This window comes from Paraflavitalea pollutisoli (assembly GCF_029360705.1).
Lineage (GTDB): Bacteria > Bacteroidota > Bacteroidia > Chitinophagales > Chitinophagaceae > Paraflavitalea > Paraflavitalea pollutisoli.
The window spans coordinates 57,672-115,342 of sequence record NZ_JARKMX010000003.1; the positions used below are offsets into that span (position 1 = coordinate 57,672).

The 57,671-nt window shown below is 47.5% G+C and carries 49 protein-coding genes and 6 tRNA genes (2 of these 55 cut by a window edge); 39 read left to right on the forward strand and 16 right to left on the reverse strand.

Going from position 1 to position 57,671, the window contains the following annotated elements; genetic code table 11:
• The 6 genes from P2W70_RS08000 to P2W70_RS08025 form a co-directional block, all read left to right on the forward strand.
• Positions 1 to 522, forward strand: partial view of a UDP-glucuronic acid decarboxylase family protein gene (locus tag P2W70_RS08000; RefSeq protein WP_276480919.1) — the 3' portion only. The gene continues 459 nt to the left of window position 1, outside the view; the window shows 522 of its 981 coding nt (coding positions 460-981); the start codon falls outside the window, past its left edge; it ends in the stop codon at positions 520 to 522.
• A 99-nt stretch (positions 523 to 621) separates the two neighbouring features.
• Complete coding sequence (locus P2W70_RS08005; RefSeq protein WP_276480920.1) at positions 622 to 1,902, forward strand: nucleotide sugar dehydrogenase; 1,281 nt, start codon at positions 622 to 624, stop codon at positions 1,900 to 1,902.
• Positions 1,902 to 2,966 carry a dTDP-glucose 4,6-dehydratase gene (gene rfbB / locus P2W70_RS08010; RefSeq protein ID WP_276480921.1) on the forward strand — a complete coding sequence of 355 codons (1,065 nt, stop codon included), beginning with the start codon at positions 1,902 to 1,904 and terminating at the stop codon, positions 2,964 to 2,966. The genes P2W70_RS08005 and rfbB overlap by 1 nt, the downstream gene beginning before the upstream one ends.
• 9 nt (positions 2,967 to 2,975) lie before the next feature.
• Complete coding sequence (rfbC, locus tag P2W70_RS08015) at positions 2,976 to 3,557, forward strand: dTDP-4-dehydrorhamnose 3,5-epimerase (protein ID WP_276480922.1); 582 nt, start codon at positions 2,976 to 2,978, stop codon at positions 3,555 to 3,557.
• Entirely contained in the window at positions 3,544 to 4,413 is an 870-nt protein-coding gene (gene rfbD, locus P2W70_RS08020; protein WP_276480923.1) for a dTDP-4-dehydrorhamnose reductase, read from the forward strand. Before rfbC ends, rfbD begins: the two co-directional genes overlap by 14 nt.
• Positions 4,414 to 4,474: 61 nt before the next feature.
• Positions 4,475 to 5,683 carry a glycosyltransferase gene (locus P2W70_RS08025; protein WP_276480924.1) on the forward strand — a complete coding sequence of 403 codons (1,209 nt, stop codon included), beginning with the start codon at positions 4,475 to 4,477 and terminating at the stop codon, positions 5,681 to 5,683.
• Here the strand turns inward: P2W70_RS08025 and P2W70_RS08030 are convergent, their stop codons facing one another.
• From P2W70_RS08030 to P2W70_RS08055, 6 genes are all read right to left on the reverse strand, one after another.
• Positions 5,684 to 6,364, reverse strand: coding sequence for a TapB family protein (locus P2W70_RS08030; RefSeq protein ID WP_276480925.1), 681 nt, complete (start codon positions 6,362 to 6,364; stop codon positions 5,684 to 5,686).
• Between the two features lie 131 nt (positions 6,365 to 6,495).
• Entirely contained in the window at positions 6,496 to 7,026 is a 531-nt protein-coding gene (locus P2W70_RS08035) for a hypothetical protein (RefSeq protein ID WP_276480926.1), read from the reverse strand.
• The gene (locus P2W70_RS08040; RefSeq protein WP_276480927.1) at positions 7,023 to 7,364 is read right to left on the reverse strand and encodes a hypothetical protein; all 342 of its coding nucleotides are present in this window, start codon (positions 7,362 to 7,364) and stop codon (positions 7,023 to 7,025) included. The genes P2W70_RS08035 and P2W70_RS08040 overlap by 4 nt, the downstream gene beginning before the upstream one ends.
• Before the next feature lie 61 nt (positions 7,365 to 7,425).
• Positions 7,426 to 7,998: an RNA polymerase sigma factor gene (locus P2W70_RS08045; RefSeq protein ID WP_276480928.1), complete on the reverse strand. Its 573-nt coding sequence runs from the start codon at positions 7,996 to 7,998 to the stop codon at positions 7,426 to 7,428.
• A gap of 181 nt (positions 7,999 to 8,179) precedes the next feature.
• Entirely contained in the window at positions 8,180 to 8,581 is a 402-nt protein-coding gene (locus P2W70_RS08050) for a DoxX family membrane protein (RefSeq protein ID WP_276480929.1), read from the reverse strand.
• Positions 8,582 to 8,593: 12 nt separating this feature from the next.
• Positions 8,594 to 9,547 (reverse strand): NADP-dependent oxidoreductase, encoded by a 954-nt coding sequence (locus P2W70_RS08055; protein WP_276480930.1) that lies wholly within the window; start codon positions 9,545 to 9,547, stop codon positions 8,594 to 8,596.
• 86 nt (positions 9,548 to 9,633) lie between these two features.
• Between P2W70_RS08055 and P2W70_RS08060 the strand changes: the two genes are divergently transcribed.
• Positions 9,634 to 10,476, forward strand: a complete 843-nt coding sequence (locus P2W70_RS08060) for an AraC family transcriptional regulator (protein ID WP_276480931.1) — start codon at positions 9,634 to 9,636, stop codon at positions 10,474 to 10,476.
• Positions 10,477 to 10,574: 98 nt separating this feature from the next.
• Here the strand turns inward: P2W70_RS08060 and P2W70_RS08065 are convergent, their stop codons facing one another.
• The 4 genes from P2W70_RS08065 to P2W70_RS08080 all read right to left on the reverse strand — a co-directional run bounded on the left by P2W70_RS08065 (position 10,575) and on the right by P2W70_RS08080 (position 15,092).
• The gene (locus P2W70_RS08065; RefSeq protein ID WP_276480932.1) at positions 10,575 to 12,080 is read right to left on the reverse strand and encodes an IPT/TIG domain-containing protein; all 1,506 of its coding nucleotides are present in this window, start codon (positions 12,078 to 12,080) and stop codon (positions 10,575 to 10,577) included.
• Between the two features lie 31 nt (positions 12,081 to 12,111).
• Positions 12,112 to 13,632, reverse strand: coding sequence for an IPT/TIG domain-containing protein (locus P2W70_RS08070; protein WP_276480933.1), 1,521 nt, complete (start codon positions 13,630 to 13,632; stop codon positions 12,112 to 12,114).
• A gap of 20 nt (positions 13,633 to 13,652) precedes the next feature.
• Positions 13,653 to 14,048: a hypothetical protein gene (locus P2W70_RS08075; protein WP_276480934.1), complete on the reverse strand. Its 396-nt coding sequence runs from the start codon at positions 14,046 to 14,048 to the stop codon at positions 13,653 to 13,655.
• A gap of 306 nt (positions 14,049 to 14,354) precedes the next feature.
• Entirely contained in the window at positions 14,355 to 15,092 is a 738-nt protein-coding gene (locus tag P2W70_RS08080) for a S24 family peptidase (protein ID WP_276480935.1), read from the reverse strand.
• Positions 15,093 to 15,260: 168 nt separating this feature from the next.
• Here P2W70_RS08080 and P2W70_RS08085 point away from each other — a divergent pair, with 168 nt between their 5' ends.
• Positions 15,261 to 15,857 (forward strand): hypothetical protein, encoded by a 597-nt coding sequence (locus P2W70_RS08085; RefSeq protein ID WP_276480936.1) that lies wholly within the window; start codon positions 15,261 to 15,263, stop codon positions 15,855 to 15,857.
• Between the two features lie 52 nt (positions 15,858 to 15,909).
• On the opposite strand, the gene P2W70_RS08090 is transcribed toward P2W70_RS08085, so the two are convergent.
• Positions 15,910 to 15,980 (reverse strand) — tRNA-Gln (locus P2W70_RS08090).
• A 162-nt stretch (positions 15,981 to 16,142) separates the two neighbouring features.
• Here P2W70_RS08090 and P2W70_RS08095 point away from each other — a divergent pair.
• A complete protein-coding gene (locus P2W70_RS08095; RefSeq protein WP_276480937.1) occupies positions 16,143 to 17,444 on the forward strand; it encodes an aminotransferase class V-fold PLP-dependent enzyme in 1,302 nt (433 codons plus the stop codon).
• Positions 17,445 to 17,450: 6 nt separating this feature from the next.
• Here the strand turns inward: P2W70_RS08095 and P2W70_RS08100 are convergent, their stop codons facing one another.
• Together P2W70_RS08100 and tyrS are read right to left on the reverse strand one after the other, a co-directional pair.
• The gene (locus tag P2W70_RS08100) at positions 17,451 to 18,335 is read right to left on the reverse strand and encodes an OmpA family protein (protein WP_276480938.1); all 885 of its coding nucleotides are present in this window, start codon (positions 18,333 to 18,335) and stop codon (positions 17,451 to 17,453) included.
• A gap of 125 nt (positions 18,336 to 18,460) precedes the next feature.
• Positions 18,461 to 19,738, reverse strand: coding sequence for a tyrosine--tRNA ligase (tyrS, locus tag P2W70_RS08105; protein WP_276480939.1), 1,278 nt, complete (start codon positions 19,736 to 19,738; stop codon positions 18,461 to 18,463).
• A gap of 331 nt (positions 19,739 to 20,069) precedes the next feature.
• On the opposite strand from tyrS, the gene P2W70_RS08110 reads away from it, so the two are divergent.
• The 7 genes from P2W70_RS08110 to P2W70_RS08140 all read left to right on the forward strand — a co-directional run bounded on the left by P2W70_RS08110 (position 20,070) and on the right by P2W70_RS08140 (position 31,612).
• Positions 20,070 to 21,191 carry a putative type IX sorting system protein PorV2 gene (locus tag P2W70_RS08110; protein WP_276480940.1) on the forward strand — a complete coding sequence of 374 codons (1,122 nt, stop codon included), beginning with the start codon at positions 20,070 to 20,072 and terminating at the stop codon, positions 21,189 to 21,191.
• Positions 21,192 to 21,227: 36 nt separating this feature from the next.
• Positions 21,228 to 26,288, forward strand: coding sequence for a putative type IX secretion system sortase PorU2 (gene porU2, locus P2W70_RS08115; RefSeq protein WP_276480941.1), 5,061 nt, complete (start codon positions 21,228 to 21,230; stop codon positions 26,286 to 26,288).
• A gap of 194 nt (positions 26,289 to 26,482) precedes the next feature.
• Positions 26,483 to 28,339 (forward strand): carbamoyltransferase family protein, encoded by a 1,857-nt coding sequence (locus P2W70_RS08120; protein ID WP_276480942.1) that lies wholly within the window; start codon positions 26,483 to 26,485, stop codon positions 28,337 to 28,339.
• Positions 28,340 to 28,369: 30 nt separating this feature from the next.
• Positions 28,370 to 28,519: a DUF5989 family protein gene (locus P2W70_RS08125; RefSeq protein ID WP_276480943.1), complete on the forward strand. Its 150-nt coding sequence runs from the start codon at positions 28,370 to 28,372 to the stop codon at positions 28,517 to 28,519.
• Positions 28,520 to 28,522: 3 nt separating this feature from the next.
• Positions 28,523 to 28,882 carry a hypothetical protein gene (locus P2W70_RS08130; protein ID WP_276480944.1) on the forward strand — a complete coding sequence of 120 codons (360 nt, stop codon included), beginning with the start codon at positions 28,523 to 28,525 and terminating at the stop codon, positions 28,880 to 28,882.
• Between the two features lie 478 nt (positions 28,883 to 29,360).
• Positions 29,361 to 30,362, forward strand: coding sequence for a hypothetical protein (locus P2W70_RS08135; protein ID WP_276480945.1), 1,002 nt, complete (start codon positions 29,361 to 29,363; stop codon positions 30,360 to 30,362).
• Positions 30,363 to 30,364: 2 nt separating this feature from the next.
• Positions 30,365 to 31,612, forward strand: coding sequence for an SGNH/GDSL hydrolase family protein (locus P2W70_RS08140; RefSeq protein WP_276480946.1), 1,248 nt, complete (start codon positions 30,365 to 30,367; stop codon positions 31,610 to 31,612).
• On the opposite strand, the gene P2W70_RS08145 is transcribed toward P2W70_RS08140, so the two are convergent.
• Positions 31,595 to 32,194: a riboflavin synthase gene (locus P2W70_RS08145; protein WP_276480947.1), complete on the reverse strand. Its 600-nt coding sequence runs from the start codon at positions 32,192 to 32,194 to the stop codon at positions 31,595 to 31,597. The genes P2W70_RS08140 and P2W70_RS08145 overlap by 18 nt on opposite strands.
• Positions 32,195 to 32,289: 95 nt before the next feature.
• Here P2W70_RS08145 and rpsU point away from each other — a divergent pair, with 95 nt between their 5' ends.
• The 3 genes from rpsU (at position 32,290) to P2W70_RS08160 (ending at position 34,447) form a co-directional block, all read left to right on the forward strand.
• Positions 32,290 to 32,487, forward strand: a complete 198-nt coding sequence (gene rpsU / locus P2W70_RS08150) for a 30S ribosomal protein S21 (protein WP_276480948.1) — start codon at positions 32,290 to 32,292, stop codon at positions 32,485 to 32,487.
• Between the two features lie 462 nt (positions 32,488 to 32,949).
• Entirely contained in the window at positions 32,950 to 33,858 is a 909-nt protein-coding gene (locus P2W70_RS08155; RefSeq protein ID WP_276480949.1) for a tyrosine-type recombinase/integrase, read from the forward strand.
• Between the two features lie 289 nt (positions 33,859 to 34,147).
• The gene (locus tag P2W70_RS08160; protein WP_276480950.1) at positions 34,148 to 34,447 is read left to right on the forward strand and encodes an HPF/RaiA family ribosome-associated protein; all 300 of its coding nucleotides are present in this window, start codon (positions 34,148 to 34,150) and stop codon (positions 34,445 to 34,447) included.
• Between the two features lie 485 nt (positions 34,448 to 34,932).
• Here the strand turns inward: P2W70_RS08160 and P2W70_RS08165 are convergent, their stop codons facing one another.
• Positions 34,933 to 35,175: a hypothetical protein gene (locus tag P2W70_RS08165; protein WP_276480951.1), complete on the reverse strand. Its 243-nt coding sequence runs from the start codon at positions 35,173 to 35,175 to the stop codon at positions 34,933 to 34,935.
• Positions 35,176 to 35,756: 581 nt separating this feature from the next.
• Here P2W70_RS08165 and P2W70_RS08170 point away from each other — a divergent pair.
• The 8 genes from P2W70_RS08170 to nusG all read left to right on the forward strand — a co-directional run bounded on the left by P2W70_RS08170 (position 35,757) and on the right by nusG (position 38,900).
• Positions 35,757 to 35,829, forward strand: a tRNA-Thr gene (locus P2W70_RS08170).
• A gap of 72 nt (positions 35,830 to 35,901) precedes the next feature.
• Positions 35,902 to 35,987 (forward strand) — tRNA-Tyr (locus P2W70_RS08175).
• Between the two features lie 89 nt (positions 35,988 to 36,076).
• Positions 36,077 to 36,149, forward strand: a tRNA-Gly gene (locus tag P2W70_RS08180).
• Between the two features lie 194 nt (positions 36,150 to 36,343).
• A tRNA-Thr gene (locus tag P2W70_RS08185) sits at positions 36,344 to 36,415 on the forward strand.
• Positions 36,416 to 36,607: 192 nt separating this feature from the next.
• The gene (tuf, locus tag P2W70_RS08190) at positions 36,608 to 37,795 is read left to right on the forward strand and encodes an elongation factor Tu (protein WP_276480952.1); all 1,188 of its coding nucleotides are present in this window, start codon (positions 36,608 to 36,610) and stop codon (positions 37,793 to 37,795) included.
• Positions 37,796 to 37,965: 170 nt separating this feature from the next.
• A tRNA-Trp gene (locus tag P2W70_RS08195) sits at positions 37,966 to 38,036 on the forward strand.
• 100 nt (positions 38,037 to 38,136) lie between these two features.
• Entirely contained in the window at positions 38,137 to 38,331 is a 195-nt protein-coding gene (secE, locus tag P2W70_RS08200; RefSeq protein ID WP_276480953.1) for a preprotein translocase subunit SecE, read from the forward strand.
• The gene (gene nusG, locus P2W70_RS08205) at positions 38,331 to 38,900 is read left to right on the forward strand and encodes a transcription termination/antitermination protein NusG (protein ID WP_276480954.1); all 570 of its coding nucleotides are present in this window, start codon (positions 38,331 to 38,333) and stop codon (positions 38,898 to 38,900) included. The genes secE and nusG overlap by 1 nt, the downstream gene beginning before the upstream one ends.
• Before the next feature lie 226 nt (positions 38,901 to 39,126).
• Here nusG and P2W70_RS08210 read toward each other — a convergent pair whose 3' ends face one another.
• Positions 39,127 to 39,867, reverse strand: a complete 741-nt coding sequence (locus P2W70_RS08210) for a hypothetical protein (RefSeq protein WP_276480955.1) — start codon at positions 39,865 to 39,867, stop codon at positions 39,127 to 39,129.
• Positions 39,868 to 40,107: 240 nt separating this feature from the next.
• Between P2W70_RS08210 and rplK the strand changes: the two genes are divergently transcribed.
• The 12 genes from rplK to P2W70_RS08270 form a co-directional block, all read left to right on the forward strand.
• Positions 40,108 to 40,551, forward strand: a complete 444-nt coding sequence (rplK, locus tag P2W70_RS08215) for a 50S ribosomal protein L11 (protein WP_276480956.1) — start codon at positions 40,108 to 40,110, stop codon at positions 40,549 to 40,551.
• 51 nt (positions 40,552 to 40,602) lie between these two features.
• Positions 40,603 to 41,295 carry a 50S ribosomal protein L1 gene (gene rplA / locus P2W70_RS08220; protein ID WP_276480957.1) on the forward strand — a complete coding sequence of 231 codons (693 nt, stop codon included), beginning with the start codon at positions 40,603 to 40,605 and terminating at the stop codon, positions 41,293 to 41,295.
• Between the two features lie 76 nt (positions 41,296 to 41,371).
• Positions 41,372 to 41,914 (forward strand): 50S ribosomal protein L10, encoded by a 543-nt coding sequence (gene rplJ / locus P2W70_RS08225; RefSeq protein WP_276480958.1) that lies wholly within the window; start codon positions 41,372 to 41,374, stop codon positions 41,912 to 41,914.
• A 135-nt stretch (positions 41,915 to 42,049) separates the two neighbouring features.
• Positions 42,050 to 42,451 (forward strand): 50S ribosomal protein L7/L12, encoded by a 402-nt coding sequence (rplL, locus tag P2W70_RS08230; RefSeq protein WP_476704110.1) that lies wholly within the window; start codon positions 42,050 to 42,052, stop codon positions 42,449 to 42,451.
• Positions 42,452 to 42,898: 447 nt separating this feature from the next.
• Positions 42,899 to 46,051 carry a SusC/RagA family TonB-linked outer membrane protein gene (locus P2W70_RS08235; RefSeq protein ID WP_276480959.1) on the forward strand — a complete coding sequence of 1,051 codons (3,153 nt, stop codon included), beginning with the start codon at positions 42,899 to 42,901 and terminating at the stop codon, positions 46,049 to 46,051.
• A gap of 26 nt (positions 46,052 to 46,077) precedes the next feature.
• The gene (locus P2W70_RS08240) at positions 46,078 to 47,628 is read left to right on the forward strand and encodes a RagB/SusD family nutrient uptake outer membrane protein (protein WP_276480960.1); all 1,551 of its coding nucleotides are present in this window, start codon (positions 46,078 to 46,080) and stop codon (positions 47,626 to 47,628) included.
• 118 nt (positions 47,629 to 47,746) lie between these two features.
• A complete protein-coding gene (locus P2W70_RS08245; protein WP_276480961.1) occupies positions 47,747 to 48,757 on the forward strand; it encodes a LacI family DNA-binding transcriptional regulator in 1,011 nt (336 codons plus the stop codon).
• A 379-nt stretch (positions 48,758 to 49,136) separates the two neighbouring features.
• Positions 49,137 to 52,160, forward strand: a complete 3,024-nt coding sequence (locus P2W70_RS08250) for a SusC/RagA family TonB-linked outer membrane protein (protein ID WP_276480962.1) — start codon at positions 49,137 to 49,139, stop codon at positions 52,158 to 52,160.
• Positions 52,161 to 52,234: 74 nt separating this feature from the next.
• Positions 52,235 to 53,854: a RagB/SusD family nutrient uptake outer membrane protein gene (locus P2W70_RS08255; RefSeq protein WP_276480963.1), complete on the forward strand. Its 1,620-nt coding sequence runs from the start codon at positions 52,235 to 52,237 to the stop codon at positions 53,852 to 53,854.
• A gap of 198 nt (positions 53,855 to 54,052) precedes the next feature.
• Entirely contained in the window at positions 54,053 to 56,347 is a 2,295-nt protein-coding gene (locus P2W70_RS08260) for a GH92 family glycosyl hydrolase (RefSeq protein WP_276480964.1), read from the forward strand.
• A gap of 14 nt (positions 56,348 to 56,361) precedes the next feature.
• Positions 56,362 to 57,057, forward strand: coding sequence for a basic secretory protein-like protein (locus tag P2W70_RS08265; protein ID WP_276480965.1), 696 nt, complete (start codon positions 56,362 to 56,364; stop codon positions 57,055 to 57,057).
• Between the two features lie 103 nt (positions 57,058 to 57,160).
• Positions 57,161 to 57,671, forward strand: the start of a protein-coding gene (locus tag P2W70_RS08270; RefSeq protein ID WP_276480966.1) for a GH92 family glycosyl hydrolase. It continues 1,787 nt past the right edge of the window; 511 of the gene's 2,298 nt are visible here — the first part of the coding sequence; its start codon is at positions 57,161 to 57,163; its stop codon lies beyond the right edge, outside the window.

A 57,671-nucleotide genomic window follows, 5' to 3' on the forward strand; every position in this document is an offset into this window, starting at 1 on the left:
TTCCAGGAAGCCATGACCATGGCTTACCATACCTTCCACGGCGTAGAGACCCGCATCGTTCGTATTTTCAATACGTACGGACCCCGTATGCGACTCAATGACGGCCGTGCCTTACCAGCATTCATCGGACAGGCCCTGCGTGGCGAAGACCTCACCGTGTTTGGTGATGGTTCGCAAACCCGCAGCTTCTGTTACGTGGATGACCTCGTAGAAGGTATCTATCGCTTGCTGATGAGCGATTACCATATGCCGGTAAACGTGGGTAATCCCGATGAGATCTCCCTGAAGGAATTTGCCGAAGAGGTGATCAAACTGACCGGCACCAAACAGGAAATTATTTACAAGGCCCTGCCCAAAGACGATCCCAAGCAACGTAAGCCGGATATTACCCGTGCCAAAGAGATCCTGGGTTGGGAACCTAAAGTACACCGTGCAGAAGGATTGAAAGTAACTTATGAGTACTTCAAATCCCTGAAGCCGGAGGAATGGTTCAAACAACCAAAAGAGTTCGTGAGCCGGTAATGACCTGACTGCCCCAGACCCTGATGAAACAAATACAATATCTTATTAAGACCTGCCAGGATGCAAGCCCTGTCAGGTTTTTATCTTCAATCATAGCGCATGTATCAGGAGTTAGTCGATCAGAAAGCCAGGTTAGCAGTTATCGGATTAGGATATGTAGGACTTCCCATAGCGTTGGAGTTTGCCCGGAAGATACCTGTAATTGGATTTGACATCAATGCTAAGCGGGTAGAGATGATGCAGCAGGGCATCGATCCCAGTAAAGAGTTGGCATCGGAAGATTTCAAAGGTTGTAATATCACTTTTACCGATAGTCTGGAGGTATTAAAACAAGCAAAGTTCTTTATCATAGCTGTTCCCACACCGGTCGACAAGTACAATGTACCCGATCTGAAGCCGCTCCTCAGTGCTTCCGAAACAGTGGGTAAGGTGCTGAAAAAGGGTGACTATGTGGTGTATGAATCAACCACCTATCCCGGCTGCACCGAAGAGGATTGTTTACCCGTATTGGAATCACTGTCGGGATTGAAACTGGGCGTTGATTTCAAACTGGGCTATTCGCCCGAGCGTATCAACCCGGGCGATAAAAAGCATACGTTACGGACAGTGATCAAAGTAGTGTCGGGCAATGATGCGGAGTCGCTGGAGGAGATCGCGAAGACGTACGAGCTGGTGGTCGACGCAGGGGTGCACCGTGCCTCGACGATCAAAGTAGCGGAGGCATCGAAGATCGTAGAGAATACACAACGTGACCTCAACATCGCTTTGATGAACGAGTTGTCGCTGATCTTTGATCGCATGGGCGTGAATACGTTTGAAGTGATCGAGGCGGCCGGCACCAAGTGGAACTTTCTGAAGTTTCAGCCAGGCCTGGTCGGTGGGCACTGTATCGGTGTAGACCCTTACTACCTCACGTACAAAGCGGCGTCGCTTGGGTACGAATCGAAAGTGATCACTGCCAGCAGATACATCAATGACGATATGGCCAAGTATGTGGCCCGTAAGATCATTACGCATGTGCTGCGTAATTCCAATGATCCGAAGGTGCTCGTGAAAGGCGTAACGTTCAAAGAGAATGTAAGTGATATCCGGAATTCCAAGATCGTAGACACCGTCAAGGAATTGCTGGCTTTCAATATCCACGTAGATGTGGAAGATCCTTATGCAGAAAATGATGAGGTACACGAAGAATACGGCCTTCACCTGGTGAAGCAACCAGCCACGGATTATGATGCCGTGATCGTAACGGTACCGCACAGTCCATATACCAGCCTTACAGACGCCGATTTTGTAGCCATGACACGTGAGCAAGCACTGATCGCCGACCTGAAAGGTATTTACAAGCAAACTATTACCAGCAGAAAATACTGGAGTTTATAATGGCCAACTACACTAAAACAATCATGATTACGGGCGGGGCCGGTTTTATCGGTTCGCATGTTGTACGGCTTTTCGTCAACAAGTATCCCGCCTACCGCATCGTTAACCTCGATGCCCTTACCTACGCCGGTAACCTCGAGAACCTCACAGACGTACAGGATAAACCAAATTACGTTTTTGAGCGAGCTGATATCAACGATGAGCAAAGGATCACTGAACTGTTTGAACAATATCAATTCGACAGCATCATTCACCTCGCGGCGGAAAGCCATGTAGATCGTTCGATCTCCAATCCGCTGGTATTCGTGCGCACCAATGTATTGGGTACGGTAACGTTGTTGAATATTGCCCGTCAGTTCTGGAAAAACGAGACGACTGGTAAGCTCTTTTACCATGTCTCTACCGATGAGGTGTACGGATCGCTGGGAGAATCGGGTTTCTTCACCGAGGAAACAGCTTATGACCCACGCTCTCCGTACTCTGCTTCCAAGGCAGCTTCAGATCATTTCGTGATGGCGTATCATCATACCTATCACCTGCCGGTGATTATGAGTAATTGTTCCAACAATTACGGCTCACACCACTTCCCCGAGAAGCTGATACCGCTCATGATCAACAATATCAAGAACAGCAAGCCGCTGCCAGTGTACGGCAAAGGGGAAAACGTACGCGACTGGTTGTATGTAGAAGACCATGCGCGCGCGATCGATACCATTTTCCATCAGGGCAAGCACGGCGAAACGTATAATATTGGTGGTTTCAACGAGTGGAAGAACATCGACCTGGTGCACCTGTTGTGCAGCATCATGGATAAAAAACTGGGTCGCGCGGCCGGTGAGTCGGCTAAGCTGATCACCTATGTAACCGACCGGGCAGGCCATGATCTGCGCTATGCCATCGATGCCACCAAGCTCAACAAAGAGCTGGGCTGGTCACCATCCCTGCAATTTGAGGAAGGATTGGAAAAGACCGTCGATTGGTACCTGCAGCATGAAGATTGGGTAAAGCACGTAACTTCGGGCGATTACCAGCACTATTATAACGAGCAATACACCAAACGATAATATTTTACTATGCCGTTTACAGAAACCGGATTGCCAGGACTAGTGGTATTTGAACCAATTGTGTTTGAGGACAGCCGTGGCTACTTCTATGAATCCTACAATGAGCAAACCTTTGCCAAACAGGGTATCAAAAGCAGGTTTGTGCAGGATAATCAATCCTCCTCCTCCTATGGTGTAATCAGGGGATTGCATTACCAGCTGAACCCGCATGGGCAAACCAAACTGGTGCGGGTACTCAGCGGTACGATCCTTGACATAGCAGTAGATATCCGGAAGGATTCTCCTACTTATGGTAAGGTGTACGGTATTGAACTGTCGGCTGAAAACAAAAAGCAGCTGTATATTCCCGTAGGCTTTGCACATGGTTTTTCTGTACTGAGTGAAAAGGCGGAAGTGTTGTATAAATGCGATTCCTTCTACCACAAGGAAAGTGAGGGTGGCATTCTGTACAATGACCCTGCGTTGGCGATCGACTGGAAGATCCCGGCCGATAAAGCGATCGTATCTGAGAAGGATATCAAGCTGCCTACGCTCGCTGATTGTAAAAATAATTATCAATTTGAAGGAGCGCTCGCTTATGGCAAAGCCTAAGGTACTGGTAACCGGAGCCAATGGTCAGGTGGGGCAATCGCTGCGCGACCTGGCTGTACAACATCCCGCATTGGATTTTGTATTCGTTACCAAAGATGAATTGCCTATACACCGGTTTGAACTGGTGGCGAACTATTTCGACATCGTAAAACCGGCATTCTGCATCAATGCGGCTGCTTATACTGCCGTAGATAAAGCCGAGACCGATAAGGAAATGGCCTACCAGGTAAACGGCGATGCGGTGGGGGTACTGGCTTCTGTATGCCGTAAATTCGGCACCCGCTTCCTCCACATTTCTACCGACTATGTATTTGACGGCACCTCTCCGGAGCCTTATAAGGAGAATACGCCGACAAATCCTATCAATACGTATGGCGTTTCAAAGCTGCGTGGAGAGGCCCTGGGGCTGCTGCACAATGCCGATACCGTGATCATCCGCACCGCGTGGGTGTATTGCGAGCATGGCAACAACTTTGTCAAAACCATGCTGCGCCTGATGAAAGACCGGCCCACTATCAATGTAGTGAGTGATCAGGTAGGTGCGCCTACCTATGCAGGTGACCTGGCGCAAGCCATGATCGCTATCATCGAACGCACGGCTACCCAGGGATGGGTGCCGGGCATTTACCATTACAGCAATACCGGCCGTATCAGCTGGTATGACTTTGCCCTTGCCATCAAAGAATTATCGGGTAGCCATTGTGAAGTGCTTCCGATTCCTTCCAGTCAATATCCAACACCTGCCAAAAGACCCTCGTTTTCCCTGTTGGACACACAAAAGATCCAGGCTACTTATGAACTGACCATTCCCGCGTGGAAGGATAGCCTGCAGCGTTGCCTGCAACGGTTGGCATAGGGGCGTGGTGTGACCAGGCAGCCTGGTAAGCGCTGAATGGTAAACCCTAAAGTACGTACACATGAACCGACATTGCGATATCATCTGTTTTACCTTATCGAGATGGGACTCTGCCATTTCCTCTCCTGCATTGGCCCTGGCCATCGAGTTTGCCAAGAACAACCGGGTATTCTTCGTGGAGCACCCATTTTCCTGGAAGGACTATGCAGGCATGCGTAAGGATCCGCAGATCGTAAAACGTAAACAGGCTTTACTGCGGGGAAAAGATATTTACAGCAACCCACCTTTCTTACCGGCCAACCTGACGGTGGTAACACCTCAACTCACCATTCCCGTCAACTTTTTGCCGCCGGGTGCCTTGTACAACGGCCTCTCAAAGATCAATGATAACATCGTGTTGAAATCGATTCGCCGGGTGATTAAAGACTACCAGGTGAGGGAATTTGTGTACCTCAATTTCTTCGATCCTTATTTCGTGCGGTCATTGCCCGCCGATATCAAACCCATCTATTCGGTGTACCAATCGATGGATGATATTACCCAGGTTGGCTATTCCAACCGCCACGGGAGTAAATTGGAGGAGGAGATCGTGCGTAACTTCGACTTCACGTTGTGCACTTCCAAAGAACTGACCAGGCTTAAAAGTGCCTTTTCTCCCAATACATACTTCCATCCCAACGCTGCTGATATTAGCGTATTCAACAAGGCGGCGCTGGAGGTATTACCCAGGCCGAAAGAGTTGCAGGGCATCGATAAGCCCATCATCGGTTATACGGGGAGTATCGAGTATCGTTCGGACTTTGAATTGCTGAAGAAGATCGCCGAGCAACACACCGATAAAATACTGTTTTTTGTAGGCCCTATTCAGGGCGATGAGCATAAGGCGGTGGGACTCGATAAAATGCCCAATGTGATCTTTGCAGGTCCGCGCAAGATCACCGAGCTACCCGATTACCTGCAGTACTTCGATTGTGTGATCATACCGTTCAAAAAGAATACACTGACCAGGAGCATTTACCCGCTCAAGATCAATGAATACCTCGCCGCTGGCAAACCCGTGATCGCCACGCATTTTTCAGAAGACATTTATACCTTCCGCGATGTGGCCTATGTGGTAGATAGCCATGAGGAATTCCTGCAAACGATCGACAAGTCTATTGCCGAGAACAATGAAGAACGTAAACAGGCCCGGATGAAGGTGGCAGCTACCAATACCTGGACGGCGCGCGTAGATCAGTTCTGGCAGATCCTGGAGCGGGGTAAAAAATAGCTATCGAATGGCTGTGATGGCGGTGCCGCCCTGTTTGCTTTGTGTTTTAACCACGCCAAAACCAGGGGCAAACCATTCTGTGCCCTCTACATTGACAGGTATGCCGATACCCATGGTCTTGATGGTGATGCGGCTTTTGTAGGTGATCCGGAAACAATCCCAGGTGCCCGCTGTGGTGGTTACCGACTCCTGACCATCTACTTTTCGTTCATTGACGATTACCTGCACGCTTTGTTTCATGCCTTTGTTGTCAATCTCCAGGTTCATGGTGGCATCTTTCAATGGGTCGCCCGTTTTCATGCTGGCGGGATATTCCATGTATATATTATCAGCTTTGGCGTCGGCGGCCGCAAATTGCTCTTGTTGAGCAGCGGGTAAGATCATCTTGATGTCGACCATCATTACACCACCTGTGCATTGGATAACGCCTTTACCCTTCGCCAGGCTCTTTCCTTTCTTATCAAACATTTCGGAATTAAGGGTCGCTGTAACGGTGTTGCCGCCGTTCTTTACGTCGGATACGGCATATACCTGTTTACCATTCTCATCGCCTTTCTTGTTGTAGATCGACATTTCAATGGTCTTGTTGTTTTGCAGGTAATAGAAGCTTTTACAATCCTGCGAATAACCTTGGGTAGCAAATGCGCCACAGAGGAGCAAAGGCAAGCCTGTCTTTTTCATGATCGTTGTTTTTGCGGGTGTGTAAATAGCTGCAAAGTAACAAGTATGAAAAACGGCTCCCAATACCATTTTCGTGGTAAGCCAACGGGTGCTTGCCGATGGAAGTAATAAATAGTAGTCGGTAAAAGCGCTTATTTTTTGGGCGCGGCAGAGTCTTTAGGATTTCCCGGCTTGCCGTTGTTGCGCCAGCCGCCGGTCATGCGGTTAACAATCTCTTTGGTGACGGTATCGAACTTGATGGTTTGTTCGGGTCGGCAGAGGGCGCGCACCTGTTGAAAATGCCTGAACGTGATGAGGTCCAGCTCTTTTTGGAGCAAAGCAATCTGCTCGGCTTTGTTATTGACGAGGGAATCGGCGGAGGCCGGCTCTTTCAGGAGATCAAAGAAGCGTTTTTTGCTGTTGCGAATGGAATCCCACAGCGGTTTCTGGCGGCTGACCAGGGTATCTCTCAATTTCCAGTATACGGTTTCCTGGTCTTTGTCGAGTTTGAGCTCGTTGACCATGAATTGTCCCATCCTTTTATTACGATCCGCTTCGCTCTGGTTTTTGCCAGGCGCATCATGGGGCTTCATCGACCAGAAGAAGGACAACGTAATGATATTGGTTACCAACAAGATCCCGACTAATAACAGTAACCATTTCTGCCTCGGAAATTTCGTCATGGTGCTACAGGGGTTTCATCATATACCGGGTACGAACCCATGGGGTATTCGGACGCCAGCAACTGCTGTTGCGTTGGCTCTGCTGGTACGGTCTTTTCCTGGTTCCACATTTCCATAATGGTGGTGGTATTCAGGATCAGGATCACAGCCGCCAGGCTCAGGGCCAGGGCCGGTCTGGTAAGCAGGCGTACCAATGGGCCGCCGGTGTTCTCCAATTCCCGTTCCATCCGGCCGCGGAGGCGGGTATAAAAGAAAGCAGGTGCTTTGGCGCGCTGAATTCCATCCAGGCTGCCAAGTACCTCGTCGATCTCTTTTGGATTGTTCGGTCTGGTTGACATGTTATTGTAATTTAAGCAAACTATATAATTTGACGCCGTTCATGTAAAAAACCTGCGAATTTTATCCCCCCTGCTGCATTTGTTTTTCCAGTATTTTCCGCAGATTTTGCCGTGCCCTGAAAAGCAAGGACTCTATCGCTGATACCGACAGTCCCATTACATCTGCAATCTCTTGATAACTAAGTTCTTCTGTTTTATGGAGGGTGAAAGCCATTTTCTGGTTCTCGGGTAGCTGGCCGATCGCTTTGAACAATAGGGTGGCCTGCTGCTTCCGGTCGAGTGAGACCCCGGGATGGTTGAAATCGACGGGATCGTGCAACAACTCATTGTCCGCTCCAAAAAGACTGGTTAAAAAGGCAAAACGTTTCTTACGTTTCTTACTGCGGATATGATCCAGTGCTTTGGTGGTGGTAATACGATACATCCAGGTGGATAGGCGGGCATCTCCTTTAAACTGGTCGATCGATTTATATACCTGGATAAACACCTCTTGCGCAACATCTTCCGCGTCTGATTCATGCTGTACAACCCCAAGGGCGGTATTGTACACCATATCCTGGTAACTCTCTACCAATGTTTTGAAAGCCAGCTCATCACCCTGCCGGAGTAGTTGTATCAATTCCTGTTCGTTCAATCAATAGACCGATTAGAGTTTGGCGCTACAACTTACGAAATCCTTCTTAATTTAAAAGAGGAACCCTTCATAAACTTGCCTGCCACCGGCTTCATTAACAAGCTTTTGAACTTTTGCAGTGGTTTCCCTGCCTGCAAGGGGCGATGGATGCGGCAAACGACCCCCTGCAGGCAGGTAATACCTATTTACGGCGCATAGCCTTATCGACCGCGTAGGTGTTCAAGGGCAGGTAGGAGAGTAGCACAGCGAGTAACAACAAATGGATCAGCTGCGATGGGATCGCTCCCCAATCTTCGATCAGCGTAGTACCCAGGAGCAGCAGCAACATGGTGACAGCGCCTGCCGCTAAAGCAAAGCGGGTAAACAGGCCCAGCAGCAACAGCAAGCCAATGGCAAACTCTGCAATGGGCAAGGCGTAACTGAACGGCAATACCAGGGCTTCGGGTAACATCGATTTCGCAAATTGTCCCGTCATCCATTTACTAAAGCCGGGCAGTTTGGGCAAGCGCACCAGTCCATGTCCAAACAGGCTTACACCAATTCCAAGACGAAGCAGTAAAAAACTAACTGTGTTATTGATCATGACCGGCAATGTTTAATCATTTGACGAAAAGCTTACAACAATCTTGCCCCTGGTTCTTCCCGATTCTACCGCGAGGTGGGCATCAGGAAGCGCTTCGAATGAAAATACCTGTGCTACATGCGGGCGCAGGACGTTGTTGGCCAATAGTTCGGCGATGGCCTGCATATCTGCCTCACTTGGCGCAACCATGAAAAAAAATCCATTAACACCCATGGCTGCCGCCTTTTCTTTCACCAGGTCGGCAAATGCGGATACGATGGACAACATGATGCCGCCTTTCCGGACCACCCCAAAACTGCGTTCGATGTTGTCTCCACCGAGCGGGTCCAGTACCAGGTCGTATTCGCTGCCTGCTGCGTCAAGTGGCTGCAGGTGATAATCGATGTGCTTATCGGCGCCGAGGCTCAGTACAAAGTCTTTATTGGCGGCTGAGGATGTGCCGGTCACCACAGCGCCAAGGTGTTTGGCGATCTGAACGGCAAAATGCCCAACGCCACCAGCCGCAGCCTGTATGAGTATCTGCTGGCCGGGTTTTACCTTGGCCTGGTGTACAAGACCCTGCCAGGCCGTGAGCGCTGCCAGGGTAGCGGCTGCCGCTTCCTCAAAACTGATATTGGCGGGCTTAAGGGCCAGGTGGCTGGCGGGTGCCGCTACATATTCGGCATAGGCATTGCCCAGCCCAGGAAAATTGACCATACCAAACACCGGATCTCCTGTTTTAAAGCGGGTTACCTGCTTACCCACCTGCTCTACCGTACCGGCAATATCCCACCCAAGTACTACCGGTAGCTGGTCTTTGTAACGATTGGCCATGCCCCGTCCTGCGCGCGTTTTTGCATCTACCGGGTTGATACTTAATGCCTTCACTTTTACCAATACTTCGTGGTCTTGTATGGCCGGAATAGGCAGTTCCTGAACTTTCAATTGGTCTATACCTCCAAAATCTTGTAATACAATTGCTTTCATGTGCTATGATTTAATAACACAAAATTGCATCAAAGGGTGTTGGTCGCTCTTGTACAATTATGGGATTCTACAGTACTTTTGCCAGTGTGGAAAGAAAGAATATCTATCAGCCTTTCGAGGTGGAGTACAAGGAAATGAATGAATGCCCGATGGCCCCGCACCGGCACAATTTCTTCGAGATGGTCTTCATTCTTGACGGTACCGGTGTGCAGTGCATCAATGAAAACAAATTCAACTACCGGGCTGATCAGCTGTTTCTGCTGATGCCGCAGGATTGCCATTCTTTTGAAGTAAAGACGACCACCAAATTCTTCTTTATACGGTTCAGTAATATCTACCTGCAGGCGCAGCACAAAGAATGGGTGCAGAAGCTGGAATTCATTTTCGAAAACAACAATCACCTGCCTGGCTGCATTCTGAAGAATACCAGCGATAAGCAACTGGTGCGATCGCTGGTAGAAGCGATCATTCGCGAGCAGGTCAACCAACAGGCTTATCACCTCGACCTGGTTCAGCAACTGATCAACACGATGATCACGGTAGTGGCACGCAATATCACTTTTTCGACGCCGGTAAAGTTGCGCGGGAAAGCGGTGAATACGACCTCGCTCGATATGGTACATTATATTCATCAGCATATCTACGAGCCAGAGAAACTGAAGGCCGAAGTGATGGCCCATCGTTTCAGTATTTCACCAGCATATATCAGCGAGTACTTTAAAACGCATACGGGTGAAAACCTGCAGCAGTACATCATACAGTATCGGCTGAAGCTGGTGGAGATCAGGCTTCGCCACAGTGACCTGCGCATGAACGAGATTGCTTTCGAGCTCGGCTTTACCGACGAAAGTCACCTGAACAGGATGTTCCGGAAGTATAACGGTCAATCACCTTCGGAATACCGTCGGGCGGTAAAGGCGACTGCCTGACACCACAGCACGTCTTCGATAGCAGCAGTTTCCCTCCAGTGAAGAAAATAAAAAAGCCGCTCCCAGGTTGGAAGCGGCCCCTGTTATGAAACCCCGTCCTACAATTTGAATTCATAGAGATGGCCAGCTCCGGTCCATCCATAGATGGTACGGACGCCATTGATCGTAAGCGTGCCTACTCCCTTGATAGCTGGCTGTTGATCGCCGCCGGCAACGACCCGCCAGCTACCCCCGGCTGCATCCGGTGTATATTCCCATACATTTTTATTGATCACGAAATAACCTTTGTTGCCAATGGTGAAGCTGGCTGTGCTGCCGGATGGAATGTCCTGCGGCATATCGGGGATCCGAGTTAGCTGTCCCCCTTCGGTGTATTTCAGCATGGCCAGGCGTGGCTTGTTGAGTTCCGGCAGCGCTCTGCCGATGATCACCTCATTGCCCAATACAAATGCATTGCCCGAATTCAGTTCCTGCAAATTATGGGTGGCTTTGAGTGTCCAGCTGCCGAGGTTATTATTGCCTGCCGGATCAAATTCGTACAGGTTTTTGTTGCCGCTGCCAAAGCCCACATAGATCCTGTTATTCAGGACAAAGGAGATGGTATTGGGCGCGGGATGCGGAAAGTCGGTAAGTTGCCGGGCAGATCCATCGGCCGGGTTGAATTCCCACCAATGGGGCGTACCCTGGTTACCCTTAAAGCCAGTACCCAGATACACGCGATCGTTGTGCACGATAGCGGTCGCCATACTTAAACCGGCCGGCGCCATGGTTTGTGAGAATTTGTCGGTTAGCTGCCATCCCTTAGCCGGTTGTGCAGGATCATATACGGCATACAAAGAAGTCTGTTCTGAAGGAACAAGTCGTGTAAAACCCCAATACAGTTTGTTGCCGTGTACAAACGACAAGCCATCATGGAACACGCTGGCACCATTGGGCACCAGTTCGATCTGCTTATCATCCCAACGAGCGGTAGCGCCCGTGCTGCTCACAGTAAATTCTTCGGGTGTTTGCAGGTTATATGGACCATTGATCACTTCAAACTTATGTTTGGAAAGTGAAGTATTGAGTGGAATGGAAATGGTGAGACTGGTATTGGTGCGATTGCTGATCGGGCATTCAACACCATTGATCTTTACCCGGGTGTTGAGTCCGAAATTGATACCGGTAATGGTGACGGAGGTACCGATAGGGCCGGTAGCAGGTGTGAAGCCGGCCAGTGAGATCATGTCGGGATCGATCACCAGGTCAGTGCTGGTAGTATCCTTGAGGCTGCCAGACTGAACGATCAGTTTTCCCGTTGTAGCATCCAACGGTACCCGTACGGTGAGTTGTGTAGTGGTGGCTGCGATCATCGGGCCACTGAAAATGTTGCCATTGAAAATAACCGAGTTATCGATGATGCTTTCTTTGAAGTTTTTACCCTGTATGATCACTTCTCCGCCGGGCATTATTTTGGCTGGCGAAAACGAGGTGATCTCGGGGGCTTTCGATCCGCCAGGTCTGTCAGGACCTGGATCAGGATTGGGTTTCACGGGGTCTTTACCACATCCTGTCAGGATGCTGGTCACTACTGCAATGGCTACTAATAATCTGCTCGTGCGCATGGTTGATCGCTTTTGTTTTCCGATGGTTGTATTAATTGAACTTGAACTCAAATAGTCGTCCGGTAGCAGACCAACCATAAATGGTCGTTGTGCCGTTGATGTTCAATGAAGCTATGTGTTGGATAGAAGGGGCGCTATTGTCTGCCACGACGGCGCGCCAGCTGCCGCCTGCTGCACCTGGTGTAAATTCCCAAACCTGTTTATCGATTACACAGTAACCTTTGTTGCCGATGGTAAAGGTGGGTGTGCCGAATGTGGGCAGATCGGTGGGCATGTCCGTCATCCTTTCCAATCGATCGGGCGCGGTGAATTTATAAACTGCTTTACGGGTACCCAGCATGTCCTGTAGCGCCCGACCCAGGTATACTTCGTTGTTCAGTACAAAGGCATTGCCCCACAGCAGATCGCTGAAAGGGCCTGTGGTCACCAGCGTGAACTGACCTTTGTTGTTGGCGGCGGCCGGATCGAAGCGGTAGAGTTTTTTATTGTCGTTGCCAAAGCCAACATATACTTTATCCTGCAGTTCAAACGAGATCGGTTTCATGACAGCGTGAGGGAAATCTGTTAAGGCTGTACCAGTGTTGGTAGCGGGATCGAATGTCCACCAACGGCTGCTTTCGCCCGAACCCGTGATACCAGCGCCCAGGTAAATGCGGTCATGGTGAACGATGGCCGTACCATGTTGCCAATCGAAAGGAACCACCTGGGCTGGTGGTGGCGTTTGTGCCTGCCAGCCTTTACCCGGGTCTGCCGGATCAAACACCACATAAGTTGCGATCTGGTTGCTGCTATGTAGTCGGGTAAAACCCCAATAGATCTTTTGCTGGTAGATGAAGGAAAGACCGCCATCGTACAGGGAGCTGCCATTCGAAGACAGAACCACGCCTTTACTTTCCCACCGGGCATAAGGACCGGCGGAAGTGATGGTAAAAGGTTCTGCCGTTTCGAGTGTTTTAGTACCGGACGTAACGGTTAGTTTATGTGCCGTCAGCGTAGTACTGACAGGTATCTCTATCTCTATAGTCGATGCAGTACGCCTTTTAATGGGCGTAAGGAGATTGTTGATCTTTACCACCATGTCTTCTCCGAAGTGTGTACCCTCGATGGTGACGAGGGTGCCAAACGGACCTTGTTTGGGGTGGAAGCCGGTGATGGTAAATACGACCGGGTCGACCACGAAGTCAGTAGTCGAGGTATCTGCCAGGTTATTCACCTTTACAATGATCTTTCCGGTGACTGCATTTTCCGGCACTTTGACTTTGAGGGAAGTGGGGCTGGCTGCGCTGATAGATGCTTCCGTGGATGCCCCCGAAAAATATACATAGTTGCGCAGGCGGTCTTCATGAAACCGTTTGCCGGTAATGGTGATCTCTGTGCCGGGCATGGCATGCCCGGGTTCGAGTGAGATGATCTCGGGCGAAACCGGAGCGGGTGGGCCGGGCGGGGGATCATTCGCGGAATCCTTACCGCAACTATGCACCAGCGCGATCAATACGATCAATAATAGCAATACTGGTTTTTCGATTTTGTACGACCTCAATACTTTTTTCATGTTTGTGGTATCATTTTCAGTTACCGATCTGGTTGATGGAGGGTGGTCGTAATTTGAATAACCGGAAGCAATCCGTTGTCTGTATTTTCTGTTACGATGAGCCTGAATTGCAGCAGCCCGTCATATTCAAAAGAGAATTGTTTCGTGCGATGAGCAGCGGAAGGTGTGGAAGAGGCCACGCTCCGGTTGGAGGATACTGTGTTGTCAATGTTGGTAAAATGCCAGCTGTTTTGACCACCTTGCAGGTTGGTAAAGGAATGCAGGAGTTGCAGGGTGCCTAGTATCAGTAGTATCCTGTACCACTGTCGAATGGTTGTCAGGTACCCTGACTTGTTGCCCATGGGGAAGAGCAGGTGAGGTGCTGGCATGGCCAGGTGTTTCACCGCTTGGTGATACAATACCGGATGTTTACGCATGGTCAATACTTTAGCTGTGCCTGAATAGATAGGTCACAGTATGATAATTACCTGGCAGGAAATCATAAATGAGGGTGAGAACATTCCTGATCCTGAATGCTGCATTGCTGCAGCCGCCGGAAGGATGATTGAGGGTGGTGGGAAAAGTCATTGCTTCCGGCAAATGGGTGACAGGGTATTAGACGCAACCGTTGCATCCAGGTAACCACATTCCCTACAAAAATATGTTAATCGATAGGTGGAGTTACCAGGGTATAGGGGGAACCGCTATTAATGGTGGATGAGGTGTATCGGAAAGCAGATGAACTACACCTTGATCTCGAATTTGCGGGGAGGCGCCATTTCCCAATCTATTTTTCTTTTCACGAGCCATAATTCTTTGATGTCTTTGACCAGGATCCTGAACTGCGGATAGAATTCTTCATTATCGCTGATGGCAACGAAGCTCGCTTCATCTTTCCGGAAAAGTCGTTTGACAAGGATATCATTTTCCAATACGATCACGTAGATATAGAAATTGGCGATCTGGTGCCATTGATCCTGGTCGATGCGTTCACATACCAGGTGATATCCTTCTTTGTAGGTAGGCTCCATGCTATCCCCTTTCACATCAAAAACACGATATCGTTCTCCCTTGTAGGGAAAGCCGGGGAGGTTGGTTTTTTCCAGGTGATGCAGGTACAGGGCATCGTGGTAGCGGTTGGAGTACCCTGCCTGTGCAGCAATGGGTACATAGACAATACCATCGCCATCGGGGTCGGGTTGGGTTTTCTGCTGACGGCGGGTGAGGAGGTAGGGGAGTGTAGATTCCTCCAATGGAGGTTCTTCGCTTGCTATTGTGGAGATCGCTGCAGACTCGCTCTCGAGAAAGCTCCTGATAGTTGCTTCATCACCCGACTTGGGGCTGGTGCCTTCTTGTTTCCATTTATAGATACGATCCTTTGGAATGCCCGTCATTCTTGAAAACTCTGGCACTTTAATATTCTCTTTGGCCAACTTTTCGTAGAGTTTGACAACCAGCGGATTGATGTTGAGCGACGTCATTTTTACAACATTGGTGTGGAAAAATAAGCTTACGGGGCTGTATTTATTGGAGAAATCTCCACTATATTTGTACCCGCCCGGACAAAATAACGAAGAATAGTGGAGAAATGGAAGGAGAAAATAGAGAAAAGGTAAATAAACACTTAATAATAAACATTTAGTAAAGCCATGAAAAACGTAGTCTTATCCATGATGACAATGATTGCGGTGCTGTTTGCGCATGCTCAAACAGCCGACACCGGAGAAGTGATGCTCCGGGATGTCGTAAAAGCTACCGGTGGGCGCTTTGTGCCTGCTGCCAAAACGATGAAGTCGAAGCGGGAGTGGTTGATGCGGTATCACCGCGCGCTCGACAGTGTGTGCCTGCAGTTGGCATCGATCGATGAAGTGGGAGAGCCAGTAGAAGAATACACGGTGCAGCATAGCACGGCGGATGATATGCCAGTGAAAGTATGGTCGATGTCTACACTGCCCGGCCATAAGTACCGTGTGGAAGTGATCTGCAATGGGGTGCTCGATGGCGGTAATGCTTCTGTGGAAGGAAAAAAGAAAAGAGGTTTTCTGGTGGATGCTTCCTGGATCATTAATCCGGGTAGTACCTCCATCACAGAAGCCACGGAGTATTTGGGTAGCGGATTATCTACGGCAGATTATCTGTTGACGCACGTGAGTAGTGAGATTGTATTACAGGCGGTCGGCGAGGCGCGTTCACTGATCAACTTCGAGTTCAAAGTGAAGGTGTATACCTTGTATGCGAGTCTGTAGTTGAAGCTTGATCACAAAAACAAAACCCGCAACTTTCGTTGCGGGTTTCTTGTTGCCCGACCTGGATTCGAACCAAGACAAACTGAACCAAAATCAGTTGTACTACCATTATACTATCGGGCAGCCTTGCCAATTCGTAATTGGGAGTGCAAAAATAGGAGTTACTGTGATACACGCCAAATGATTTTGAGAAAAATGGAAATATTTTCAAGATTTTTTATCCTACCTAACAATCTGTGGATCAATACTGGATTATTGATTAATTTCCAGCAAACCGAAACTCACATGAGCTCCTTCTCCCGTCGTAGCTTTCTCAATAAAGCCGGGCTGTTTTCTGCATCCGGTGTGTTGGCCGCCATCTCTCAACCTGCCTGGAGTCGTAACCTGGACTATGCCCTGCAACAGGCTGCCCTGATTCCCCCCGACCAGCTGGCTTCAGAAGAAGAATTTTGGCACTATATCCAACAAGCTTATACCGTGTCTGCCGGCATCATAAACCTCAACAATGGTGGCGTGGCTCCCTCTCCACGGATCGTGCAGGAAACGGTGAAACACCTGCATGATGTGGCCAACGAAGCTCCCAGCTATTATATGTGGCGCATCATCGACCAGGGTAGAGAACCACTGCGTAAAAACCTCGCCTTGCTGGCCGGCTGCCAGGCTGAAGAAATAGCTATTCACCGTAATGCCTCGGAAGCATTGGAAACGGTCATTTTCGGATTGCCCCTCGAACGGGGAGACGAAGTGGTATTGAGTAAAAAGGATTACCCCAATATGATGAACGCCTGGAAGCAACGCGAGTTGCGGGATGGCATTAAGCTGGTGTGGGTGAACCCTGAATTGCCCAGCGAAGACAATGACTACCTCGTCCAGATTTATACCAAAGCATTTACCCCGAAAACCAAAGTGGTTCAGCTTACCCATGTGGTAAACTGGAATGGACAAATACTTCCGGTTCGCAAGATTGCCGATGCTGCTCATCAAAGAAACATCGAAGTGGTGGTGGATGGCGCACACAGCTTTGCTCAATTTCCCTACACCATACCAGATACCGGGGCCGATTACTTTGGCACCAGCCTGCACAAATGGTTGAGTGCTTGTATAGGCAGTGGCATGCTGTATGTAAAAAAAGAAAAGATCGCTCGCTTATATCCGCTTTTTGCTGCGCCCAATCCGCAAAGCGACGATATCCGGAAATTCGAGAACACGGGTACACGTCCATTCTTCATTGAACAAGCCATTGGCAAAGCCATCGAGTTTTACGATATGATCGGCGCTCAACGCAAAGAGCAGCGGCTGTTTTACCTCAAAAACTATTGGATGAGCCGGGTGAAAGATATGCCCAAAGTGCAATTGGGCACCTCCATGAAACCGGGGTTTGGCTGCGCACTGGGGCTGGTAGGTGTGGCCGGCAAAAAGCCCAGCGAATTGGAAACCTTCCTCTTTAACAAATTCAAGGTGCATACCACGCCGGTAGAGTGGGAGGGGATGCAGGGCGTACGCGTTACGCCCAATGTATATACAACCACTAAAAACCTGGATGTGCTGGTAGAAGGGATCGAAAAGTTTGCACGCGGCGGCTTTTAGGTGGCATTATTTCCGAAGTATCTTGATCTCCACCCGCCGGTTTTTCGCCTGCTCCATCGGTGTACGTTCGTCCGGGAATAATTTCCGGCTGCTGCCGAAGCCTTTGTACTGCATCCGTTTTTTATCGATACCCGCACTCAGTAGGTATTCATAGATGGCTTTGGCTCGCTGTACAGAGAGGTTCGGCGCCCGCGTATCTATATCTTCCCCGTCCTGCCCGCCCGAAATGCAGCAGATATGTCCCTGAATTTCTATCTCAAGGGAGGGATGGTCGAGCATGGCCCGGTACAGTTCGCGCAAAATGCCATAAGACCCCGACGTCAGGTAATGACGGCCAGGCTCGAAGTTGAGATCGGGCAATATCAATGTCGATCCTGTCTTCGTGCTGCTGTCGAGGATCATGGCCGACAGTCCTGTTGTAGAGGTTGTACGTTCGATGCGGGGTATTTCAGGAGTCGCCACCACCAGAGGCGGAGTAACAGCAATGACCTGCCGGCTATAGATCAGTTGTACCCGGCGGTTGATGGCCCGTGCTTCGTCGGACGATGATGGCTCCAACGGGTTTCTTTTGCCCAAACCTGCTTCCTCTATAAGTTGACCTTTGCCAATGCCTTTTGCCAGCAAGTATGCTTTTACCGCCTGAACGCGGCGCAGTGATAGTGAATCATTGTACCGATCGGAACCAATGAAGTCGCAATGGCCTGCCAGTTGGATGCCACCGATCGTCGACAGTGGCCCCACCTTCAGCATACTGTCCAGCCGGCCGACAGCCAACGACGTGATTGTCGATTCATTGTAGGGAAAATGGATCAGCAGGGTGTCGGTGGAAGTCTGTGCCAGGGCAAGGTTTCCGCACAGCAGCGACATCAGGCAGGTAGCTAGCAATTTCATACCGGGCTTGCAAATTGTCATACTAAGTAGACGGTGGTACCGGCCCGAGGGTTGGTGAAAATGGAGGAACCTTCATAAAAAAGGCGACCTCACCGGTCGCCTCTATGATCAAATTCACGCGTCGGTTAGACGGCTTTTACGAGATAGTAATTCTTTTTGCCTTTCTGTACCAACAGGTAAGCGCCATGAAGGAGCAGACTATTGTCGATGAGCTGTTGAATATTGTCGACTTTTTTGCGGTTGATACTGACACCGCCACCCTGTACGGTTTTACGGGCCTCCCCCTTACTGGGGAATATACCCGCTTCGGCCAGGAAGCTCACGATATCGATACCGGGAGCGATCTTATCTGCTGCAAAATCAAATTTTTCCACGCCTTGCATCCCTTCCAGGTCTTCCACGCTTAGCGACTCGGCAGGTGCATTTTGATTGGAGAATAGCTTTTCGCTGGTTTCTATCGCTTCTGCCAGTCCTTTCTCGCCATGCACAAACATCGTCACTTCTTTGGCCAGCAACTTTTGAAGCTCACGGGCACCTGGGTTCTCCTGGTGTTTGGCCATCAGACTGTCCACCACCTCGGGTGTCAGGAAGGTAAAGGTCCTGATCCATTTGCCGGCGTCGGCATCGGTGGCATTGAGCCAGAACTGGTAGAAGTTGTAGGGGCTGGTCTTGGTCGCATCCAGCCATACATTGCCTTTCTCCGTCTTGCCAAATTTGGTACCATCGGCCTTGGTGATCAGGGGGCAGGTAAAGGCAAAAGCTTCTCCGCCTGCTTTGCGGCGTACCAGTTCGGTTCCTGTGGTTATATTGCCCCACTGGTCGCTGCCGCCCATCTGGAGTTTACAGTTCTTGTGTTTGTACAGCCAGTAAAAGTCGAAGCCTTGCATCAGCTGGTAGGCGAATTCTGTATAGCTGATACCGGTGTCGCCTTCAATTCTTTTCTTCACACTATCCTTGGCCATCATATAGTTCACCGTGATGTGTTTGCCTACATCGCGGAGGAAATGAATAAAGGAAATGTCTTTAAACCAATCGTAGTTGTTGGTCATTTCGGCAGCGTTGGGCAACGCCGGATCGAAATTGAGGAACTGGGCCAGCTGGTTCCGGATACCATTTACATTGATCTGTAACTGTTCCTCGCTCAGCAGGTTGCGTTCTTCACTTTTCATGGAGGGGTCACCGATCATACCAGTGGCACCCCCTACCAGGGCGATGGGCTTGTGGCCGGCACGCTGCAGGTGAACCAGCAGGAGAATGGGAACGAGACTACCGATATGAAGGCTATCGGCCGTGGGGTCAAAACCGATATAAGCGGTCGTCATTTCTTTTTTCAGCTGCTCTTCGGTGCCGGGCATGATGTCCTGGAGCATGCCCCGCCAGCGTAATTCTTCGATCAGGTTCATAATATATATATCTTTGACATAGAATTGCTCATGATACCTGCCCATTTTTTGGCATACCCAAACCGTACAAGCCCCAATCGCGTATCTATGTAGGATTTTTTGCCCTCATGACGAGGTAAATCAATGAATTGTGCAAATGTAAGGATTAGAACAGGTTTACCCGGTCGGAAGCAATATTTTCGTAACAAAAATCGTTAATCACAGTTAGTTTTTGGTTAGCCGAAATGGCTCATTTTCAGTGTTCCAGCTGAATGGCTAACCGGGTACGATCAGCCGATATCCTTAATGAAATACCTTGTAAATGAAATTGCTTATTCTGAAAATTGGATCAATGAAGAGAGCTTCATGTGTTGTCGTTACCCTTGCAATAGCTTGTTTGGCACAGCAAACCGCTACTGCTCAATTTCGGAAATATTCCAATGAATTTATGAACATCGGTGCCGGTGCACGTGGTCTTTCCATGGGTAGTGCACAGGTGGCCAGCGTACACGATGGTACTGCAGGATATTGGAATCCGGCCGGTCTGGTACATGTAAAAGACCAGCCCCAGTTAAACTTAATGCATGCCGAATATTTCGCCGGCATTGGCAAATATGACTACGGTAGCCTGGCGATTCCGCTCAAAGACAATAAACGGGTACTGGCCTTGTCCCTATTGCGCTTTGCCGTCGATGACATCCCCAATACTATATTCCTTGTCGAAGCAGACGGCACGATCAACTATAACAATATCACCAGTTTTTCTTCGGCCGACTATGCCTTTTTACTCTCCTATGCGCAGTCGATCAAATTAAACAATGCTGAGAAAAGCCTGAGTATCGGTGGTAATGCCAAAGTGATTCACCGCAAAGCCGGTGATTTCGCGACCGGATGGGGCTTTGGCTTTGATCTGGGTGTGCAGTACAAGAGTAAGCGCCTGCAATTGGGCGCTACGTTGCGTGATGTGACCACCACTTTCAACGCCTGGACGTTCAACCTCAATGAGCGGGAGCGAGAGGTTTTCTTCCAAACCAAAAACGAGATACCCGTAAAATCGACTGAATTGACCGCGCCCCGGTTGATCCTCGCAGGCGGCTACAATTTCAAGATCAGCCGTGCCCTGTCGTTGCTGGCAGAGGCCAATCTCGACGTTACTTTCGATGGCAAACGCAACACGGTGTGGGGTTCCGATGTCATGAGCATTGATCCCAAACTGGGTCTGGAGCTGGCATGGAAGGAGATCTTCTTTGTTCGTGGAGGGATCAACAACTTCCAGCGTGGCCTCGATGACAATGACATCACCAATCAAAAGAAGGTCTGGATTTACCAACCCAGTGTAGGAGCCGGTTTCCGGATCTCCGACGTACAGATCGATTATGCATTCACCAACCTGGCCAATCAATCGAATCCGCTTTATACCCACGTGTTTTCTCTAAAGCTTGACCTGAAGAAAAAGCAAGCGAAGAAAAAATAACCGAATACCTACTGAAAACCTTGAAATAACCAAGATATGAAGAGAATTTATACCCTGTTGTTAATGCTGGCTGGCTTGTCGGGCATGGCTCAGTCATATAACAACGAATGGATAAAGTTCAATCAAACCTATTATAAATTCAAGGTAGGAACCGAAGGGTTACTGCGTATTTCTCAAGCCACGCTCAATGCAGCCGGGCTGGGAGGCACTGCGGTACAGAACCTTGAGTTGTGGCGGAATGGGGAAAAAGTTCCTTTTTATACCACTGTCCCTACCGGCCCTTTGCCTGGCAACGGTTACATCGAATTCTGGGCGAAACCCAACGATGGCAAACCAGACAAAGCCATGTACCTGGATCCCCTCTACCAACACACCGATCATTATAGTCTTGTTACTGATACAGCCGTTTATTTCCTGAGTGCCAATACCGATCAATCGGGCATCCGGTACCAGGATGTGGTCAATAACGTAACTGGACCGGTGCCCCCGGTAGAGCCCTACTTCATGTATACGGCGGGCAATTACTTAAAAGCCAAACTTAACCAGGGGTTTGCCGTTGACCTGAAAGAATACCTGTATTCATCTTCCTTTGATAAGGGCGAATACTGGTCGAGCAGTGATATCAATCCATCAACCAACTTTGTAGCCTCCTTTACCGATCTCAAGGTCTACAGCGGAGGTCCGGATGCTACGCTGCGTTATGGAGCCAGCGGAAATTCGCTGAACAGTCGTAGTGTACGGGTTGCTTTGAATGGAAATACCGTACGCGAAGATGTCATGGATTACTTCAATGATGTTGTCACCAATATATCGATACCCTCTGTGCAGCTAGCCTCCAATAATGTAGATGTAAAAATTACCAATGCCAGTGCCGTGAGCACCGACCGGATGGTGGTATCGCATGTTGAACTCACTTATGCGCGTCAATTCAGGTTTGGCAATGCCAGAAATTTCAGTTTCAAACTACCTGCCAGGGCAGCAGGCTATTTCTTGAATATCAAAGAATTCGATTATGGTAGCACGCCTCCTGTGCTATATGACAGGGCACTCGGCGAAAGGTATGTAGCAGACATTACTACGACACCCGGCTCCATACTTTTCGCACTGCCAGGTTCAGCCGTGCAACGTGACCTGGTATTGGTCAATGTCGAGGCTGGCAATATTGGCCAGGTCGCCGGACTTACACCTAAAACATTCATTGACTATACGAAGGCAGTTAATCAGGGAACCTATTTGATCATAACGCATCCTTCGTTGTTTATCGGTACTACTGGCAACAACCCGGTCAACGATTACAAGAATTACCGGGAGTCAGCGGCAGGCGGTGGTTACCGTGTGTTGATCGCAGATATCGATGAACTCGTTGACCAGTTTGCCTTCAGTATCCGGAAACACCCACTCTCAGTCCGGAACTTTATTCAATTTGCCAATGCGAAATTCCAGGTTCCGGTTAAAAACGTATTCCTGATCGGGCGGGGGATGACCTACTATGATTTTCGCCGGAATATCACAGATCCGGTACTCGACAAACTGAACATTATCCCCACCTTCGGCAATCCCGGTTCAGACAACCTGCTTAGTTCGGCCACGCCAGCTTCTTCCACACCAGTTATACCGATCGGGCGTTTGTCGGTAGTACACCCTCGCGAGATTGAAGATTACCTGGTTAAAGTGAAAGAATATGAGCAATTGCAGATGAATGCTCCACAAACCATTGCAGACAGGGCCTGGACGAAGAACGTGGTACAGGTAACTGGGAGTTCGGAAGCACACCTGGGAAGTGTATTGTGTAATTATATGGGTGCCTATAAACAGATGATCGAAGATGTCTCTTTTGGTGCAAAGGCTTACACATTTTGTAAGATCTCGGTAGGTAGTTCTGACCAGTTTGCCTCCGATCAGATAGCTCGTTTATTCAAAGAAGGTATTGGCTTTCTAAACTATTTCGGTCACTCTTCGGCTACCACCCTGGAGTTCAACCTCGACAATCCGCAGAATTACGAAAATGGAAATGGTAAGTATCCGGTATTCTTTGTGAATGGTTGTAATGCGGGTAACTTTTTTACCTATTATCCCGCACGATTTACCTCCAACGAAACATTGTCGGAAAAGTTCGTACTTGCCAAGCAAAAAGGAAGTATCGCGTTTGTGGCCAGTACGCACTTTGGTATCGTCAATTACCTGAATAACTACCTGGTCAATTTGTACAAAGGAATCTCTACCATTGATTACAATAAGACGTTGGGAGAAACACTGAAGGATGTTTTCGGCAAAATGCGTGAAGGACAGTATGCCGATGATTATTATTCCAGGATACATGCCGAGCAAATTACATTACATGGCGATCCGGCACTACGCCTGCAGGGGGAGTCAAAACCTGACTACGTTGTCGAGCAATCCTCTATCAAGGTTAATCCTGCTTTTATTTCCATCGCGGATAATTTTGTGCAGGTAAAATCGGTCTTCATGAACCTTGGCCGGGCTATTGCCGATTCTATTGTAATTCAGGTCAAGCAGCAGTATCCTACCGGGGCCAGTGAAGTCGTATACCGCCAAAAGCATGCAGGTATTAATTATAAAGATTCTCTGACTTTATTTCTGCCGATCATTGCTACCCGCGATAAAGGAAAACATACGCTGACCGTATCCATTGACGATGAATCGGTGATTGATGAGGTGACGAAGAGTAACAATATAGCCGTCACTACATTTGATGTATTTGAAGATGAGGCACGGCCGGCATATCCCTATAATTTTTCGATTGTAAATGATCCCGTCCAGAAATTGTATTCTTCAACAGCCAATCCATTTAGCCTCCGGAAAGATTATGTGATTGAAGTGGATACGACAGAAGGATTCAACTCCGCACAAAAAAAGAGCTCCACAGTATCAGCCACCGGCGGTGTCATTGAATACGATCCCCAATTGACCTATAAAGACAGTACTGTATACTACTGGCGAATTGCTCCCGTTCCTGCTAGTGGCGAAACCCTTAAATGGATCAATCAATCCTTTACTTACCTGAAAAATGTGGAAGGGTACGGCCAGTCACACTATTTCCAATTTGAGCGCGCAACAGCCGAACGTATGTACCTGGATACAGCTGATCGGATATGGAAATATGGCATGCGAAAGAACAAGGTATACATTAAGAACTGTATTTTCGGACCAGGATGTGATACTGAGCGGGAGTTTGTCGTGGCAGTAAACGACGCTGATGTAATGGCTAGCGCGTGCGTTGGTAACTCCCTGATCTTTCACGTGTTCGATTCTATCACCTTTAAACCCTGGAAAAACGTGGATGAGAACGGTGCCGACTTGCACAGGTTCGGCAGTGGCTCCGCCAGTTGTCAGAAGAACAGGAACTATAATTTTGAGTTTTCATATATGAATCCTGGCAGCCGCAAGCTGATGATGGATTTTATGGATAGCATTCCCAAAGGATCGTTTGTAATTGTGAAAAGCGTATTCCATGACAATCCCAATTCTTACGTGCAAACCTGGATGAAGGATACACTTATTTACGGCTCCAACAAATCATTGTACCACAAGTTGCTGGAGGCGGGATTTGTAGAAATCGACTCGATCAATTCGTCAAGAGCCTGGGCTTTTGTTTATAAGAAAGGAGATATGGACTATGTGCCCCGCTATGAATTTGGTAAATCGTTTAACGGCAAGGTGGGATTGACTGCAGAGTGTTACACGAAGGATACCCTGGGATTCGTTACTTCGCCTATGTTTGGCCCTGCTAAGAGCTGGGAATCGGTGCAGTGGGATGGGAAGTCGCTGGAACAACTTTCCGGCGACAGACCTTCGCTGGAAGTGATCGGTATCAGCAAAACCTATGCAGAAACGACTTTGTATACGTTGCAGAAGAATGACCGTAACTTAAGTCTTTCCTCCGTGGATGCCAATATGTATCCTTACATGAAGCTCAGGTTGCGGAACCTTGATTCTATCAGTGTAACGCCTTATCAATTGAAGTACTGGCATGTTAAATATAAACCGGCTCCGGAAGGTTCTTTCGCCGCCAACCTTTACTTGAAAACAAAAGACACCGTGGAGATAGGTGAGCCAATCAAGTTTGGAATCGCCTTTAAGAATATCAGCAAGTATAATTTCGACAGCCTGGATATCAAGGCTACTATAACAGATAAAGATAATGTGGCTCATGAGATCAAGATCGGAAAGCAAAAAAAGGTAGTGTCTGGAGATACACTGCTTATCAATCTTGAACTGCCGTCGAAAGAATATGTCGGCAATAATACGGTGTATATAGAGGTGAATCCGGACGGCGACGAGCCAGAGCAGTATCATTTCAATAATTTCATGTACAAGACCTTTTACGTGAAATCGGATAATTCGAATCCGCTGCTGGACGTAACCTTTGACGGTGTTCATATCCTCAACAGGGATATTGTATCCGCCAGGCCACATGTGCGGATCCAATTGAAAGATGAGGCGAAGCACATGCTATTGGATGATACGAGCCTTGTTTCGGTTCAGGTGCGTTATCCCGATCGGTCAACTCGTTTCTACAAATTTGACAATGATACTTTACGGTTCACGCCCGCGACCAACGGCAGCGACAACGCTGCAGTCATCGACTTTACCCCGGCCTTTATCAATCAGATCAAGCCTGAGGGCGATGAATATGAATTGATCGTAACCGGTAAAGACAAGAGCGGCAACAAGGCAGGGACTGAATACAGGGTAGCTTTCAAGGTCATTAACAAGGCCATGATCTCCAACCTGCTGAATTATCCAAATCCGTTCAGTACTTCTACGGCTTTCGTGTTTACGCTGACCGGTAGTGAGATACCACAAAACCTTAAGATCCAGGTGCTCACAGTAACCGGCAAAATCGTCCGGGAGATTACCATCAACGAATTGGGGCCGCTGCGGATCGGTAGAAATATTACCGAATTCAAGTGGGATGGAACGGATCAGTTTGGGCAAAAGCTCGCCAATGGCGTATATCTGTACCGTGTTGTAACGAGTCTCAACGGGAAGTCGCTCGATAAGTACAAGACCTCGACAGATAATACCGATAAGTTCTTTACCAACGGTTATGGTAAAATGTACCTCATGCGATAAAACAAACGTATATAACAAAGAAAGGCTGCCCCGGGCAGTCTTTCTTTGTTATGGAGCAGAAACGGTGGCATTTAGGACGCGGTTGCCAAGGGGGTAAATCCCGTTCACGCCCAACGAAATAGGAAAAAAAGGCATAATTTAGGCACCTGGCAAAATTGAACCAGGAAGCCGCGCATCCCGGCGATCGTTTACTTATGACTATACTAGGCATTTCGGCATTTTACCACGATTCAGCAGCTGCATTGGTTCAGGATGGTCAGATCATTGCTGCTGCTCAGGAGGAACGTTTTACAAGAAAGAAACATGACGCCTCCTTTCCCACCAACGCGATACGTTTTTGTCTGGAATATGCCGGTTGCTCCCTAAATGATCTCCACGCTATCGTGTTTTACGAAAAGCCCTTGCTGAAGTTTGAACGCTTATTGGAAAGCTATTACGCATTTGCACCGAAAGGGGTTAGGTCTTTTATAACTGCCATGCCTGTGTGGCTGAAAGAGAAGCTCTTTCTGAAAAGAGTTATTTGGGAAGAGTTGAGAAAGATTGGCGACATCGACAAGAAAAAAGTGAAATTGCTTTTTCCCGAACATCACCTTTCCCATGCGGCCAGCGCCTTTTACCCATCGCCTTATGAACGGGCTGCAATTTTAACGATCGATGGGGTAGGCGAATGGACGACCATTTCTATAGGCCTCGGGGAAGGCAATAAGATCAGTTTGCTCAAGGAAATCAATTTTCCGCATTCCCTTGGGCTTTTCTATTCAGCCTTTACCTACTACTGCGGATTCAAAGTGAATTCCGGCGAATATAAGTTGATGGGCCTGGCGCCCTACGGCAATCTTCATAGTGAATCTGTAAGCCGTTATAAAAGGGTTATTAAAGAGCAGTTGATAGATATCAAGCCAGATGGCTCGGTATTGCTGAATCAGCAATACTTTAGTTACGCCACTAGCTTACGCATGGTGAACGACGATCAATGGCGGCAGTTGTTTGGTTTTGCCAGGAGAGCTGACGGTCAGCCGCTGGAGCAGTGTCATTGTGACCTCGCCCTCGCCGCGCAGCAGGTTCTGGAAGAAGCTGTACTGAAGCTGGCAGCTGAAACAAAACGTTTAACCAATGCAGATTACCTTTGTATGGCTGGCGGAGTAGCCTTGAATTGTGTGGCCAACGGGAAACTGGATGCGCAAGGACTATACAAGGGTATCTTTATACAACCAGCTGCCGGCGATGCCGGCGGTGCATTGGGAGCCGCACTGGCAGGTCAGCATATTTATTTTGATCAGCAGCGAAGCCCTGCTGGTATAGACGCTTTGAAAGGGTCTTTCCTGGGCGGCGCATACAGTGATACACAAATACGTTCAGCACTTGCTAAACACCAGGCGGTATACGAGCATTTAGAGAAAGAGGAGGAATTGCTGTCAAAGGTAGCAGATGCGATTGCAGCAGGTAAAGTAGTGGGATGGCATCAGGGACGCATGGAATTTGGTCCACGGGCACTGGGTGCAAGAAGTATTCTGGCCGACGCCCGCGATCCGGACATGCAGAAAAAGCTAAACCTGAAGATCAAATTCCGCGAAGGGTTCAGGCCTTTTGCCCCGGTTGTACTGTTTGAAGAAGTAGAGCAGTATTTCGACCTCAAAACGGCTTCTCCCTACATGTTGCTGGTTAAGCCTGTAAAAAATAGCCAATCATTGCCCGCTATGCTGGGCGAGGGCCAGGCGATGCTCGATAAACTGTACTTCAAAAGAAGTGATCTCCCGGCTATCACGCATGTAGACTGCTCGGCCAGGATACAGACCGTGCATAAGGAGACCAATAGCAGGTTGTGGCATCTTTTACAGCACTTTAAACAGCAAACGGGATGTGCTGTATTGGTAAACACCAGTTTCAACGTACGGGGCGAACCAATTGTCAATTCACCGGAAGATGCGTACCGGTGCTTTATGAGAACGGATATGGATTGTCTGGTGATAGGTAATTTCCTTTTGTTCAAAAGTGATCAATTGCCCTGGACGGAAGCGGCCGATTGGAGGAAAACAATTGAAAGCGATTAAATCTTACGGCAGCACTTAAAAGTTGTGAATATGGATTTCTTAAAAGATATCTGGATGTTCCTGAAGGCAAGAAAGAAGTGGTGGTTGGCCCCCATCATCCTGATTCTTTTGTTGCTGGGTATATTGCTGGTAATTGGTGGCAGTTCTGCCATCGCTCCCTTTATCTATACATTGTTTTAGGTCATGGAAAAGAAAAAGCTGGAAACGATGCTTGTGCTGGTCACGACCAGTATTGTCCTTTACCTGATTTTCAGAAGATCGTATATACTCGTGGCCGGACTGGTGTTGGGCGCTGTGGGAGTTTTTTCTCCGGTTCTAGGCGGGGTGATTCATCGTGCCTGGACAGGTCTTTCGCATGTTTTGGGATTTGTGATGGGGAGGATAATGCTTGGCATTGTTTACTTTCTGTTTTTAGTACCGCTCTCGCTTATTGCCAGGGTGTTCCGGAAGAAGGGCGCCATGAAACTCAGCCAATCTGGCTCCAGCTATTTTACAGAACGGACGGTGACGTATACGAAGGAGACCATGGAACATCCATGGTGAGGTTTCATAATCAGTTAACCCAGCACTAATAATGTGGTTCCTGCGGCAAAAAACCTGGTGGCAGTTTTTGATCCTGGCAACACTTGCCCTGGGTCTCTATTGGCCACTGTTGGGGAACTATTTTGTCAACGATGATTTTATAGTTATAAAAAGGGTTTGTCTGGAAGGACAGATCCTTGTAAAGGGCTTTTTTCGCCCGCTTTCGGATCTTTCAATTTGGCTTACCTATAAACTTTTTGGCGCTCGCCCATTTTTCTTTTATCTCACCGGAATACTGTTTCATGCGCTGACTACCTTTCTTTTGTTGAAACTGTGTTTGCGCTGGGCATGGACGGCCGACGAACAACTGCAAAGAAGGTTTGCGTTGGTGACAGCCGCTTTGTTTTTTTGCTACCCCTTTCACAACGAAACAGTGGCTTGGATACTTGGCAGGGGAGCTGCTATGGCAGGCATATTCGCATTAACCGCCCTATGGGTGATGACCAGTAATTTGAACGAGTGGCGAAAAATGTGGTGGGTGTGTCTCTGCTTTTTTCTCGGACTGCTGGCCTATGAATCGATCATCGTACTACCGGCATGGATCCTGCTGTACCTGTTAACACAAGGGACACCTGCACGATCAGTTGTACGCTGGATCGTGGTACTGCTGGCTACCGCTGGTTTGCACCTGGTAATCCGCGTGGTATTATCGGGCAGCATCATCGGAGAATATGGCGAAGGAGTGCTTCAGTCGTCATTCTTGAACGGCCTGGGTCGTTCGCTCAAAGCCATGGGAAAAACTTTTTTACCACCGTCCGATAACAAGCTTCTGCTGCAGGGGGCATTTGTTGCCGTCATCATCCTACTGACATATAGCTTGGTTAGGTTTTTTCAAAGATATGCCCGGGAGAACAGGACAATAGTTTTCCTCCGGCTGCTTGTTGCGGGCTATGCGATCTCCCTCTTGATGCCGGCTTTGGCCGGAGTGAGTACCCGCACATCGGAAGGCGGGAGATTGTTGCTGATGCCCGCCATTTTTCTTTGTATGACGCTGAGTTTATTGTTGTTGAAAATGGTTCGCCCCGATTGGTTACAAATTACAGTGATCATTACGGCAATGGTTGCTGGCTGCATATTGTTGGAAATGGACAATTATCGATGGCAGCGGGCATCGGAATCGGTTCGGGAGGTGCTTGGTTTGCTCAAAAAGCATGAAGGGAAATCCTTACTGGTCGCCAACCTGCCGGAAGAGATCGATGGCGCTTATGTGTTTCGTGTAGGCTTTAAGGAAGCATTGCTCATTCACGGCATCGATACGGGAATGGTAAAGGTGGTATCGGTAGTAAAGCGGGATCAGGGTGTGCCGGCTGCATTTACCGTACAGGACAGGGTGCATTCATTGGATGGCAACTTGACGGGTAACTACTACCCACCGGTCGTTCTCTCCTGGGATGGCACGAAATGGGGAGAAGTTCCCTTTCAGGTTAATAATAAACAGTAAGTATGAAATGGTTTGGCGCATTCCTGTATCTCATCGTATGCTGCTTGTTACTGGAGGTAATCAAGTCTTTTGTCGCGAAGCAGGAGTATATCAGTAGCTATTTTGTAGGTACATTGCTGATCTGTTTGCAGTTTTTTTGTCTGCTTGGATTTGTATTGTTCCTGCTGGTTTCGTTCTTGATGAAAAAGATCCGGGGCAGGGGCAGTTGGGCGGTATCGCTGACCATTGTACTCGGATGTTTTGCGATCCTGGAGTTGGGGGCTGCATGGATGCTGAATCGGCCGTCGTCGATTCCTTCGTCGATGAAACCTGCCGTTTATTATTATTACGATCATTACAACACGCCATTGCCTCAATTTAATGTGGCCGCTGCTGTGTACAACAAGCAATTATTCTATACGTTGAGGCCAGATGCACAATTTCGGTACGCAAATCTCGAATTCGATAATCAATACCATACCAACAGCAAAGGGATAAGGGACCAGGAGGAAGCATTGATCAGGCCAGCCGTGATTTGCCTGGGCGATTCATATGCCATGGGATGGGGGGTAGAGCAAGCAGAAACTTATGCTCGCCATGTAGGGAAACTGAGTGGGCTGAGTACGCTGAACGCGGGCGTATCTTCCTATGGCACTGCCCGGGAAATGATCATGCTGGATCAACTGGATACAAGCACGCTTCAATTTCTGATCATTCAATACTGTTACAACGACCTGGGCGAAAACAAGGCTAGCATTGCCCACCAATATAAACTACCGATTTCGGGTGAAGGGAACTATGATACCCTGGTGGCACGGCAAAGATTATTGGATCGGTACTTTCCGGGGAAATATGGGTTGCTGCTAAGCCAGGTGGGCTTAAAGTATGCGGTAAACCACGTCAAGCCCATTTTTTCTATGCAACAGGAAAGAGCCAGTGGATTCGGCAATGAAAAAGAGCATGCCGCAGCATTTGTAGATATTCTTTACCACGCTCCACGTATCAATTTCCGTAAAGTAAAAGTACTGGTAACCCTGCTTGACAGCTATGATCACTTAAGCTGCCGGTTTCTCGACGAGGTAACGCGATTGGCTGCACAATCTCCCTATGCAGAACATTTCGGCGGCAATCTCCAGGTGGTGAACATGCACGGGTTACTACAACCGGATGATTTTTATGAGCTGGATCTTCACATCCGTGCCAGTGGGCACCAAAAAGTGGCGGAACGACTGTGGCAACAGATGTCTGGCAAATCATCCGATAGCCGGTGAAAAGCGGGCTATTCTTTGTACGTATTTCCCAATCATATCAAATTCGATATTGACGGTTGTACCCACAACGATAGATTGGATACTGGTGTTTTCGAATGTATAGGGAATAATAGCTACCGAAAATTCGTCTTCGGTCACGTTGAATAGGGTGAGGCTAATACCATTCAGACTGATAGAACCTTTTTCGATAACAAGGGTGGTGAAGGATGCCGGAAAACGGAACCGGAATTCCCAGCTGCCATTGCGGTCTTCCCGGCCGATACAGGTTGCTGTAGCGTCTACGTGGCCCTGCACGATATGACCGTCCAATCGGCCCTGGAAAGAAAGGCATCTTTCAAGATTGACCAGGTCGTTTGCCTGCCAGTCGCCAAGATTCGTCTTTTCGAGGGTTTCGGCGATCGCGGTCACCCGGTATTGATCGCCGCGAATTTCCTCAACCGTCAGACAGACACCGCTGTGTGACACGCTTTGGTCAATTTTTAATTCGTGAGAAAGTGGAGAGGATATCCAAAAAGTACGATTAGTTCCTTGTTGATCAATTGATTCGATCCGGCCTACTGCTTCAATGATTCCTGTAAACATGTAACAAAAGTCGGTTTTTAACGGGAAATCTTGTTCTGTTATAAAAATACTGTTATCTTCGCAGCCCCAAAAGCATTTAAAGGAGGTATATAATTATGCTGATTATCGATTCAAAAGATTGCGAAAATATTGACAAAGCGCTCAAGAAATACAAGAAGAAGTTTGAAAAAGCTAAAATCCTGTTGCAACTGAGAGAGCGTCAATCGTATACCAAGCCATCGGTCCGCCGTCGTGGCCAGGTGCTGAAAGCAATCTACAAGCAGAAGATTGCCAGTGGACAGATCGAAGGATAATTCGTTCATTCTGAATAGCATATTAAGTAGCTGCAAAGTTTTACACTTTGCGGCTATTTTTGTTATATAACGTCTTTCTGACTGGCGCATGATGCCGATAAGTTCCCCGATCGGCTAAAATAGAGGGCTGTTAATACCAAACAGCACTAATCATGGTCTTTTAGTTGAAACTTCCCTTGTCTCTTACATTTTGCTGCCTTGATCTAGTGCTCGAATGCTCCCTCAATAAGTCAGCCGAAGGTTGGGATAAACCATCTGCTGGTACCGGAAATAGCGGCTGAACGCTTTTCCCGCATTCATTACGCGTAAACAACATTACTTTTACTGCATGCTGGACATGTATTTCCCGTTTTTTCCGATGTGGGAGATGCTGTGCAACCTGGTCGAATTCGCGGTACATAGATGCCCGGATACGACAGGTAATCGGGTCTTATTGTATATAAGTCTGTAAAACGACAATTTATGGCAACGAGCAGTTTTGATGCCCTCGACGCATTTATCAAATACCTCCAAGGCGAGAAGCGTTATCCCGACAATACAATCATAGCTTATAGGTTTGATTTAGAGGAATTTGCGAAGCACTTGCGCGAAAAAGAGGAATTAGGCAACCCCCAGCTCAGTGAGATTGCCACATATATGGTGCGCAACTGGCTGGCCAGCCTGAAAGAGCGCGGCAAGTCTGCACGTTCTATCAATCGTAAGATATCCTCGCTCAAATCTTTCTTCAAATACCATCTCCGGATCGGCAGCATTGCGAAGACGCCCATGAGCGGTGTCATCAGTCCCAAAGTAGGTAAGCGACTGCCGCAGTTTGTGGCGCAGCCGGATATGCTCGTTTTGCTGGCCGAAACCGAATTTCCTGCTACCTTTAAAGGGCAAACAGATAAGCTGATCCTGTCTATTTTTTACCAAACCGGGATGCGCTTGTCGGAGCTGATCAACTTACAGGAGAGCCAGGTAAATGAGGCGTCAAACACACTCAAAGTCCTGGGAAAAGGAAATAAGGAAAGAATTATACCGGTACATGTGACGCTCATGGAGGCTATCCGGCAGTACAAGGACCAAAAGAGAGTGGTTTTAGAACGTCCGGACACCGGTGTGCTGCTGGTCAATAAAAAGGGGCAGCCTTTTAAACCCACAGAGGTATATCGCATAGTGAATGGATGGTTGAAGAAGGTCACTACGATCGATCAGAAAAGTCCCCATATACTTCGCCATACTTTTGCCACCCACCTCATGAACAACGGCGCAGACCTGAATGCCGTTAAGGAACTATTGGGGCATGCCAGTCTGGCGGCGACACAGGTCTACACACACAATACCATCGAGAAGTTGAAGGATATCTATAAGAAGGCCCATCCCAAAGCCTGAGTCACCGATTTATAGGAGTATCATGGAGCTACAAATTTGTTAAGAGTTCGATATAGGCGAACACTGTTGCTATAAGCTTGTTTGGGGATAGAAGAACCAAATTTATTCAATGAAAGCAATAACAAATTAATGGTGAAACACGTTATCAAATTGCTGCTTCAGGGTTGAAATTTAATTTGGATAGAAATTGATGCTTTATTAACTTCATAGAGATCAAAAAGCATTGGCCTATGTAGCAGTATTACCCCCAAAGATCTTTATTTATTGTTCACAGTTAAAATGCGATTGTATGAACGTCAACATTCAGACCGTGCGTTTTACTCCCGATGTAAAACTGGTAGATTATGTTAACAAAAAAGTGCAAAAACTCAACACATTTCATGACCGCATTATCAAGGTAGATATTTACCTGAAGTTGGATAATGTTGTTCATAATATCAAGGATAAAATCGCAGAGATACGAGTGCAGATCCCCCGATATCAGTTCTTTGTTAAAGCTTCCTCCAAGTCATTCGAAGAGTCTTTTGACAATGCACTGGAATCCCTGGTCAACCAGGTAAAAAGAAAAAAAGAAAAACAAGCAGCCTAAAAGAATTGAAGCTGCCCCAATTACGGGGCAGCTTTTTTTATTGGTACAAGTCCCATCTACTATCCGAGTACCTTCTTTGGATTTTACATGCCCTCTACGGCTATGCTTACGTTCTTTATAGCCTGCAAGCTAATTCCTCCCTTTGTTGCCAGAGCAAATTCCTCAACTGACCGGCGATCTCTAAATGGGTATTCATGTCGGTATAGAACCGGCTCATTGGCTTATTGATATTGCCGCCCCTCCATATGCGCTACAAGGAAGACTGACACGCTTCCCGGTAAAAGGCTTTTTCTATAGTCTGTCTGTGTTGCTGATGCTTTATGCAAGGCACGGTATGATGGCGTACTACTGGTAGTAAAGCCGGTTCTTTCTTAGCCGTCCCTGATGTTTTACGCTCGGGGTTGATGCAGTCCTCGTAACTGTCCTACATACAAAATGCTTTTATTCTCATAGTTGAGATAGGTAATATCAAGTGTGCTTGTAGGTTAGCGCTGCGTGGATCGGGCTCTTTTACCAATAATTCTAAGTACGCCGGGCGAAGTATAGTGGGCGTCTGGTGTAGCGTGCGGGGACAAAAGATATAGAGCACTTATAGAGTCCTTATAGAGCACATATAGAGATCGTACCCGAAGGTCATCCGTGGGGTATTCGTATCGTACCCGCGGAACATCGATACCCTGGTTGCCACCTGCGGTGATCAGCGTGTCGCCGTCCGCTTGCCACCGCATTGCCTGTGTTTTGTACCCGGATTGCCTACGGATTGCCTACGGATTGCCTGCGCGCTCAATGAGAACAGGCAGTACGTCTAAGGAGCGTAGGCAATCCGGAAACCTTCGCCGGGCAGTCAAAAGGACCTGAGATTAGGGAAGCAGGGGGCTCCGGTTTAGCAGTAGTTGGCATAGCGCATACTGGTGATGGAGCCTTTAGGGCTGACCCGACGCTGCAAAACGGAAGGAGTAGAAAATCTTGTAAATGCGGTCTGGCGTGGATCGGGGCGGAAGGATACCGATTGCAGCAAATTTTATTGCGGCAGATTTCCAATTAAAACTATTTTGGACGGAGAAAAACAATATCTTGCGGCCGAATTCAGGAGAGATCCTACGAATTCGACAGCTTCTTTTTCATACCGGGCAATCAATGATGCAAAGGATTGAAAATAAGCAAAAAAAAATCGAAACAAAGTTTTGCTATTTAACAAATTCGGTTACCTTTGCCTTCCCAAAAAAATAGCAGGGTATCAGTGAGAGATGGGAAAGTTCTTTAGGATGTTGACTGTCAGGTTGTTTCCATCAATCAACAATGTATACAGGCCACTTTAGCTCAGCTGGTAGAGCAACTGATTTGTAATCAGTAGGTCGTTGGTTCGATTCCGACAAGTGGCTCAACGCAGATCCTGGCGATCGGCTAACTCGGGAGTGAAAATGAACGAGCTCAAATAGTCAGGGTTTTCAATAGGGCAGATTCCAGAGCGGCCAAATGGGGCGGACTGTAAATCCGCTGTCTTTCGACTTCAGAGGTTCGAATCCTCTTCTGCCCACCAACCGCCGCCCGCCAAAGCAATATGTCTCGGCGGGCAATTTGGTTAGAAAGATCTTTAGATACCGTCGACAGATTTCATGACGGATGCAAGCGGGAGTAGCTCATTTGGTAGAGCGATAGCCTTCCAAGCTATAGGTGGCGAGTTCGAGCCTCGTCTCCCGCTCAGGCAGGAAAACGGTAAACAGGTTACCACAAATAGCCTCCTTGGCTATAGGTGGTCCCGACGAATGTCGGGAAGCCTCGTCTCCCGCTCAGGTAGTAAAGGGTTTTTATCCTGACTATCGAATGAAAGTCAACGCAGAAGGATAAGCAGTACAAACTGTTAATTCATGAAAGCCTGACTTCAATGACTGAGAAGCCGTTGTAGCTCAGGGGTAGAGCACTTCCTTGGTAGGGAAGAGGTCGTGAGTTCGATTCTCACTAACGGCTCAGTTCTTTAGAAATTGTAACACTGACAAGGTGCTGTTTATCACAGCGCCTGTTTGTGAGAGGAGTAGGATCCCGTAAGTAATTTGGGAAAGAAGTAGAAATGTGCGATGCAGCAGGTACCGTAAGTATCGGGAGTTGCAGACTACATAAAAAACAAAAATTGTAAAACCACACAACTAAAAACAGATAACGATGTCAAAAGAGACTTTTAAGAGGGATAAGCCTCACGTTAACGTTGGTACCATCGGTCACATTGACCACGGTAAAACTACACTTACTGCTGCTATCACCACTATCTTGTCTTCAAGAGGTATGGCGCAAGCGAAGAAATATGATGAAATTGATGCTGCTCCTGAAGAAAAAGAGCGTGGTATCACCATCAACACCGCTCACGTGGAGTACCAAACGGCTAATCGTCACTATGCACACGTTGACTGTCCTGGTCACGCTGACTATGTGAAGAACATGATTACCGGTGCTGCTCAGATGGACGGCGCTATCCTGGTTGTGGCGGCTACAGACGGTCCTATGCCCCAAACAAAAGAGCACATCCTGCTGGCTCGTCAGGTAGGTGTTCCCCGTATGGTGGTTTTCATGAATAAAGTTGACCTGGTTGATGATCCAGAGTTATTGGAACTGGTAGAAATGGAAATCCGTGAGCTGCTCAGCTTCTACGGTTTCGACGGTGACAATACACCTATCATCAAGGGTTCTGCAACTGGCGCTCTGGCTGGTGAAGACAAATGGGTTAAGCAAATCGACGAGCTGATGGAAGCTGTTGATACTTACATCCCCCTGCCTCCCCGTCCTGTTGATCAGCCGTTCCTGATGAGTGTGGAAGACGTGTTCTCTATCACTGGTCGTGGCACTGTTGCTACTGGTCGTATCGAGCGCGGTCGTATCAAGGTAGGTGAAGCTATCGAGATCGTAGGTCTGATGGACGCTCCCCTGTCTTCTACTGTAACAGGTGTGGAAATGTTCCGCAAACTGTTGGATGCTGGTGAAGCTGGTGACAACGCCGGTCTGCTGCTCCGCGGTATTGAAAAGACTCAGGTTCGTCGTGGTATGGTACTGGTTAAGCCCGGTTCTATCACTCCGCACACTGAATTCAAAGGCGAAGTTTACGTACTGAGCAAAGAAGAAGGTGGCCGTCACACTCCATTCTTCAACAAATACCGTCCTCAGTTCTATTTCCGTACAACAGACGTAACTGGTGAGTGCGAACTGCCAGCTGGTACTGAAATGGTGATGCCTGGTGATAACACTTCACTGACTGTAAAACTGATCCAACCCATCGCGATGGAGAAAGGTTTGAAGTTCGCTATCCGTGAAGGCGGTCGTACAGTAGGTGCTGGTCAGGTTACCGATATCATTAAATAAGCCAACACTTTTCCCCCTCAAAAGGGTTGAGTATGAAAGCTTAACTGTATATTTGTAAAGTACCTGGACCATTTGGTTCAGGTACTTTCTTCTAAAGCTGAAGTTCTTTGCATATCCCGTAAGCTTGTTCTAATCAATTGATTAGAGTGTTTCGGGGCAAATATTAACACACGGGCATGGTGCAACGGTAGCATACGGGTCTCCAAAACCTTTGATCTGGGTTCGAATCCTAGTGCCCGTGCTAATAAATTTGATAGAGCAGTATTTGAAACACCGGATAACCGAACTGGTCATCTACATTTCTTTCAAATCACCTAATCTTCAGGTTATCAATTGTTATTATGAACAAAGTAACAACCTACTTCCAGGAGTCTTACAGAGAGTTGCTGGAGAAAGTCACCTGGCCAACCTGGGCCCAGCTGCAGCAATCAACCATGATTGTGTTGGTAGCCACACTGCTCATCACTGCAATCGTTTGGGTGATGGACCTTGCTGCTCAGTCAGGCCTTAAATTTATCTATTCATTATTTAAGTAATGGAGAATCAAACTATTCAACAACAGGAAACTAAGTGGTATGTGCTCCGCGTGGTGAGTGGAAAAGAGCGCAAGGTAAAGGAGTACCTGGACAAGGAGATTTCCCGTGGCGGATGGGGAGAGGTTGTAAAGCAAGTGTTCCTTCCGGTAGAGAAAGTCTACAAAGTGCAGAACGGAAAGAAGGTAATGCGTGAAAGGAACTATTATCCTGGTTATGTAATGATCGAAGTTACCGAAGGCAAACTGTCCGACGATCTTCGTGAAGCAATAAAGAATACTACCAACGTTATACATTTCCTCGGAAAGGAAAATCCTATCGCCCTTCGTAAAGCAGAAGTGAACAAGATGCTGGGCAAAATGGATGAAATGGCAGAAGCGGGTGGTGTATCCATGATCGAGCCATTCATCGTTGGCGAAACCATCAAGATCATCGAAGGACCATTCAACGACTTCAACGGTATCATCGAAGAAGTAAACGACGAGAAGAAGAAACTGAAAGTAACAGTGAAGATCTTCGGTCGCTCAACACCAGTAGAATTGAACTACATGCAGGTTGAAAAACTTGCGTAAGCAATATCAATAGATTGAAAAAGCCGCAATCTTGTTTGCGGCTTTTTTGTGTCTGTACCTGAGCAAGGAAGCAACTTGCTCGCAAACTGAATACGGTCAGGCGCCAGCGGCCAACAGCAAGCCCTTGCAGGCTATGAACCCGGATACACTGCCGTCACTGCATAAACATAAAAAAGCCCGCCAACAACCGGTTGACGGGCTTAAATACTATTAGCAGGATATATCCTTAGCGATTATCGTCTTCATCGTCATCATCATCATCGTCGTCATCTGCGGGTTCTGCTGATGGCTCGTCATCCTCTTCTTCGATGTCCACATCGATATCGTCATCAGTATCGACATCAGTGTCTGTATCGGCATCATCATTGTCTGGAGTAGGCTCGTCATAAGCAGCTTCCGGCGTTACGACGATTTCGTCCACAATGATTTCTTCTTCAATGATAGCCGGGCTTGCCTTTTTAGGAGCTGGCTTGCTGGCTGTTTTCTTTTTAGGAGCAGCTTTCTTAGCGGCCTTTTTGGGGGCTACCTTCTTGGCTGCTTTTTTAGGAGCTGCTTTCTTAGCTGCTTTCTTTGCTGCCTTTTTTGGAGCCGCTTTTTTGGCTGCTTTTTTAGGAGCTACCTTTTTAGCTGCTTTTTTTGCCGCCTTCTTAGGGGCCGCTTTTTTAGCTGCTTTCTTCGCTGCTTTTTTAGGAGCGGCTTTCTTCTTGGTGACTTTCTTCAAGGCTTTTTTAGCTGCTTTTTTGGCGGCTTTTTTCGGAGCCGCTTTTTTAGCAGCTTTTTTGGGAGCAGCCTTCTTTTTAGGCGCTACCTTTTTAGCTGTTTTTTTCTTTGCTTTGGCCATAGTGTGATATATTTTTTTAGTTGTTCGTGAAAGACATTGCAGCAACTTGCAATTCAATGCAAAAGCTACGTAGAAAAATTCAAAAAATAAAAATTCATAAGAAGTTTGCCCCTTAATAACAAGCAAGTTACCTCCATTTTGTGCCTCTAACGGCAAAATAAGCCCGCATAGCAGTCAGCAAGGGTGTAATTTTGCCCCTTCTCCCGCAGAGGGAAAAAGATTTGTTTCTCCCCGTATTTTCCCTAACTTTGCGTCCCCAATTATAAGTTCTTTTAAGTCCCATGTACCATGGGATAGAGGAATTTGGGAGACTAAGTACTGGCAATCAGCCCGGAACGGTCGTTTGAACCAATAAATCATAGTAAAATGGCTAAAGAAATTACCGGCTTCGTAAAGCTACAGGCAAAAGGTGGTCAGGCCAACCCTGCACCTCCCATCGGTCCTGCTCTCGGTTCCAAAGGTATCAATATCATGGAGTTCTGTAAGCAGTTCAACGCCCGTACACAAGACAAAATCGGAAAAGTACTCCCGGTTTTAATCACTGTCTACTCCGACAAGTCCTTCGAATTTGTCATCAAAACTCCTCCCGCTGCAGTTCAGTTATTGGAAGCTGCCAAGCTGCAAAGTGGTTCTAAAGAACCCAATCGTAGCAAGGTTGGTAAAGTAAACTGGAGCCAGGTTGAGGCGATCGCCAAAGATAAAATGCCTGACCTGAATTGCTTCACCCTGGAAAGTGCTATGAAAATGGTGGCTGGTACAGCCCGTAGCATGGGAATTACAGTTGATGGTAATGCTCCCTGGGAAAATTAATTCATTACTGTCTTCGCAGTAATGCGGGGGCTTCCTTAAAACTGAATGACAATGGGTATCGTTAAAAAAAGAAAAGCGGTAGACGCTAAGATCGATAAAAACAAAGTGTATTCACTGAAAGAAGCATCTTCTATCGTAAAGGATGTGAATGCCACTAAATTTGACTCTTCTGTAGACCTTCACATCCGTCTGGGTGTTGACCCCAAGAAAGCCGACCAGGCTATCCGCGGTACAGTGATCCTGCCTCACGGTACAGGTAAAACTAAACGCGTGCTTGTACTCTGCAACCCCGACAAAGAAGCTGATGCGAAGAATGCAGGCGCTGATTATGTTGGTCTGGACGAATTCATCCAAAAGATTGAAGGCGGCTGGGTAGATGTAGACGTAATTGTAGCTACTCCTTCTGTAATGCCTAAGATTGGTAAACTGGGTAAGATCCTCGGTCCCCGTAACCTGATGCCCAACCCCAAAACAGGTACTGTTACCAACGACGTAGCAGCAGCTGTTAACGAGGTAAAAGGTGGTAAGATCGCGTTCAAAGTTGATAAAGCCGGTATCATTCACGCTTCGATCGGCCGTATCAGCTTCAGCCCCGAAAAGATCACAGAGAACAGCACTGAGCTGATCAATGCGATCATCAAGGCTAAGCCATCTTCTGCAAAAGGTACTTACCTGAAGAGCGTTTTCATGGCAACTACCATGAGCCCTTCAATCCCAGTAGATACCAAATCTTTAATCAACTAAATTGAATAACGCGTTCGTGGGCTGTGTACCTGAAAAGGGAAAGAGCTGACAACGAAAACATCTAAAAATTTGCGTTATGACAAAGCAAGAAAAAAATGAAGTGATTGGCGCATTGAAGGAAAAATTCTCTCAATACAACAACTTCTACATCACCAATACTGAATCTCTTACTGTTGCACAAGTAGGCAAACTCCGCCGCGTTTGTTTCAATAAGAACGTGGAAATGAAAGTTGCCAAGAACACCCTGATCAGAAAGGCACTCGAAAGCCTGGATGAAAAGCGTTATGCTGGTGTGTTCGATTCTCTGAATGGTGTTACAGCCATCCTGTTTAGCGAAAACGCTAAAGAACCTGCTCTGATCATTTCTGACTTCCGCGCAGCCGGTAAGGTTGGTAAGAAAGAAGAAACAAGGCCCGTTCTGAAGGCAGCCTTCATCGACGGTGACGTATTCGCTGGCGACGATCAACTGGCTACCCTGACTGCCCTGAAGAGCAAGAACGACCTCATTGGCGAGATCATCGGATTGCTCCAGTCTCCTGCCAAGAATGTTATCAGCGGCCTGAACGCTGGCAACAAACTCGCTGGCCTCGTGAAAGCCCTGGAAGACAGAGCTCAATAATTAAACTTGCAAGACTTGTGGCCTGATCCGCAAAGATCAGGTCGCTCGTTTCAAGATACACCCAAGTCTTCGGGTATGTGAAGACAAATTAAATTACCTCCGCCGGAGTGAGGGTTGTGATAAACAGCCCGATCCATGAAGGCGGTTTCAAAACGAAGTAAAATGGCAGATTTAAAATCATTTGCAGAACAACTGGTTAACCTGACAGTTAAAGAAGTTAACGAACTCGCTAAGATCCTGAAAGAAGAGTATGGTATCGAGCCTGCTGCTGCTGCTGTAGTTGCTGGTCCTGGTGCTGGTGCTGCTGCTCCTGCAGTAGAAGAAAAAACTGCTTTCAACGTTATCCTGAAAAACGGTGGCGCTAACAAACTGAACGTAGTTAAGATCGTTAAGGATCTGACTGGTCTCGGTCTGAAAGAAGCTAAGGATCTGGTAGACGGCGCTCCTAAGGCCGTTAAAGAAGGTATCAGCAAAGCTGATGCTGACGCTCTGGCTGCTAAGCTGAAAGAAGCTGGTGCTGAAGTTGAAATCAACTAATCAGGTTTCCTGCTAGATAATTACCCCGGTCATCGACCGGGGTTTTTTGTTTTATACCGCCAGCATCGCAGGCGGCAACCTGGGGCAGGTCTCATCGTTATAGTGACCGCTATTTCCTCCCTTTCTCAATAGAATGGGTAACTGCCCCTTTACCTGCCAACCTCAAAATGGAACGGTTTCGTAAACTTATTTTGCAAAATCGGTTTAGTTGCTTAATATTGAAATGCCCTCCCGATCCTCTATGTACGTGCAACATAAAAGACACTTTATCAGTGCCTTAGCGACTTATTGTGATTCCCCGACTCTAACCAAGTGCAACTATAACAGTACTGGCTAACCCCGGCTATAAAGCTGATGATGAACTACTAACGATTGAGCAGCATGGCTTTCCCTCGACTGTTGACAGCCTCGTACTGAACAGGCTTGTTCACCAAATTTACACTGCATATGAAAAAGGTTCATTCCGGCTTCATGCAGGGAGGGATGATGCTTCTCCTCCTGCTTCTCTCTTCTACCTTCACATTTTCTCAGGTCAAATCGATTTCAGGTAAAGTCACAGACGCAAAAGACAACAGCGCACTGCAAGGTGTATCCGTCCAGGCCAAAGGAGGGTCGGCTGTGACCCAAACGGATGGCAACGGGTTATTCCGCCTCGAAGTACCGCAAAGCACCACCGTACTTGTTTTCACCTTCGTAGGGTATGATCGGCAGGAAGTGCCGATTGGGGCCTCCAATGTAGTCAACGCCTCCTTATCTGCCACCAACCAGGCAATGCAGGATGTGGTAGTGATCGGTTACGGTACGCAACGGAAAACGGATCTTACGGGCGCCGTCGGTTCCGTTAAGGCATCCCAATTGGCCGAGCGGCCTGCTGTATCGCTCAACCAGGCGCTGGCCGGTAGGATACCCGGGGTGCAGGTCAATACCAACTCGGGACGGCCCGGTGGGCAAAGCAACGTACGTATTCGTGGCTTCAGTTCGATCAACACGTCCAACAACCCGCTGTATGTAATCGATGGGGTGATCATTCCCGTAGGAACACAAACGCAGAACAGTAGCGCGATCGACTACATCAATCCCAATGATGTGGCGTCTGTGGAAGTACTGAAAGACGCATCCGCCACAGCCATCTATGGAGCTCGTGGTGCCAATGGCGTCATCCTGGTCAGTACCAAACGGGGTAGCACGTCAGGAGGCAGAATTACTTACGACATGGAGTTGAGCGTTCCCACCATAGGGCCACATAGGGTGGAAATGCTGGATGCCAAAGAGTACGTAGCCGTAGAAGATTTGGCGTACGATAATATTAAGGTATACGATCCCCAAGGTTGGGCAGCGGGCAACTACGCTTCCACACAAGATCCACGTGTGAAACGCAAGAACATACCTTCTTTATTTGATGCCAACGGCAATCCCTTGTACAACACGGATTGGCTGAAGGAGTCTACCCAGAACAAGCTTTCACAAAATCACCAGGTATCGTTTTCCAATGGTAATAGCGATAACAACTATGGCGTATTTCTCGGATACCGTGATGACAATGGACTGTTGTTGAACTCTTACCTCAAGCGTTATTCGGGCAGGTTTGTATTCGATAGTAAGATCAAAAGCTGGCTTAAGGTAGGCGGAACACTCAGCTACAATAACCAGAAGGAAAATATCGTAGACCAGGGAACGGGTGGCTTGAACTCCGTTCGGATGATCACCGAGTCATTCCCTTTCCTGCCTGTTAAATATCCTAATGGTAAATGGGCTGATAATGCAGACTATCCGGATGCGGAAGGAGGATCCAATCCGGTACACATCATGAACGAGCGAAAATTCAATATGGTGACCCAAACAACGTTGGGTAATGTATACGCCAATCTTTACCTGGCAAAAGGACTGGAGTTGAAGACCGTGCTGGGTGCCTATGTGGGAACCAGAAATATAACTGAATACAACGGACGAACCTTGTCCAACATCTCCCTCGATCAACGGGGAACTGCCAACGTTTCCAATGGCCGTGAATCGTATTGGTCATCGGAAACCTACCTTACTTACAATAAAAAGGTGCGGCAGAATGATGAGTTTACCGGCCTGTTGGGTATAGGCTGGCAGGAGACGAATATCTATAACTTCGGGGTAGGAGCGGAGAACTTTTCAACCGACTACTTCGAAACCAATTTTCTGGGTGCAGCCAGCAAACCGTTGCCCGGAAGTTCTGGCAGATCGAGGTTTGCTTTCAACTCCTATTTCGGGCGGTTTAACTACGTGATGAACGACAAATATCTCTTTACGGTAACAGGTCGTATCGATGGCTCATCGAAATTCGGCGACAACCATAAATATGCCTTCTTTCCCTCTGCAGCCGTTGCCTGGAGAGCTTCTTCGGAAGAATTCCTGCGCAATAGCAATGTAGTATCCAACCTGAAGTTTAGGGCAAGTATAGGAGCTACCGGCAACTCGGAGGTTCCATCCTATTCTTCATTGCCCTTGCTGGCTTCGGATTATGCAGCCATCATCAACAATACCCGGACGGCTGGTGTTGGGCTTGGCCGTTTGGGCAACCCCGACCTGAAATGGGAGAAAACGGCGCAATATGATTTCGGTGCTGAATTGGGTTTGTGGGGCAACCGGGTTATGATCGAAGCAGATATCTACTACCGCAAAACAACAGATATGTTGTTGAATGCGCCCGTACCACGTACCACCGGATATCCTTCCATCTACCGGAATATTGGCAGTATGGAAAACAAGGGACTCGAATTGTCATTGGGAACAGTCAATATCAGCAATGCCAACTTCAGCTGGACCAGCGCTCTCAACTGGTCAATGAACAAAAACAAGGTACTTGCGCTGGCAACGCCTGCTGACATCTTTGGCGTCGGTAATCCCAACTTCACCAACCAGACGGGCATCATCAGGGTAGGGGAGCCAGTAGGTTCTTTCTGGGGTCTTACCCGGTTGGGTACCTGGGCGACCAAAGACGCCGGCGAAGCAGCCAAGTTCAACAGCTATCGGGGCGGCAAGCCCATCTTGCCAGGAGATATCAGGTACCTCGATGTCAACGGCGACTACGCGATCAATGATGCAGACAGAAGTATTATAGGAAATGGCAATCCGGATGGGTGGGGTAGTTTCTTCAATACATTCAAATACAAGAACCTTGAATTGACAGTGGAGCTGCAGTATGTGTACGGGAACGATGTATTGAATATGACGAAGCACTCAGGGGAGGACCGTCAGGCCCTGGCCAATAGTTTCAGGTCGGTATTGAATGCCTGGACACCAACCAACGAAAGCACCGATATCGCAGCCATCAGGAATAGCAAGGCTGGTTACGTGACCAATGTTGATACACACTGGATGGAAGACGGATCTTTTTTACGGGGCAGGAACTTGTTGCTAGCCTATACATTTGACCAGTCATTGCTCAAAAGGTGGTACCTCAACAAATTGAGGGTCTACGCTTCCGTCCAGAACTTCTTCCTGGCGACCAAGTTCAGCGGCAATGATCCGGAAGTAACCACGTATGGGCAACCATTTGCGCAGGGACAAACGTTCTTCGATTATCCTAAGCCAACCACTTATACAGTGGGCATCAATGTTGGCCTGTAATATTCCTCATCCAAAAGATTGTCAATATGAAATACTCAATAAAGCAATACGGTTTTATATTATTCATGGCACTGCTGATGCTTGCGGGGCAGTCCTGCAACAAATTCCTGGAAGAAAGCAATGACCCTTCCAATCTGAGTCCCGATAACTATTACACCTTACCGGAGCATGCAGATGCGGCGGTAGCTGCTGCCTATGCCCGGACACGATTTATCGGTGAGGGTGCAGGCATTTTCGTGCAGAATTTTTCTATGCTGGAAGTAGTGACAGGCACGTCTAGGACGGAAACGGCGCAGAACTCGGATCTGAATAACCTGGTTGGCATGGTTTACAATGGTGACAACCTGCTGATCAGTAACTGGTGGAATGGGCTGTACAATGTGATCGCACAAACGAATCTGGTTCTTGAAAAAGTGCCTCCGATCGATATGGAGGAAGCCAGAAAGAAAAAAGTATTGGGCGAGGCACGTTTTCTGCGGGCCTGGGCTTATTTCTATGTGGTACGGCTATGGGGCGATGTGCCATTGTTGGTGAAACCCATCTACAGCTCGGCCGACAGCAGTTTTTCTCCCAAGCGAACCAGCATACAGGCAGTATACGACCTGATTGTAGCTGACCTCATCAGTGCCGAAGGTGCAGGACTGCCCTGGACCGATGCCAGCGGAAAGGCTTCACTGGGAGCAGTTAAAGCACTATTGGCTGAGGTATACCTGAATATGGCGGGGCAGCCATTGAATAAGGGCGCTGCTTACTATACACTGGCAGCCAATAAGGCCAAAGAGGTGATCACCAACGGCTCGTTTAGTCTGTTTGCCAGTTATGCCGACCTGCACTCGTTGGCGCAGGAAAACAAAGGTGAACATATGTTTCAGATCCAGTACCTGGCATCGGTTGCCGGAAACCCGATGCAGGCGGTGTTGCTTCCCAATTTCAAGGGCATTTCAGCCTATGGTACCGAAGTTGGCAGCACAGTACCCACTCCCGCCTTTTATGCTTCTTATGAAGCCGGAGATGCACGTACGGTGGACAGGCAGGGGATGTATTACACCTCCTATTACACGGAAGGCAACGGTGTGTTGAAGAACCTTGGAGCGCCGTATATCTTCAAGCACTTCGATGTGGTGGCCAATGGAACCTTTGGCGTGGCCGGCACTACGCAAAGTGATCTGAACTGGCCGCAGATCCGCTATGCTCAGGTTTTACTGACCTATGCCGAGGCGCAGAATGAATCGGCCGCTGCCCCCAATACAGATGCCTGGAATGCATTGAAGGCGATCCGCGACAGGGCTAAATTAGTAACGCCTGCCTTGGGGACTTTTAACACGGCTAGTTTTCGCCAGGCCGTTTGGAGAGAGCGCTGGCATGAACTCTGTTATGAGGGCATTACCTGGTTCGATATGGTTCGTTTGCGGAAAGCCTATAAGGAAAGCACGAATTCGTTTGAAGATTTCACAGGTCACGTGTTTGCTGACAACAATGCCAAACTGCAGGATAAGCATTTATTATTTCCTATTCCGACGGCTGAGATCAGAAATAATCCCAATCTTCGGCCGCAAAATCCAGGCTATCCAGAATAACGTGTCATAAATACATAAATGAAATTATTAGGGCCGGCCAGAAATCCCAGGATTTCTGGCCGGTTTTAAATTGGTTGGAAAGGACTAGATTAGCAGTTTATAACCATCGCTGACTTTTATGAAAAGAGTTTCACTGAAAGATATTGCCAAAATGGTCGGGGCCTCGCCATCGACGGTATCGTTTATCCTGAATGGGAAGGCCAGTCAGATGCGGATCAGCGATGAGTTGAAGAATAAAGTGTTGGCAACCGCCAAGAAAATGGGATATCAGCCCAATCAGGTGGCGGTCAGTTTGCGTACTGGTCAGACAAAGATCCTTGGTTTGCTGGTGGAAGATATTTCTAATAGTTTTTTTGCCTCACTGGCCAAGACGATAGAGCTTGAGGCGGAGGAGTTTGGTTATAAGGTGGTTTACTCCAGTACAGAGAACAATAGTAAGCGGGGAGTGGAGTTATTGCGCATGCTTACCCAGCGGCAGGTAGATGGATACCTGATTACGCCAACGGTCGGGATGGAGGAGGATATTGAAATGATCGTTCGACATAAAAAGCCGCTGGTATTGATGGACCGTTATTTTCCGGGCATCGATACAGCTTTTGTGCAGGTGGATAACGCGGGCGCTGTTAAGAAGGGAATGGAACACCTGGTCAACAAAGGGTATAAAAAGATAGCCTTCATAACGATCGATTCCGGTATGATCCAGATGAAGCAACGGGAGGAGGCGTACACAGAAGCAATCAGCCGTAGCGCGGAGCAAAAGAAAAAACTGGTCCTGAAGGTAAATTTTGCCGGGGGCCGGGAATTGGCGATTGATCAGATTACGGAATTTTTGAAGAAGAATAATCCAGATGCGGTATTCTTTGCGACCAACTACCTTGGCATTTTGGGGTTGGAAAGTATTCGGGCTATTGGCCTGTCGATACCCACTGATCTGGCAGTGGTTTGTTTTGATGACAATGATATTTTTCGATTACATCTTCCGGGCATAACTGTACTACAGCAGCCGGTGGAGGCGATAGCCCGCACCGCTATTCATATCTTGATGCAGCAACTTGGTAACAATAAGATAGCTCTCAAAAAAAATCAGGTACAGCTTGCAGCGAACTTTATCTCCAGGGAGTCTACGTAAAAGCTGGTTTTGTTAACAATCTGTTTTATTTCTTTTGCAAAATCGGTTTAGTTGCGTAATATTGGCCCGTATTTTTACGTTTTCGAATCCTTATCCGCTCCGTTACTCAGAAAGAGACCTTAGTTCTATTTTTTTTTACTGTATAGCTAAAACGTTTTAGGATAGTTAGTTATGATAAATCTTTTTCATTCGCTTCCACGTATTTAATGAAGAAGATCTGTCGGCGATTTGTTTTGATGCAATCGCTAAAACGGTTTAGTGAATCGATTGATGACCATTTTCCTGTCGGCTATCGGGTTTATTTAGTCGGGAGGTATTGAAAATAATTCGTAAGAATAACTTTTTAATTAAACAATAAACCCACACAAAACACTTGCGTATGGAAAAGCGACGTTCCAACCTCGTGGGGAGGGGCATGCTTTGTCTACTGACACTGCTATGCCTGTCCTTCACAGCCTTCTCTCAAACGAGAACTGTTACTGGTAGAGTAACCGGTTCGACTGACAATCTCCCACTTCCCGGAGTTACCATTACGGTAAAAGGGACCTCGGTTTCTAAACAATCAGCTGATGATGGTACCTTCTCCATCGATGTTCCTGCGAATGCAACTGCTCTGACCTTTTCTGCAGTGGGTTATGAGTCGCAGGATGTAGTTCTCGGTTCAAGCACGACTATTAACATTGATCTCGCAGTTTCCAACAAATCGCTGGAAAGTGTAGTAGTGGTAGGTTATGGAACCTTGAAGAGAAAAGAAATCACTTCAGCCGTAGCTTCTGTTCGCCCAGATGATTTTCGTCAAAGTGGCGCTCGTAACGCGCTGGACGTTGCTCAAGGTAAGGTAGCAGGTCTGCAAATTACAAGAACCGGTGGTACCAATCCCAACTCTGGTGTAAACATCCAGATCAGGGGTATCAACTCTTTGTCTGCTGGTACTTCCCCACTGATCGTTATTGACGGTATTCCCGGTGGTAACCTGGATCTGTTGCAACAAGATGATATCGAATCGATCGATGTGTTGAAGGATGGTTCTGCAGCCGCTATTTACGGTACCCGCGGTAATGGTGGTGTAATTCTGATCAATACTAAAAAAGGTAAAGCTGGTGTTACCCGCTATGATTACAATGGCTATGCCCGTAAAGAGTTTGTAGCCAGAAAGCCAGAATTCTATTCGGCGGCGGAGCTTCGTGAGCTGATTGCATCCGGTAAACTTGCCGCTGCCCGCGATAATCCAGCCTGGGGAGGTGTAACCACCAATATGTTCGATGAGGTGTTGAATGATAATAATATCACACAATATCATAACCTCGCCATCTCAGGTGGAACACGTAATTCAAGCTACCGCGCCAGCATGTTCTACCAGGACTTGCAGGGTATTGCGCTGGAAAATGGTCGTAAGAACTATGGTGGCCGTTTGAATATCAATCACAGAGGTTTTAACGATAAGTTGACCACTATGATCAACGTAGCTACTAACTTCAATAAAGCAAATTTATTGGGTGGTGGTAACTGGGAAACTATCCTGACAAGGCTCCCAACGCAACCGATCTATAATCCTGATGGGACCTTTTACGAGGATCCTGCAACAACTTCTTCCGCTAACCAGGTTAGTATCCTTAACCAGGAGATGTCTAAGAGGGATCAGCAAACCAGCTCATTGGACGTGAAGTTTACCTTGGACCTATTCAAGGGCTTTAAGGCTTCCATGTTCGGTGCACTGCAAAGAGATATGTATGTTGACAATGCCTATAAAGACATTGCCTCCAGAAGCTCTCAGGTTGGAAATACCAATGGTGTACAGCCCAACGGAACAGGCTATGCCTATAAGGGATCGGTCAATAACAATAACTATGCTTTCGAGCCTACTATTGAGTATTCAACCGTAATCAAGGATAATCACAGCATCAATGCAATAGCTGGTTATAGCTACCGCTATGAAGTAAATGAAAGTTCTGGGTTTGCTAACTCGGGTTATGTAAACGACCTCTATGAGAACAACAACATGGGTGCTGGTGTATATCAGCTTGCTCAACGTTCTTATATGGCTAGCAACAAAAACGATAACACCCTGATCGCATTCTTTGGAAGGGTTAACTACTCTTTCAACGATAAGTATTATGCTCAGGCAATCTTCAGACGTGAAGGTTCTTCTCGCTTTGGTACCAACAACAAGTGGGCAAACTTCCCGGCTCTCTCTGCGGGCTGGAATCTCTCCAAGGAAAACTTCATGGAGTCTGTTTCGTTTGTCGACAACCTGAAACTCAGAGTTGGTTATGGCGCAACCGGAAATACCGGCTTTAGCAACTATGCTTCTCTGGTAACGCTGAGTGGCGGTGGTTTCTACCTGTACCCAGATGGCGTATGGAGACAAACTTATGGCCCAAGCAGAAACCCCAATCCGAACTTACGTTGGGAGAAGAAAAAAGAGATAAATATCGGTCTTGACTTCGGTTTGTTCAAGAACAGACTGACAGGTTCTATCGAAGTTTATCAACGTAGAACCGAGGACCTCCTCGAAACGTACGACAGCCAGCTCCCCGCCTTCATCACAACTAGTGTTTACGCAAACGTAGGTACTATTGAGAATAAAGGTATCGAGCTTACATTGAGCGGTGATGTTGTTCGTTCCAAGAATTTCACCTGGTCTATGGACATTGCTGCCAGCACACAGCGCAATAGAATGGTTAGCTTCTCGAACGACATCTACAAAGGAAACTTCAAAGAGTATGGTGGCATCGGTGGTTATGGAGCCCTGGGTAATGCTATACGGACTGTAGAAGGAGGCCCTCTGGGTTCTTTCTATGGAAAACGTTTTGCAGGATTCGATGCTACCGGTCAATGGTTGTTCTACAAGAGAGACGGTAAAACTACTGTGACTTTTGATAAGATCAATACTTCCAACGATCCCAATACTACAGATTTGGCAGTACTTGGAAACGGTATCCCCAAATTCTATACTTCCTGGACTAACCAATTGCGCTACAAAGGTTTTGACCTGCGTTTGTTCTTTAGAGGTAAATTCGATTACCAGATCCTGAACCTGATGGATATGGCTTATGCTAATCGTACTACCCCTACAAACTTGCTGAAGAACACTTTTGGCAAACATGCTCAATTAAACAACGCCACTGGTAACGTAACTTATCAGTACTCTGATTATTACCTGGAGAATGGTAGCTACCTGAAGCTCGATGAAGTAACTATTGCTTACAACTTCAAGCTGAAGACAAGTTACGTTAAGAACCTGCGTGTTTATTTCTCGGGATCCAACATCGCTACTATCACCAGCTACACTGGTAACGATCCCGATTTCGTAAATGATACCGGTTTAGGTGCTGGTCTCGATGGCCGCGGTCCTTATCCGAGCACAAGATCATTCCTTGTTGGTGTTAACCTCGGATTCTAACAGAGACGAATTAATGAGTATATCAGCCATCCGAGAAGTGTCTCAATGAGTGATATCAAAAAAAAACAATTAGAATGAAACAGGTAAAAAGTATAATAAAATTCTCCTTACTGGCATTGCCGCTGGTAGGTCTTAATTCTTGTACCAAGCTCGATGAGAATGTGTACAGTGAATATATCACCGATAACTACTATAACAATAAGAATGAGGTTCTCTCAGCCGTTTTGAGGCCATACACACACGCCAATGCCTGGATAACTCCTGGTCAAAATGGCTGGTGGCGTTTGAGTGAGCTTTCTGCTGATCAACTGGCCTGGCCCGTAAAGGGAAGGCACGGCCAGGATGGTGGTCAGTGGATTCGCGATCACTACCATACCTGGACAAATGACGGCGAAGAGATTTGGGGACCCTGGCGTTTGATGTGGTGGGGACTTGGACTTTGTTCCGATCCTATCGATAACCTCGAAAAGCGTTCTATAGAGAGCATGAAGATCACGCAAGTTGAGAAGGATGCGTACATAGGTGAGTTGAAGCTGCTGCGTGCATTTCATTACATGCGTTTGATGGATCTTTATGGTAACATTCCCATTGTGAAGCAGGTGGGTGAAAATAGCCCTGCGACACAAAAGCGTGCTGATGTATTTGCTTTCGTCGAAAAGGAGATCAAGGATAACATCAATAACGTACCTAACCTTTCCACTACCATGCTCGGTCGTGCTTCTAAAGCTGCGGGTTATGGAATGTTGGTAGAGCTCTACCTCAATGCTGAAAAGTGGTCTGGAACTGCCCGTTGGGATGATTGCATCGCAGCTTGCGACGCTTTGATCAACAATACAGCTGGTGGTCAAAATGGTGCTATGGCACTGGATCCGAATATCACTGATACGTACAAACCAACCAATAATCTGTCAAAGGAGTTTATCTTCTCCATTGCCTATGATTTCGTAAATGGTAATGGTTGGAAGCCACAATGGACGAGTGATTTTTATCACTTTAACCAACGCTTCATCTATGATGGCACGCATAATGGAAACGATGGTGTTGTAATGATCCCAGGTGTTTATACCAAATTCAAGGACAATGACCTGCGCAAGAAGGAATGGATACTGGCCGGCCCTCAATGGTACCTGACCGATCCTACTAAACCAGTGTTGGGTTCTGAAGAATATGCCAACAAGCAACTCACTTTTGTGGATAGCATTCAGCGTGTTAGCGAAAACAAGACGCAATCTGACATGACACAAGGTGAAGAAAACAGCGGTCTTCGCTTTAACAAATACAAACCTGGCCGTCAAGCTGATGCTACTTACATGAGCACAGATTGGGCTATTTACAGGCTCACCTGGGTTTATTTTGCCAAAGCAGAAGCGTTGATGCGGAAGAATGGGGGAAATGCTACGCAAGCGGCCGTTGATCTGATCAACGAATGTAAAAAGCGTGCTTTCTCAACCGCAGACTGGGCGACTGAAGCGTATACGCCTTCTACTTTGACCTTGGATGAACTGCTGGCTGAAAGAGGCAGAGAGTTTATTTTCGAAGGGTTCCGTCGGCAGGATCTGATCCGTTTCGGTAAATTTACTTCGGCTTCCTGGTGGGATCATACCCCAACCAACGACAAGAACAAAGAGCTGTTCCCCATTCCCAACAGACAACGGGTGCTAAACCCGAACCTCGGGCAAAATGATGGATACTAAAAGCTTACTACGAGCCTGATCCGTACCTGTGGTTAAGGTTCCGTACCGGTTTTTGATACCCGGGCCCTAAAAAGGCCCGGGTATTCTTTTTAACAGGCCGCCTGTATAATATATTTTGCAAAAACGGTTTAGCTGGTTAATTTCGGAGGTCATTTTGAACGTATCTGTCCTTAAACTGTTTTTCTTATATCTTCAATCATGAAAAAGATAATTCAACTGGTCGTTGCCCTTGCCTGTCTAAACACCCTGCAGGCGCAGATTGTAACGCAAGTATCTGATCCTGTAGAATGGATTAACCCGCTGATGGGAACCGATTCGAAAGGAAGCTTATCCAATGGTAATACCTATCCTGCTATCGCTGTACCCTGGGGAATGAACTTCTGGATGCCCCAAACCGGTAATATGGGTAATGGATGGGCTTATACCTATAGCTCTGACAAGATCCGTGGCTTCAAACAAACGCACCAACCGTCTCCCTGGATGAACGATTATGGTCAATTTGCCATCATGCCGGTAACCGGCGGTGTTAAATTCAAACAGGATGACCGCGCCAGTTGGTTCTCGCACAAAGCCGAAGTGGCCAAGCCATATTACTATAGCGTTTATCTCGCGGATTGGGACGTAACTACCGAGATTGCTCCCACTGAAAGAGCTGCTCAATTCCGCTTTACCTTCCCCCAAAACGATAGCTCCTTTATTGCTATCGATGCACTTGACAGAGGATCTTATGTAAAAGTGATCCCTGCCGAAAAGAAGATCATCGGTTATACTACCCGTAACAGTGGTGGTGTACCTGCTAATTTTAAGAACTACTTTGTTATCTATGTTGATAAACCATTCACTGTTACTTACGCCTGGAAAGATAGTGTACTGGTAGCAGGGGCTACCGAGTCTGAAGCAAAGCATGCAGGTGCTGTGATCGGCTTTAAGACCAGCCGTGGTGAAAAAGTAAACCTGCGCGTTGCTTCTTCTTTCATCAGCTACGAGCAAGCCGATATCTCCCTGAAACGTGAGATTGGCAGCGATGCATTCGATGTTACGAAGAACAAGGCCAAGAACGAGTGGAACAAGCAATTGAATCGTATCCTTGTTGAAGGTGGTAGCATCGATCAAACAAGAACTTTCTACTCCTGCTTATACAGGATGCTTCAGTTCCCACAAAAGCATTACGAATTGGACGCCGCGGGTAAGATCGTTCACTATAGCCCCTACAACGGACAGGTATTACCCGGTTACATGTTTGCCGGTACTGGCTTCTGGGACACTTTCCGTGCTTTGTATCCTTTCCTGAACTTTATGTTACCCTCGATCAATAAGGAAATGCAGGAAGGGTTGATCAACGACTTTAAAGAAGGTGGCTTCCTACCCGAGTGGAGCAGCCCCGGCTTTAGAAGCGTCATGGTTGGTAACAACTCTGCTTCTGTAGTGGCGGATGCTTATATCAAGGGCTTACGTGGTTATGATATCAACAAACTGTATGAAGCTTTGCTGCATGGTGCCAACAACGAAGGCCCCATGACTGCTGTAGGTCGTGCAGGTGTAAAATACTATAATGAACTGGGCTATGTTCCTTACGATGTAAAGATCAATGAGAATGCGGCCAGAACACTGGAGTATGCCTATGACGACTTTACCATTTACCAACTTGGTAAAGCACTGGGCCGTCCGAAAGAAGAAACTGACCTGTATGCCAAACGCAGCCAGAATTTCCGGAACCTCTTCGATCCTGAAACCAAGCTGATGCGTGGTAAAAATCAGGACGGTAAATTCCAGTCTCCATTTAATCCTTTCAAATGGGGTGATGCTTTTACTGAAGGCAATAGCTGGCATTATAGCTGGAGCGTATTTCAGGATATTGAAGGGCTGAAGAACCTGATGGGCGGTAATAAAATGTTTGTTGCTATGCTTGATTCCGTTTTCTCCATGCCACCAGTATTTGATGAAAGCTATTATCGTGGCGTAATCCACGAGATCCGTGAAATGCAGATCATGAACATGGGGCAGTATGCTCATGGCAATCAGCCTATCCAGCACATGATCTACCTGTACAACTATGCCGGTGAGCCCTGGAAGACACAGTATTGGATTCGCCGCGTGATGGATCAGTTGTACAAAGCAACTCCCGATGGTTACTGCGGTGATGAAGACAATGGTCAGACTTCTGCCTGGTATGTTTTCTCTGCGATGGGCTTCTATCCTGTTACGCCTGGCACCACTCAGTATGTATTGGGTACCCCACTGTTTAAGAAGATGACCCTGACGCTGGACAATGGTAAAAAGCTGGTGATCAACGCACCTGCCAACAGCGACAACAATAAATACGTACAGCAGGTTAAGCGTAATGGTGTTGTGTACAGTAAGAACTGGGTAGACCATTTCGATCTGTTCAAAGGTGGTACCCTCGACTTCAATATGGGTAGCACACCTAATAAATCACGCGGAACTTCTGCTGATGCATTTCCTTACTCGTATTCTACCGACCCTAAAAAATAATAAATCAAGCACTGATGAAGACTCCCCTGTTACTCGCTTTCTGTTTCTCTGCCGTGTCATCCTTCGCTCAACGCGATTGGGATAAGATCGGAGAGGGTGTTGTTTCCAAGGACTCCCTTACCAAGAAAGGCTATACCATCCTGTTCATCAATAAAGACAGCGGTTTTAGCACTGTTACCAAACAACGGATGATCGACGCCTATTTCAAGGTATATCCGAAAGAAGCAAAGCGCTTCAACCAGGATACCCGGAAAACGGTGACTTTCATCATCGATCCTGAGTATAAGGGAGTAGCAGCTGCTTCCAACGGTATTATTCGTGTTAGCCCTAAGTGGATGGCTGATCATCCGGAGGATATTGACGTGGTGACGCATGAGGCTATGCACATTGTGCAGGCTTATCCCGGTGGGGCCGGACCAGGCTGGTTGACAGAAGGTATTGCCGACTATGTTCGCCACGTATATGGTGTCAACAACGAAGCCGGCAAATGGTCTTTGCCTAAATACGATTCAACCCACCACTATACAAAGGCTTACCGGATCACAGCCCGTTTCCTGGTATGGGCCGAAAAGAATACCAACAAAAAGCTGGTGACTAAGTTGGATAGTGCCATGCGGACGAAGACCTATAAGCCCGAAATATGGAAAGAGCTTACCGGGAAGACGCTCGATGAATTATGGACTGATTACACGAAGAATCCTGCAATCTGATAACAAAATTGCGATCCGGACTCCGGATCGCAATTTTTCATTCTGGCTGGTGGTAGTTTGCGCCAGTCGATATATACGAAAGTTTAAAAATTAGAACAGAGAAATGAGAAATCTATTGCTTACTGGTTTGTTGAGCGTACCTGTTTTGGGGATGGCGCAAACCTCTTCCGAAAACCTGGTGCCATATGTAAAACCGATTATCGGTACGCAACGCATGGGACACACTTACCCTGGTGCAACCGTGCCGTTCGGTATGGTTCAATTGAGTCCCGATACGGATACGATCCCCTACGAAATGAATGGCAAGTACAATGGAGACGTGTATAAGTACTGTGCCGGATACCAGTATGAGGACAAGACGATTGTTGGATTCAGCCATACCCATTTCAGTGGCACGGGACACTCAGATCTTGGCGATTTCCTGATCATGCCGACCGTAGGAGAGCTCAAGCTCAATCCAGGTACTGCTGATGCGCCACGTAGTGGTTTCCGTTCGGCTTTCTCTCACGCCAATGAAGTGGCAGAAGCAGGTTATTACAAGGTGAAACTGGATGACTACAATATTCTCGCTGAGATGACGGCGACGAATAGGGTTGGCTTTCATCAATATACTT

Bases quoted from the DNA above. Each gene is read 5' to 3' on its own strand.
- P2W70_RS08160 (WP_276480950.1), top strand. From the start codon at position 34,148: ATGAACGTCAACATTCAGACCGTGCGTTTTACTCCCGATGTAAAACTG.
- P2W70_RS08080 (WP_276480935.1), bottom strand. From the start codon at position 15,092: ATGACGTCGCTCAACATCAATCCGCTGGTTGTCAAACTCTACGAAAAG.
- P2W70_RS08250 (WP_276480962.1), top strand. From the start codon at position 49,137: ATGGAAAAGCGACGTTCCAACCTCGTGGGGAGGGGCATGCTTTGTCTA.
- tuf (WP_276480952.1), top strand. From the start codon at position 36,608: ATGTCAAAAGAGACTTTTAAGAGGGATAAGCCTCACGTTAACGTTGGT.
- secE (WP_276480953.1), top strand. From the start codon at position 38,137: ATGAACAAAGTAACAACCTACTTCCAGGAGTCTTACAGAGAGTTGCTG.
- rfbD (WP_276480923.1), top strand. From the start codon at position 3,544: ATGGCAAAGCCTAAGGTACTGGTAACCGGAGCCAATGGTCAGGTGGGG.
- rfbB (WP_276480921.1), top strand. From the start codon at position 1,902: ATGGCCAACTACACTAAAACAATCATGATTACGGGCGGGGCCGGTTTT.
- P2W70_RS08120 (WP_276480942.1), top strand. From the start codon at position 26,483: ATGACTATACTAGGCATTTCGGCATTTTACCACGATTCAGCAGCTGCA.
- P2W70_RS08255 (WP_276480963.1), top strand. From the start codon at position 52,235: ATGAAACAGGTAAAAAGTATAATAAAATTCTCCTTACTGGCATTGCCG.
- rplK (WP_276480956.1), top strand. From the start codon at position 40,108: ATGGCTAAAGAAATTACCGGCTTCGTAAAGCTACAGGCAAAAGGTGGT.
- rplJ (WP_276480958.1), top strand. From the start codon at position 41,372: ATGACAAAGCAAGAAAAAAATGAAGTGATTGGCGCATTGAAGGAAAAA.
- P2W70_RS08040 (WP_276480927.1), bottom strand. From the start codon at position 7,364: ATGTCAACCAGACCGAACAATCCAAAAGAGATCGACGAGGTACTTGGC.
- P2W70_RS08055 (WP_276480930.1), bottom strand. From the start codon at position 9,547: ATGAAAGCAATTGTATTACAAGATTTTGGAGGTATAGACCAATTGAAA.
- P2W70_RS08050 (WP_276480929.1), bottom strand. From the start codon at position 8,581: ATGATCAATAACACAGTTAGTTTTTTACTGCTTCGTCTTGGAATTGGT.
- P2W70_RS08235 (WP_276480959.1), top strand. From the start codon at position 42,899: ATGAAAAAGGTTCATTCCGGCTTCATGCAGGGAGGGATGATGCTTCTC.
- P2W70_RS08075 (WP_276480934.1), bottom strand. From the start codon at position 14,048: ATGCGTAAACATCCGGTATTGTATCACCAAGCGGTGAAACACCTGGCC.
- P2W70_RS08140 (WP_276480946.1), top strand. From the start codon at position 30,365: ATGAAATGGTTTGGCGCATTCCTGTATCTCATCGTATGCTGCTTGTTA.
- P2W70_RS08135 (WP_276480945.1), top strand. From the start codon at position 29,361: ATGACCAGTAATTTGAACGAGTGGCGAAAAATGTGGTGGGTGTGTCTC.
- P2W70_RS08130 (WP_276480944.1), top strand. From the start codon at position 28,523: ATGGAAAAGAAAAAGCTGGAAACGATGCTTGTGCTGGTCACGACCAGT.
- P2W70_RS08245 (WP_276480961.1), top strand. From the start codon at position 47,747: ATGAAAAGAGTTTCACTGAAAGATATTGCCAAAATGGTCGGGGCCTCG.
- P2W70_RS08145 (WP_276480947.1), bottom strand. From the start codon at position 32,194: ATGTTTACAGGAATCATTGAAGCAGTAGGCCGGATCGAATCAATTGAT.
- P2W70_RS08165 (WP_276480951.1), bottom strand. From the start codon at position 35,175: ATGCGGTGGCAAGCGGACGGCGACACGCTGATCACCGCAGGTGGCAAC.
- rfbC (WP_276480922.1), top strand. From the start codon at position 2,976: ATGCCGTTTACAGAAACCGGATTGCCAGGACTAGTGGTATTTGAACCA.
- P2W70_RS08035 (WP_276480926.1), bottom strand. From the start codon at position 7,026: ATGACGAAATTTCCGAGGCAGAAATGGTTACTGTTATTAGTCGGGATC.
- P2W70_RS08155 (WP_276480949.1), top strand. From the start codon at position 32,950: ATGGCAACGAGCAGTTTTGATGCCCTCGACGCATTTATCAAATACCTC.
- rplL (WP_476704110.1), top strand. From the start codon at position 42,050: ATGAAGGCGGTTTCAAAACGAAGTAAAATGGCAGATTTAAAATCATTT.
- rpsU (WP_276480948.1), top strand. From the start codon at position 32,290: ATGCTGATTATCGATTCAAAAGATTGCGAAAATATTGACAAAGCGCTC.
- P2W70_RS08110 (WP_276480940.1), top strand. From the start codon at position 20,070: ATGAAGAGAGCTTCATGTGTTGTCGTTACCCTTGCAATAGCTTGTTTG.
- rplA (WP_276480957.1), top strand. From the start codon at position 40,603: ATGGGTATCGTTAAAAAAAGAAAAGCGGTAGACGCTAAGATCGATAAA.
- P2W70_RS08070 (WP_276480933.1), bottom strand. From the start codon at position 13,632: ATGAAAAAAGTATTGAGGTCGTACAAAATCGAAAAACCAGTATTGCTA.
- P2W70_RS08260 (WP_276480964.1), top strand. From the start codon at position 54,053: ATGAAAAAGATAATTCAACTGGTCGTTGCCCTTGCCTGTCTAAACACC.
- P2W70_RS08240 (WP_276480960.1), top strand. From the start codon at position 46,078: ATGAAATACTCAATAAAGCAATACGGTTTTATATTATTCATGGCACTG.
- P2W70_RS08025 (WP_276480924.1), top strand. From the start codon at position 4,475: ATGAACCGACATTGCGATATCATCTGTTTTACCTTATCGAGATGGGAC.
- P2W70_RS08085 (WP_276480936.1), top strand. From the start codon at position 15,261: ATGAAAAACGTAGTCTTATCCATGATGACAATGATTGCGGTGCTGTTT.
- nusG (WP_276480954.1), top strand. From the start codon at position 38,331: ATGGAGAATCAAACTATTCAACAACAGGAAACTAAGTGGTATGTGCTC.
- porU2 (WP_276480941.1), top strand. From the start codon at position 21,228: ATGAAGAGAATTTATACCCTGTTGTTAATGCTGGCTGGCTTGTCGGGC.
- P2W70_RS08100 (WP_276480938.1), bottom strand. From the start codon at position 18,335: ATGAAATTGCTAGCTACCTGCCTGATGTCGCTGCTGTGCGGAAACCTT.
- P2W70_RS08095 (WP_276480937.1), top strand. From the start codon at position 16,143: ATGAGCTCCTTCTCCCGTCGTAGCTTTCTCAATAAAGCCGGGCTGTTT.
- tyrS (WP_276480939.1), bottom strand. From the start codon at position 19,738: ATGAACCTGATCGAAGAATTACGCTGGCGGGGCATGCTCCAGGACATC.
- P2W70_RS08030 (WP_276480925.1), bottom strand. From the start codon at position 6,364: ATGAAAAAGACAGGCTTGCCTTTGCTCCTCTGTGGCGCATTTGCTACC.
- P2W70_RS08265 (WP_276480965.1), top strand. From the start codon at position 56,362: ATGAAGACTCCCCTGTTACTCGCTTTCTGTTTCTCTGCCGTGTCATCC.
- P2W70_RS08065 (WP_276480932.1), bottom strand. From the start codon at position 12,080: ATGCGCACGAGCAGATTATTAGTAGCCATTGCAGTAGTGACCAGCATC.
- P2W70_RS08125 (WP_276480943.1), top strand. From the start codon at position 28,370: ATGGATTTCTTAAAAGATATCTGGATGTTCCTGAAGGCAAGAAAGAAG.
- P2W70_RS08005 (WP_276480920.1), top strand. From the start codon at position 622: ATGTATCAGGAGTTAGTCGATCAGAAAGCCAGGTTAGCAGTTATCGGA.